50 protein-coding genes and 1 pseudogene are annotated in these 57,671 nt (G+C 56.6%); 31 read left to right on the forward strand and 20 right to left on the reverse strand.

Annotation, left to right across the window (positions count from 1 at the left end):
* The 12 genes and pseudogenes from HALTITAN_RS22610 to tilS all read left to right on the forward strand — a co-directional run.
* Window positions 1-192, forward strand: a pseudogene (locus tag HALTITAN_RS22610) (1-deoxy-D-xylulose-5-phosphate reductoisomerase); the annotation flags it as partial.
* Between the two features lie 55 nt (window positions 193-247).
* Complete coding sequence (gene rseP / locus HALTITAN_RS22615) at window positions 248-1,606, forward strand: RIP metalloprotease RseP (RefSeq protein WP_039860633.1); 1,359 nt, start codon at window positions 248-250, stop codon at window positions 1,604-1,606.
* 100 nt (window positions 1,607-1,706) lie between these two features.
* On the forward strand, window positions 1,707-4,058 hold the full coding sequence (bamA, locus tag HALTITAN_RS22620; protein ID WP_411572272.1) for an outer membrane protein assembly factor BamA: 2,352 nt from the start codon (window positions 1,707-1,709) through the stop codon (window positions 4,056-4,058).
* Window positions 4,059-4,132: 74 nt separating this feature from the next.
* A complete protein-coding gene (locus tag HALTITAN_RS22625; protein WP_027957768.1) occupies window positions 4,133-4,633 on the forward strand; it encodes an OmpH/Skp family outer membrane protein in 501 nt (166 codons plus the stop codon).
* Window positions 4,634-4,686: 53 nt separating this feature from the next.
* Window positions 4,687-5,721 carry a UDP-3-O-(3-hydroxymyristoyl)glucosamine N-acyltransferase gene (gene lpxD, locus HALTITAN_RS22630; protein WP_009288490.1) on the forward strand — a complete coding sequence of 345 codons (1,035 nt, stop codon included), beginning with the start codon at window positions 4,687-4,689 and terminating at the stop codon, window positions 5,719-5,721.
* 147 nt (window positions 5,722-5,868) lie between these two features.
* Entirely contained in the window at window positions 5,869-6,312 is a 444-nt protein-coding gene (gene fabZ, locus HALTITAN_RS22635; protein WP_022520189.1) for a 3-hydroxyacyl-ACP dehydratase FabZ, read from the forward strand.
* Window positions 6,309-7,076, forward strand: coding sequence for an acyl-ACP--UDP-N-acetylglucosamine O-acyltransferase (gene lpxA / locus HALTITAN_RS22640; protein ID WP_039860639.1), 768 nt, complete (start codon window positions 6,309-6,311; stop codon window positions 7,074-7,076). Before fabZ ends, lpxA begins: the two co-directional genes overlap by 4 nt.
* Before the next feature lie 17 nt (window positions 7,077-7,093).
* Window positions 7,094-8,266, forward strand: coding sequence for a lipid-A-disaccharide synthase (gene lpxB, locus HALTITAN_RS22645; RefSeq protein ID WP_039860640.1), 1,173 nt, complete (start codon window positions 7,094-7,096; stop codon window positions 8,264-8,266).
* Window positions 8,256-8,888 carry a ribonuclease HII gene (gene rnhB, locus HALTITAN_RS22650; RefSeq protein WP_039860641.1) on the forward strand — a complete coding sequence of 211 codons (633 nt, stop codon included), beginning with the start codon at window positions 8,256-8,258 and terminating at the stop codon, window positions 8,886-8,888. Before lpxB ends, rnhB begins: the two co-directional genes overlap by 11 nt.
* A 37-nt stretch (window positions 8,889-8,925) precedes the next feature.
* Complete coding sequence (dnaE, locus tag HALTITAN_RS22655; RefSeq protein WP_039860643.1) at window positions 8,926-12,438, forward strand: DNA polymerase III subunit alpha; 3,513 nt, start codon at window positions 8,926-8,928, stop codon at window positions 12,436-12,438.
* Window positions 12,439-12,670: 232 nt separating this feature from the next.
* Window positions 12,671-13,627, forward strand: a complete 957-nt coding sequence (gene accA / locus HALTITAN_RS22660; RefSeq protein ID WP_022520184.1) for an acetyl-CoA carboxylase carboxyl transferase subunit alpha — start codon at window positions 12,671-12,673, stop codon at window positions 13,625-13,627.
* On the forward strand, window positions 13,608-14,906 hold the full coding sequence (tilS, locus tag HALTITAN_RS22665) for a tRNA lysidine(34) synthetase TilS (protein ID WP_039860644.1): 1,299 nt from the start codon (window positions 13,608-13,610) through the stop codon (window positions 14,904-14,906). Before accA ends, tilS begins: the two co-directional genes overlap by 20 nt.
* On the opposite strand, the gene ppx is transcribed toward tilS, so the two are convergent.
* Complete coding sequence (gene ppx / locus HALTITAN_RS22670) at window positions 14,881-16,434, reverse strand: exopolyphosphatase (RefSeq protein ID WP_009288494.1); 1,554 nt, start codon at window positions 16,432-16,434, stop codon at window positions 14,881-14,883. The genes tilS and ppx overlap by 26 nt on opposite strands.
* A gap of 525 nt (window positions 16,435-16,959) precedes the next feature.
* Here ppx and rho point away from each other — a divergent pair.
* Genes rho through HALTITAN_RS26255 form a run of 4 tightly spaced genes read left to right on the forward strand, consistent with a single transcriptional unit; the run spans window position 16,960 to window position 20,739 of the window.
* On the forward strand, window positions 16,960-18,219 hold the full coding sequence (gene rho, locus HALTITAN_RS22675) for a transcription termination factor Rho (protein ID WP_007111700.1): 1,260 nt from the start codon (window positions 16,960-16,962) through the stop codon (window positions 18,217-18,219).
* 59 nt (window positions 18,220-18,278) lie between these two features.
* Complete coding sequence (gene ubiD / locus HALTITAN_RS22680) at window positions 18,279-19,769, forward strand: 4-hydroxy-3-polyprenylbenzoate decarboxylase (protein ID WP_009288495.1); 1,491 nt, start codon at window positions 18,279-18,281, stop codon at window positions 19,767-19,769.
* A 41-nt stretch (window positions 19,770-19,810) separates the two neighbouring features.
* Complete coding sequence (locus HALTITAN_RS22685; protein WP_009288496.1) at window positions 19,811-20,551, forward strand: FAD-binding oxidoreductase; 741 nt, start codon at window positions 19,811-19,813, stop codon at window positions 20,549-20,551.
* A gap of 59 nt (window positions 20,552-20,610) precedes the next feature.
* A complete protein-coding gene (locus HALTITAN_RS26255) occupies window positions 20,611-20,739 on the forward strand; it encodes a hypothetical protein (protein ID WP_022520180.1) in 129 nt (42 codons plus the stop codon).
* Window positions 20,740-20,970: 231 nt separating this feature from the next.
* On the opposite strand, the gene HALTITAN_RS25655 is transcribed toward HALTITAN_RS26255, so the two are convergent.
* The gene (locus HALTITAN_RS25655; protein WP_159175997.1) at window positions 20,971-21,120 is read right to left on the reverse strand and encodes a hypothetical protein; all 150 of its coding nucleotides are present in this window, start codon (window positions 21,118-21,120) and stop codon (window positions 20,971-20,973) included.
* A gap of 162 nt (window positions 21,121-21,282) precedes the next feature.
* Here HALTITAN_RS25655 and HALTITAN_RS22690 point away from each other — a divergent pair, with 162 nt between their 5' ends.
* The 3 genes from HALTITAN_RS22690 (at window position 21,283) to HALTITAN_RS22700 (ending at window position 23,750) form a co-directional block, all read left to right on the forward strand.
* Window positions 21,283-22,380, forward strand: a complete 1,098-nt coding sequence (locus tag HALTITAN_RS22690; protein ID WP_039860647.1) for a 3-deoxy-7-phosphoheptulonate synthase — start codon at window positions 21,283-21,285, stop codon at window positions 22,378-22,380.
* 80 nt (window positions 22,381-22,460) lie between these two features.
* Window positions 22,461-22,973, forward strand: coding sequence for a DUF3087 family protein (locus HALTITAN_RS22695; RefSeq protein ID WP_039860648.1), 513 nt, complete (start codon window positions 22,461-22,463; stop codon window positions 22,971-22,973).
* 45 nt (window positions 22,974-23,018) lie between these two features.
* Window positions 23,019-23,750, forward strand: coding sequence for an MliC family protein (locus HALTITAN_RS22700; protein ID WP_009288499.1), 732 nt, complete (start codon window positions 23,019-23,021; stop codon window positions 23,748-23,750).
* A 22-nt stretch (window positions 23,751-23,772) separates the two neighbouring features.
* Here the strand turns inward: HALTITAN_RS22700 and HALTITAN_RS22705 are convergent, their stop codons facing one another.
* Window positions 23,773-24,843 (reverse strand): metal-dependent hydrolase, encoded by a 1,071-nt coding sequence (locus HALTITAN_RS22705; RefSeq protein ID WP_009288500.1) that lies wholly within the window; start codon window positions 24,841-24,843, stop codon window positions 23,773-23,775.
* A gap of 128 nt (window positions 24,844-24,971) precedes the next feature.
* Here HALTITAN_RS22705 and gloA point away from each other — a divergent pair, with 128 nt between their 5' ends.
* Both gloA and HALTITAN_RS22715 read left to right on the forward strand, forming a co-directional pair.
* On the forward strand, window positions 24,972-25,412 hold the full coding sequence (gene gloA / locus HALTITAN_RS22710; RefSeq protein ID WP_039860650.1) for a lactoylglutathione lyase: 441 nt from the start codon (window positions 24,972-24,974) through the stop codon (window positions 25,410-25,412).
* Window positions 25,413-25,435: 23 nt separating this feature from the next.
* The gene (locus HALTITAN_RS22715) at window positions 25,436-25,891 is read left to right on the forward strand and encodes an META domain-containing protein (RefSeq protein WP_035537745.1); all 456 of its coding nucleotides are present in this window, start codon (window positions 25,436-25,438) and stop codon (window positions 25,889-25,891) included.
* A gap of 9 nt (window positions 25,892-25,900) precedes the next feature.
* Here the strand turns inward: HALTITAN_RS22715 and HALTITAN_RS22720 are convergent, their stop codons facing one another.
* Together HALTITAN_RS22720 and HALTITAN_RS22725 are read right to left on the reverse strand one after the other, a co-directional pair.
* Complete coding sequence (locus tag HALTITAN_RS22720; protein WP_009288502.1) at window positions 25,901-27,040, reverse strand: FAD-dependent oxidoreductase; 1,140 nt, start codon at window positions 27,038-27,040, stop codon at window positions 25,901-25,903.
* 32 nt (window positions 27,041-27,072) lie between these two features.
* Window positions 27,073-28,467 carry a GGDEF domain-containing protein gene (locus HALTITAN_RS22725; RefSeq protein ID WP_009288503.1) on the reverse strand — a complete coding sequence of 465 codons (1,395 nt, stop codon included), beginning with the start codon at window positions 28,465-28,467 and terminating at the stop codon, window positions 27,073-27,075.
* Window positions 28,468-28,632: 165 nt separating this feature from the next.
* Here HALTITAN_RS22725 and HALTITAN_RS22730 point away from each other — a divergent pair, with 165 nt between their 5' ends.
* The gene (locus HALTITAN_RS22730; protein ID WP_276316028.1) at window positions 28,633-29,028 is read left to right on the forward strand and encodes a transcriptional regulator; all 396 of its coding nucleotides are present in this window, start codon (window positions 28,633-28,635) and stop codon (window positions 29,026-29,028) included.
* A gap of 39 nt (window positions 29,029-29,067) precedes the next feature.
* Here the strand turns inward: HALTITAN_RS22730 and HALTITAN_RS22735 are convergent, their stop codons facing one another.
* The 7 genes from HALTITAN_RS22735 to HALTITAN_RS22765 all read right to left on the reverse strand — a co-directional run bounded on the left by HALTITAN_RS22735 (window position 29,068) and on the right by HALTITAN_RS22765 (window position 37,258).
* The gene (locus HALTITAN_RS22735; protein WP_039860653.1) at window positions 29,068-31,230 is read right to left on the reverse strand and encodes an FAD-dependent oxidoreductase; all 2,163 of its coding nucleotides are present in this window, start codon (window positions 31,228-31,230) and stop codon (window positions 29,068-29,070) included.
* 84 nt (window positions 31,231-31,314) lie between these two features.
* The gene (locus HALTITAN_RS22740) at window positions 31,315-31,926 is read right to left on the reverse strand and encodes a TIGR04282 family arsenosugar biosynthesis glycosyltransferase (protein ID WP_009288506.1); all 612 of its coding nucleotides are present in this window, start codon (window positions 31,924-31,926) and stop codon (window positions 31,315-31,317) included.
* Entirely contained in the window at window positions 31,916-32,626 is a 711-nt protein-coding gene (locus HALTITAN_RS22745) for a TIGR04283 family arsenosugar biosynthesis glycosyltransferase (RefSeq protein ID WP_039860670.1), read from the reverse strand. Before HALTITAN_RS22745 ends, HALTITAN_RS22740 begins: the two co-directional genes overlap by 11 nt.
* Window positions 32,613-33,251 (reverse strand): ATP-binding cassette domain-containing protein, encoded by a 639-nt coding sequence (locus HALTITAN_RS22750; RefSeq protein ID WP_039860655.1) that lies wholly within the window; start codon window positions 33,249-33,251, stop codon window positions 32,613-32,615. The genes HALTITAN_RS22745 and HALTITAN_RS22750 overlap by 14 nt, the downstream gene beginning before the upstream one ends.
* Window positions 33,252-33,261: 10 nt before the next feature.
* Window positions 33,262-34,935, reverse strand: a complete 1,674-nt coding sequence (locus HALTITAN_RS22755) for an ABC transporter permease (protein ID WP_039860657.1) — start codon at window positions 34,933-34,935, stop codon at window positions 33,262-33,264.
* 2 nt (window positions 34,936-34,937) lie between these two features.
* Window positions 34,938-36,155 carry an ABC transporter substrate-binding protein gene (locus HALTITAN_RS22760; protein WP_009288507.1) on the reverse strand — a complete coding sequence of 406 codons (1,218 nt, stop codon included), beginning with the start codon at window positions 36,153-36,155 and terminating at the stop codon, window positions 34,938-34,940.
* A gap of 59 nt (window positions 36,156-36,214) precedes the next feature.
* Window positions 36,215-37,258: an aminoglycoside phosphotransferase family protein gene (locus HALTITAN_RS22765; protein ID WP_009288508.1), complete on the reverse strand. Its 1,044-nt coding sequence runs from the start codon at window positions 37,256-37,258 to the stop codon at window positions 36,215-36,217.
* 333 nt (window positions 37,259-37,591) lie between these two features.
* Between HALTITAN_RS22765 and HALTITAN_RS22770 the strand changes: the two genes are divergently transcribed.
* Together HALTITAN_RS22770 and HALTITAN_RS22775 are read left to right on the forward strand one after the other, a co-directional pair.
* Window positions 37,592-38,191: a pyridoxamine 5'-phosphate oxidase family protein gene (locus tag HALTITAN_RS22770; protein ID WP_009288509.1), complete on the forward strand. Its 600-nt coding sequence runs from the start codon at window positions 37,592-37,594 to the stop codon at window positions 38,189-38,191.
* A gap of 41 nt (window positions 38,192-38,232) precedes the next feature.
* Entirely contained in the window at window positions 38,233-38,748 is a 516-nt protein-coding gene (locus HALTITAN_RS22775) for a GNAT family N-acetyltransferase (protein ID WP_009288510.1), read from the forward strand.
* A gap of 248 nt (window positions 38,749-38,996) precedes the next feature.
* Here HALTITAN_RS22775 and HALTITAN_RS22780 read toward each other — a convergent pair whose 3' ends face one another.
* From HALTITAN_RS22780 to HALTITAN_RS22795, 4 genes are all read right to left on the reverse strand, one after another.
* Window positions 38,997-40,115 (reverse strand): ABC transporter substrate-binding protein, encoded by a 1,119-nt coding sequence (locus HALTITAN_RS22780; RefSeq protein WP_039860659.1) that lies wholly within the window; start codon window positions 40,113-40,115, stop codon window positions 38,997-38,999.
* Window positions 40,105-41,856, reverse strand: a complete 1,752-nt coding sequence (locus HALTITAN_RS22785; protein ID WP_039860660.1) for a chloride channel protein — start codon at window positions 41,854-41,856, stop codon at window positions 40,105-40,107. The genes HALTITAN_RS22780 and HALTITAN_RS22785 overlap by 11 nt, the downstream gene beginning before the upstream one ends.
* Window positions 41,857-41,938: 82 nt before the next feature.
* Window positions 41,939-44,785, reverse strand: coding sequence for a valine--tRNA ligase (locus tag HALTITAN_RS22790; protein ID WP_039860673.1), 2,847 nt, complete (start codon window positions 44,783-44,785; stop codon window positions 41,939-41,941).
* Window positions 44,786-44,880: 95 nt separating this feature from the next.
* The gene (locus HALTITAN_RS22795) at window positions 44,881-46,068 is read right to left on the reverse strand and encodes an MFS transporter (RefSeq protein ID WP_039860662.1); all 1,188 of its coding nucleotides are present in this window, start codon (window positions 46,066-46,068) and stop codon (window positions 44,881-44,883) included.
* Between the two features lie 161 nt (window positions 46,069-46,229).
* Between HALTITAN_RS22795 and HALTITAN_RS22800 the strand changes: the two genes are divergently transcribed.
* Window positions 46,230-46,688 (forward strand): Spy/CpxP family protein refolding chaperone, encoded by a 459-nt coding sequence (locus tag HALTITAN_RS22800; RefSeq protein WP_051052203.1) that lies wholly within the window; start codon window positions 46,230-46,232, stop codon window positions 46,686-46,688.
* A gap of 252 nt (window positions 46,689-46,940) precedes the next feature.
* On the opposite strand, the gene HALTITAN_RS22805 is transcribed toward HALTITAN_RS22800, so the two are convergent.
* The 4 genes from HALTITAN_RS22805 to HALTITAN_RS22820 form a co-directional block, all read right to left on the reverse strand.
* Entirely contained in the window at window positions 46,941-47,315 is a 375-nt protein-coding gene (locus tag HALTITAN_RS22805) for a hypothetical protein (RefSeq protein WP_027957795.1), read from the reverse strand.
* A gap of 589 nt (window positions 47,316-47,904) precedes the next feature.
* Window positions 47,905-48,336, reverse strand: coding sequence for a DNA polymerase III subunit chi (locus HALTITAN_RS22810; RefSeq protein WP_039860663.1), 432 nt, complete (start codon window positions 48,334-48,336; stop codon window positions 47,905-47,907).
* A gap of 100 nt (window positions 48,337-48,436) precedes the next feature.
* Window positions 48,437-49,534 (reverse strand): branched-chain amino acid aminotransferase, encoded by a 1,098-nt coding sequence (locus HALTITAN_RS22815; protein WP_009288513.1) that lies wholly within the window; start codon window positions 49,532-49,534, stop codon window positions 48,437-48,439.
* 166 nt (window positions 49,535-49,700) lie between these two features.
* On the reverse strand, window positions 49,701-51,221 hold the full coding sequence (locus tag HALTITAN_RS22820) for a leucyl aminopeptidase (protein WP_039860664.1): 1,521 nt from the start codon (window positions 51,219-51,221) through the stop codon (window positions 49,701-49,703).
* A gap of 146 nt (window positions 51,222-51,367) precedes the next feature.
* On the opposite strand from HALTITAN_RS22820, the gene lptF reads away from it, so the two are divergent.
* The 6 genes from lptF (at window position 51,368) to HALTITAN_RS22850 (ending at window position 57,599) form a co-directional block, all read left to right on the forward strand.
* Window positions 51,368-52,447 (forward strand): LPS export ABC transporter permease LptF, encoded by a 1,080-nt coding sequence (lptF, locus tag HALTITAN_RS22825; protein ID WP_083868883.1) that lies wholly within the window; start codon window positions 51,368-51,370, stop codon window positions 52,445-52,447.
* Window positions 52,447-53,511, forward strand: a complete 1,065-nt coding sequence (gene lptG / locus HALTITAN_RS22830) for an LPS export ABC transporter permease LptG (RefSeq protein WP_027957800.1) — start codon at window positions 52,447-52,449, stop codon at window positions 53,509-53,511. Before lptF ends, lptG begins: the two co-directional genes overlap by 1 nt.
* A gap of 67 nt (window positions 53,512-53,578) precedes the next feature.
* A complete protein-coding gene (locus HALTITAN_RS22835) occupies window positions 53,579-54,052 on the forward strand; it encodes an RDD family protein (RefSeq protein ID WP_009288514.1) in 474 nt (157 codons plus the stop codon).
* A 158-nt stretch (window positions 54,053-54,210) separates the two neighbouring features.
* A complete protein-coding gene (locus HALTITAN_RS22840) occupies window positions 54,211-54,417 on the forward strand; it encodes a (2Fe-2S)-binding protein (RefSeq protein WP_008959830.1) in 207 nt (68 codons plus the stop codon).
* A 191-nt stretch (window positions 54,418-54,608) separates the two neighbouring features.
* On the forward strand, window positions 54,609-55,091 hold the full coding sequence (gene bfr / locus HALTITAN_RS22845; RefSeq protein ID WP_009288515.1) for a bacterioferritin: 483 nt from the start codon (window positions 54,609-54,611) through the stop codon (window positions 55,089-55,091).
* Between the two features lie 336 nt (window positions 55,092-55,427).
* Window positions 55,428-57,599 carry an esterase-like activity of phytase family protein gene (locus tag HALTITAN_RS22850; RefSeq protein WP_039860667.1) on the forward strand — a complete coding sequence of 724 codons (2,172 nt, stop codon included), beginning with the start codon at window positions 55,428-55,430 and terminating at the stop codon, window positions 57,597-57,599.
* The last annotated feature ends 72 nt before the right edge of the window (window positions 57,600-57,671 follow it).

The raw sequence follows: 57,671 nt of genomic DNA on the forward strand, positions 1-57,671 counted from the left end.
GTTGTGCTCAACGCTGCCAATGAGGTTGCAGTTGAAGCATTCCTACAGCGTCGAATCGGCTTTACAGCCATTGGGCAACTGGTCGCCGACGTCTTGTCGCGCCCCTATCAAGGCCGTGTTGATAGCCTTGATAGCGTATTAGCAACGGATCAGTGGGCGCGACAGCAGGCGCTGGAACTGGTAACAAAATGATACGCTTAAGCATTCGCTGGGCTGGTCGTTAGAGCGGGGCATTAAGGAGTTCAGTGTGGGCCTTATACAGAATATTTTAGCGGTCATTGTGGTGTTGGGCCTGTTAGTGACCTTCCACGAGTTTGGCCATTTTTGGGTGGCGAGGCGCTGTGGGGTCAAAGTGCTACGGTTTTCTGTAGGCTTTGGTAAGCCGCTATGGTCGCGGGTTGACCGCCACGGCACCGAGTTCGCGATAGCCGCCATTCCGCTGGGTGGCTATGTCAAAATGCTCGATGAGCGTGAGGCGCCGGTTCCGGAAGAGCAGCTTGATCAGGCATTTAACCGCAAAACCGTGTGGCAGCGCATTGCGATTGTGGCGGCAGGGCCAATCGCCAACTTCTTGTTAGCGATTGTGGCTTACTGGGCACTGTTCGTGGCGGGTACCACGGTGGTGTCGCCAATGGTAGGTAGCGTTGCGCCTGACTCGCCCGCCGCCGAAGCCGGACTTGCCAATGGCGATGAAATTGTCGCCATTCAGGGCGATGAGATGCGCTCTTGGGAAGATGTTAACCTCAAACTGGTATCGATTATTGGTTTCAGCGGTGAGCTGGATATAGACGCCCGCCCCGAAGGCGCGAGCGACCCTCAACGTTTTGGCTTATCGGTGACTGATTATTTGGTTCGCCAAGATCCGCCACAGCCGCTGCAATCGCTGGGTATTACTCCTTGGCAGCCGGAATTTCCGGCCGTTTTAGGCCAAGTAGTGAGCGGAGAGGCCGCCGAGCAAGCAGGCCTTGAGGCGGGCGATAGGATGGCGGCGATTAATGGCGAACCAGTGGATGATTGGATGCACTTCGTTAATATGGTGCGAGGTAATCCAGGTGAAACGCTGCAGCTCACCTATGAACGTAATGGCGAGCAGTCGAGTGTTGATTTAACCCCCGGGCGTAACCGCTTGGACACTGGGGTTGAAATTGGTTATATCGGTGCAGGCGCCGAGCAGGTCGAGTGGCCAGCAGCGTTTCAGCGTGAAATCCGTTACGGCCCTATCGAAGCGGTAGGCCAGGCTGTTTCGCGCACTGGAGAGATGACGCTCTTAACCTTAGATGCCATACGCAAAATGTTTGTCGGGCTTATCTCGCCTTCCAATTTGTCCGGGCCAATCACCATTGCACAGATCTCTGGTGATTCGGCCCGTGCAGGGATGGAAGCGTTTATTGGCTTTCTAGCGTATCTTTCTATCAGCCTTGGGGTACTAAACTTACTACCTATCCCGGTGCTCGATGGTGGCCACTTGCTCTATTATTTTATGGAGGTCGTGCGTGGACGGCCAGTATCCGAAAGAACCCAAGCCGTAGGACTGCGCATTGGGCTTGCCATGGTCGGCACCCTGATGTTGATGGCCCTCTATTTTGATCTGATGCGCCTGTGGTAATGACGCGTGTAGCGCGCAGGATGCCTTGTCATCTGCCTGCACAAATGTATATGGTGCCTTTCTGGAATGATAGGCAGACCAACGCGAGCGAATTGACTGCATGAAAATCAAGACCCTTGGAATGGCGGCACTCTTGCTGGCAGGCGCCAGCGGCGCCCAAGCACAATCCTTTGATGTTTCAGACATTCGAGTGGAAGGACTGCAGCGGGTATCCGCCGCCTCGGTCTTCAATGCATTTCCGGTGAGTGCCAATGAGCGCGTCAGCGAAGAGCAATTAGCTGCTGCTGCCCGTGACTTATTTGCCACAGGGCTATTTGACGATGTCTCCCTGGCACGCGAAGGCGATGTACTGGTTATTCAGGTCGTCGAGCGTCCGACTATTGCGCGGCTACAGATCAGCGGCAACGATCAAATCTCCGAAGAGGACTTGCGCAATGGTTTGCGTGAATCAGGGCTCTCGGAAGGCCAGGTACTGGAGCTCTCTACGCTGGAAGAGATACAGCGCGAGCTGGAAGGCGTCTACCAGTCTCAAGGTCGCTACAGCGCCAGCATCGATACCGAAGTGGAAGAGGTCGATGAGGGCCGGGTTCAGGTCAATATCAATATCAACGAAGGCGAAGTGGCCAAGATTCGCCAAATCAATATCGTTGGTAACGAAGCCTTTGATGATGAGACGCTGCGTGGCGTGTTTGAGTTAAATGATCGGCCAGGACGCTTTTTCGGCTGGTTCTCTAGCGACGAGTACTCCCGTGAAGCGCTTTCCGGTGATATTGAGCGGCTGCGTTCATTCTACTTGGATCGCGGCTACGTCAACTTCGATGTCACGTCCACTCAGGTATCGATTGGCCCTGAAAAGTCCGAAATCTTTATTACTCTGAACGTCGATGAAGGCGCCCAGTACCGGGTGGGCAATATTCGTTTCGCGGGTGATCTACAGATCAGCGAAAACGAAGCTCGCCAGTTACTCACCGTTAAAGAAGGAGAGATTTTCTCCCGCGGCGATGTGAATGCCTCCACCGAAGCCCTGCGCCAGCGTTTGGGTGCCGAAGGCTTCGCCTTTGCTGATATTCAAGGCGTGCCTGAAATGGCAGGGGACGGTGAAACGGTCGATCTGGTGATTGCTGTCAATCCCGGTGAACGCGCCTACGTGCGTCGTATCGAGTTCTACGGTAATACGACTACTCAGGATGAAGTACTGCGGCGTGAAATGATTCAGTTGGAGGGCGCACCCGCTTCCACCGAAGCCATTACACAATCGCGTCAGCGCCTTGAACGCCTGGGCTTTTTTAGCCAAGTAGAAGTGGATACCCAGCCTGTACCTGGTGAGCCGGATTTACTCGACGTTACTTATAATGTCGAAGAGCAGCCCTCGGGGTCGGTCTCTGCCAGCGTTGGTTTCTCCCAGAGTGCCGGGGTTATTTACGGTGTCGGCTTGTCACAAAATAACTTCTTGGGTACGGGTAACCGGGTCAATGTAGGGGCTCAGCGCAGCGACACCTTTACCAGTGTGAACTTTGGCTTCACTGATCCCTACTGGACGTTGGATGGCATTTCTCGCGGCTACAATGTTTTTTACCGCGAAACAGATTACGCCGATTCGGATATTTCGACGTTCTCGACGGATGCCTATGGTGCCGGTATCAACTTTGGTTACCCCGTAAGCGAACTGTCGCGTCTTAACTTCGGTGCCAGCGTTGAAGACCTAACGGTGAAAACCTACTTCGACACGGCCTCAGAAATTCGTCGCTATGTGGAAGATCAGGGCGAAGATGCGCAAAGCCTGAAGCTGACCGCTAGTTGGACACGCAACAATCTCAACCGCGGTATTATGCCGACCGATGGCAACTATCAGCGACTGTCGCTGGAAACCGGCGTGCCGGGCAGTGATTCGGAGTACTACAAGCTGCGCGCCCGTGCTCAACAGCTCTTCCCGATTAACGATGACGAGTCCTGGGCGTTCAAATTTACCGGCAATGTCGGCTATGCCGATACGCTGGGCGGCAACGATCCCTTCCCCTTCTATGAAAACTTCTACGCGGGTGGTCTTGGCTCGGTGCGTGGCTTCACGTCGAATACGCTTGGGCAGCGCACCACGCCAGCAACCGAAGGCGGCCGTGACCGCACGCTGGGCGGTAACGTTTCAGTAGAAGGTAGCGCCGAGATCATTTTCCCGCTGCCCTTTGTTGAAGATCAGCGCGCGCTGCAAACATCGCTATTCTTGGATGGCGGTAATACCTTCCTGACCTCTTGCTACGATGTGCTTGCAGAAGACGCAGGGCGTCAGCAGTGTAACTCCGGCGTTGATCTAGGCGATTTGCGCTACAGCGCCGGTATTGGCCTCTCTTGGCTGACACCGGTAGGCCCGCTGACCTTTAGCATTGCTGAGCCATTGAACGATAAGAGCGGTGACGACACTCAGTTCTTCCAGTTCTCATTAGGACAAACGTTCTAAAGGGCAAACGTTCTAATTTTGCTAGACCGCGTGCCATGGTGGCGCGCGCTAGCGTGACCTAAGGAGATAACATGATGCGTAAACTGACAGCGGTGGTATGCCTGTTGGGCGCGATGATTTTGCCCGCTCACGCTGCAGAAGTAGCAGTGTTGGATTGGCGAGCAGCATTGATGAATACCCAGTCCGCACAGGCGTCAATGAGTACTCTGGAAGGGCAAATTGGCAATCAGCAGCGTGAAGCGCAAAACCTGGGTAATGAGTTGCAGCAGCTTCAGCAGCGTTTGCAGAACGAAGGCGAAACGATGGCTCAGTCCCAGCGGGAGTCGCTGATTAGCGAGCTTCAGCAGAAAGGCAGCCGTTTTGAACAGCTTCGCCAGGAAGTAATGCAGGCACAGCAGCGTTCCGAGCAGCAGTTTTTAGAAGGCGCCGAGCCTAAGCTGGAACAAGCGGTAGCAGAAGTGCTGGAACGCCATGGTATTGATGTGCTGGTTGAACCCCAGGGCGTACTGCACTCAGGTGTGGATCTGCCCAATGTGACCGATGAAGTCACCCAGATTTTTGATACCTTGAACTAAATTTAAACGCTAATTGGTGTGGTCAGGCCACACCAACGCTTCCCTGGGCTCCCATGACGCACGCTTCTCATCACTTTACCCTCGCAGACATTGCGCGCCAATTGGGCATTGCCGTCAGCGGTAATGCCCAGCAGCCGATACGCGGCTTGGCGACGCTAAAAGAAGCGCAGCCGGATCAAGTGGCTTTTCTGGCCAATCGTGCCTACCTGAAAGATTTGGCGACGACCAAGGCGGCCGCGGTATTGCTGCACCCTGAGCATGGCAAGCACTGCCCGGTAGCGCGTCTGGAAATCGATAACCCTTACTTGGGCTATGCCAAGCTATCGCAGTTGTTTGACCCACTGCCTGCCCGCGATATCGTCGGTATTCACCCCACCGCCGTCGTGGCGGAAGATGCTCAGCTAGGCGCCGATGTCTGCATTCAAGCTCATGCAGTGATTGAATCAGGCGTGGTGCTGGGCGACCGTGTGGTCATTGGGGCGGGCAGCGTGGTGGGAGCCGATACAATTATCGGCGAAGCAACGCGTCTGCACGCCAATGTCACCCTCTGCCATGGCGTGGTTATCGGTAAACGGGGCATCTTGCAAAGCGGCTGTGTGATTGGCGGCGACGGCTTCGGGTTTGCCCACGATGGCGCTGGCTGGCATAAAATCGCCCAATTGGGGGGCGTAGTGCTTGGCGACGACGTTGAAGTAGGCAGTTGCTCCAGCATCGATCGTGGCGCTTTGGGAGATACGGTGATTGGTGATGACGTCAAAATTGATAGTCAGGTACAAATCGCCCATAACGTCATTATCGGTGACCACAGCGCCTTAGCAGGCTGTGTGGGCATTGCTGGTTCGACCAAGGTCGGTAAGCACTGCATGCTGGGTGGTGGGGTCGGTTTATCCGGTCACCTAACCATTTGCGACGGCGTTCAGGTGACAGGTATGAGCCTTGTCACGAACTCAATCCATGAACCGGGGGTCTACTCATCCGGTACTGGCGCCATGGCTAATGCCCAGTGGCGTAAAAACGCGGTGCGTTTTAAACAGCTTGATGACATCGCTAAGCGCCTGGCTCGATTGGAAAAAAAGCAACGTGAATAGTAACGGCTGCATGACTTTTACCCGCTGCTGGTTTGAGACTAGATAACAGCGGGGTATAATCCACAGCCTTTTAACCAGTGCACGTGCTGGTATTTGCCTGACACTCTTCAGGAGCTGCAGGTTTTTGTTATTTTAGAGGTCGCTACGATGGTTATGGATATCAATGAAATTCGCGAGTACTTGCCCCACCGTTACCCCTTTTTGCTGGTGGATCGAGTAACGCAATTAACCACCGGCGAATCCATCGTTGCGTACAAAAATGTCAGCATTAATGAGCCATTTTTTAACGGCCACTTTCCGCATCACCCGATTATGCCCGGCGTACTGGTGATTGAAGCCCTGGCCCAGGTATGCGGCATTCTCGGTTTTAAAACGGTCAATAAACTGCCTGCCGATGGTTATGTGTACTATCTCGTGGGCAGCGATAAAGTGCGCTTTAAACGCCCGGTAATGCCGGGCGACAAGCTCACCTTAGAGGCCGACGTGATTAGAGGTAAACGGGGTATCTGGAAATTTGCATGCCGTGCCACGGTTGACGGTGAGCTGGCCTGCGAAGCAGAAATTATTTGTGCCGAGAGGAAGGTGGCTTGATACATCCGACTGCACTGGTCGACCCGGCGGCGCGCCTTGCCGACGACGTTGAGGTTGGCCCCTTTAGCATCATTGGCCCCGACGTCACGATCGGCGCGGGCTCCGTGATAGGCCCTCATGTGGTGGTTAAAGGCCCCACCTCGCTAGGCGAACGTACGCGTATCTTTCAGTTTGCCTCGGTAGGTGAAGACTGTCAGGACAAAAAATACGCAGGCGAACCCACGCGGTTAGTGATGGGCGACGATAATGTGATCCGTGAAGGCGCCACGATTCATCGAGGCACCGTTCAGGATCGCAGCGAAACCACCATTGGTTCGCGCAACCTGTTTATGGCCTACGTGCATGTCGGCCATGACTGCGTGATTGGTAACGACTGCATTTTAGCCAATCAGGTTACCTTGGCGGGCCATGTCACCGTCGGTGATCATGCCATTCTGGGTGGGTTGGCGGCAGTACATCAGTTCTGTCACTTTGGCGATCACGCCATGGCCGGTGGTGGCTCGATTATCACCAAGGACACACCCGCCTATATCATGATTAATGGCAACCCTGCCGAAGCGCGTGGCCTCAACCTGGTGGGCTTAAAGCGCCGCGGCTTTAGCCGCGAAGCAATTAGCGCCTTAACCACCGCCTATAAAATGGTCTATCGCCAGGGACTGACTACAGAGCAGGCGCTTGTCGAAATGCGTAGCCGCTTTGATTTGCCCGAAATCGAGCATTTCGCCGCCTCCATTGAGCGTTCTACCCGCGGCATCACCCGTTAACCCATGCTAATCATTTTATGACCCTGCAACGTGTCTATCTCGTGGCTGGGGAACTCTCCGGCGATATCCTTGGCGCTGGGCTGATGCGTGAACTTAAAGCGCGCCACCCCGGCGTCGAGTTTCGTGGCATCGGCGGGCCGCGCATGCAGGCAGAGGGCATGGAGAGCCGCTTCCCTTTAGAGACCCTCGCGGTGATGGGGTTGGTTGAGGTGCTTAAGCACCTCCCCGAACTGATCCGCGTGCGGCGTACGCTGAAAGCCGAAGCGCTGGCCTGGCAGCCGGATATTATGCTCGGCATCGATGCGCCTGACTTCAATTTAGGCCTGGAACGCCAGCTCCGCGAAGCGGGTATTACTACTGCCCATTACGTAAGCCCTTCCGTATGGGCGTGGCGCCAGGGGCGGGTAAAAGGCATCGCTAAATCGGTGGACGGCATGCTGACACTGCTGCCTTTTGAAGCCGCCTTCTATCGCAAACACCGTGTTCCCGTTGCCTTTGTGGGTCACCCTCTGGCCGACGAAATGCCGCTGGAAAATGACCGTATTGCCACCCGTCAGGCGCTGAAGCTGGCGCCGGATAGCCAGGTGTTAGCGCTGCTGCCCGGCTCTCGGGCCAATGAAATTCGCTTTTTGGGTGACACCTTTCTTAACGCTGCCGAACAGCTCTGCCAGCGCCACCCCACGCTGCAAGTGGTGATTCCTGCAGCCACCGCTGATCGCCGCCGGGAAATCAGCGCACTGCTGGCTAGTTACCCGCTGTTGGTGGAGCGTACTGCGCTTTTGGATGGTCAGGCCCGCGAAGCCATGGTGGCGAGCGATGTGGTGCTGCTGGCCTCGGGTACCGCCGCGCTGGAAGCCATGCTGTGTCACCGCACCATGCTAGTGGCCTACAAAATGGCCCCAGCCACCCACTGGCTGGCTAAACGAATGGTGAAAACCCAGTGGGTATCGCTACCCAATTTGATTGCCCAGGAGACGCTGGTGCCCGAGCTGATTCAAGACGCCGCCTCTCCAGAGGCGATTGCCGAGCAACTCAGCGCTATGTTGGCCGACGAGGCAAGTCGACATGCCTTGGAAACACGCTTTGCCGAGATGCACGCTACGCTCCAGCGTAACGCCAGCCGTCGCGCCGCCGAGGCGATTAACCTGTTGGCCGCGGGTCAGCCGCTGGAGAGTGTTGATGGCCATTGAGCACTGGTTGATCGAGCACAAGGATTTTCCAACGCTAGAAATTGCCTACAGCGGCGAGCGGCTGGCGGGGGTCGATGAAGTAGGCCGAGGGCCGCTGATCGGCAGCGTGGTGGCCGCGGCGGTGATTCTCGACCCCGCTCAGCCGATTGACGGTCTTACCGACTCTAAAAAGTTGACGGCGCGCAGGCGTGAAGCGCTGGATAGACAAATTCGCGAACGGGCGCTGGCCTTCGCCGTGGCAGAAGCCAGCGCAGCGGAAGTGGATGCGCTGAATATTTACCACGCCACCCACTTGGCCATGCGCCGAGCCATTGATGCGCTGGCACCGGCGGCGGAATATCTACTCGTGGATGGCAACAAATTACCTGGCCATCTGTTGCCCGGCCAGGCCGTGGTAAAGGGTGATTCACGCCACTGTGCCATTGCCGCGGCGTCGATTTTGGCCAAGGTCGCTCGCGATGCGCAGATGGTCGCCTTGGATGAGTGCTATCCTGAGTATGGTTTTGCGCGCCATAAAGGCTACCCGACCAAAGAGCACCTGACGGCGCTTGCAGCTCACGGGCCACTGGCCGAACATCGTCGTAGCTTCGCGCCTGTGCAGCGTCAGTTGGCGCTGCTTTAACGTATTTTTCTTCACCTAGCGTTTTGCTGAGAGTCTCATGACGGTTCCGTTCGTTCATTTACGTTTGCACAGTGAATATTCCCTGGTCGATGGCTTAGTGAAGCTAAAGTCGCTGGTTAGCACCACGGCTGAACGGGCGATGCCAGCGCTGGCCTTGACCGATGAAACCAACCTGTTCGGCCTGGTGAAGTTCTACAAAGCCGCCCAGGGGGCGGGGTTGAAGCCGATTATTGGCAGCGACTTATGGCTCCATAATCCCCATGACGAGTCCCACCCTTACCGGCTAACGCTGCTGGCGATGAACGATATTGGCTATCGCAACCTGACCGAGTTGATCTCGAAAGGTTGGACGCATGGTCAACGGCAGGGGCGCGCCATTCTCGATAAACAGTGGGTGCTGGAGCAGAGCGAAGGCTTGATTGCGCTTTCCGGCGCGCGGGAGGGTGAGATTGGCCGCCACCTGCTATCTGATCACGAGCAGGATGCACGGGTGCTGCTCGAAGAGTGGCAGGCGGCCTTTCCCGAGCGCTTTTATCTAGAGTTGATTCGCACCGGGCGCCCGCTGGAAGAGGCCTGCGTTCACGCCAGCGTCAAGCTGGCCATTGAAACAGGCACGCCAGTGGTGGCGACCAATGACGTGCGCTTTCTTGAGCGCGAAGATTATTGGGCCCACGAGACCCGCGTCTCCATCGGTGAAGGTAAAGCGCTGGACGACCCACGCCGCGAACGCCGCTACACTGAAGAGCAGTACTTAAAAAGCCCCGACGAGATGGCGGCGCTGTTTGCCGATATCCCCGAAGCGCTGGAAAACAGCGTGATGATCGCCGAGCGCTGCAGCGTGGATGTGCGCCTGGGCGAGATTTTCCTGCCCGAGTTCGGCATTCCCGAAGGGATGACCCAGGATGAGTTCTTCCGCAAAGTATCCCATGACGGTTTAACCGAGCGGTTGGATTTTTTGTTTCCCGCTGAACGCTACCCCCGCGACAGCGAAGAGTACCAGGCGATCGACCAGCGCTACCGCGACCGGCTGGAGTTCGAGCTCAACGTTATTATCCAGATGGGGTTCCCTGGCTACTTCCTGATCGTGATGGACTTCATCCAGTGGGCCAAGGACAACCGCGTACCGGTAGGCCCGGGGCGTGGTTCCGGTGCTGGTTCGCTAGTGGCCTACGCGCAAAAGATCACTGACTTAGACCCGATTGGCTACGACCTGCTGTTCGAGCGCTTTCTTAACCCCGAACGTGTCTCCATGCCCGACTTTGACGTCGACTTCTGCATGGAAAAACGCGACAAGGTGATCGAGTACGTAGCCGAGCGCTACGGGCGCAATGCGGTCTCCCAGATTGTTACTTTTGGCACCATGGCGGCGAAGGCCGTGGTGCGCGACGTCGCCCGTGCCCAAGGCCGTCCGTACTCGCTGGGGGATAAGCTCTCCAAGCTGATTCCCTTTGAAGTAGGCATGACCCTGGCCAAGGCGATTGAGCAGGAGCCTGCGCTGAAAGAGTTTATCGGCAACGATGAAGAGGCCGAAGAGATCTGGGAGATGGCGCTCAAGCTTGAGGGCACCACCCGGGGCACCGGCAAGCACGCCGGTGGCGTGGTCATCGCCCCCACCAAGCTGACCGATTTCTCTCCGCTGCTCTGCGATGAAGATGGCTCTGGCTTGGTGGTACAGTTCGATAAAAACGATATTGAAGAGGCGGGGCTGGTCAAGTTCGACTTCCTGGGCCTGCGGACGCTGACGATTATCGACTGGGCACTAGAAATGGTCGACAAGGTGCGCAGCGTTAACGGCCAGGGGCCGCTCAACATCGACAGCATCCCGCTGGACGACGCGCCAACCTTCGAGATGCTCAAGCGCGCTGAAACCACGGCGGTCTTCCAGCTCGAATCCCGCGGCATGAAGGAGCTGATCAAGCGCCTGCTGCCTGACTCCCTGGACGATATGATCGCCCTGGTGGCACTGTTCCGCCCCGGCCCACTGCAGTCGGGCATGGTCGACGACTTTATCAACCGTAAGCACGGCCGGGCCGAAGTCTCTTATCCACACCCGGATTACCAGCACGAGCTGTTGAAACCTGTCTTGGCGCCCACCTACGGCATCATCCTCTACCAAGAGCAGGTCATGCAGATCGCTCAGGTAATGGCAGGCTACAGCCTCGGCCAGGCCGATATGCTGCGCCGTGCCATGGGTAAGAAAAAGCCCGAAGAGATGGCCAAGCAGCGTGACGGCTTTATGGAGGGGTGTGCCGCCAACGGTATCGATAAAGACCTGGCCGGTAACATCTTTGACCTGGTAGAGAAATTCGCCGGTTACGGCTTTAACAAGTCTCACTCGGCTGCCTACGCGCTGGTGTCTTACCAAACTGCGTGGCTGAAAGCCCACTATCCGGGGCCCTTTATGGCCGCCGTTATGTCCACGGAAATGGACAACCTGGATAAAGTGGTGCCGCTGATTGAGGAGTGTCGGAACCTCAAGCTCACCGTAACGCCGCCGAACGTCAACGTCGGTGGTTACAAGTTCACCGTCGATACCGATGCGCGTGTGGTCTATGGGCTAGGCGCAATTCGCGGCGTGGGCGAAGGGCCCATTGGCGCCATTGTCGAAGCCCGCGAGGCAGATGGCCCCTTTAAAGATATCTTCGATTTCTGCCGCCGCATTGATCCCAAGCGGATGAATAAGCGCACCCTGGAGGCGCTGATTCGCTCCGGCGCGCTGGATACCCTAGGCCCCAATCGTGCGGTGCTGTTCGCAGCGATGGAGGACGCGCTAAAAGCCGCTGCCCAAAACCACGCCAATCAGAATCTGGGCATGCTGGATATGTTTGGTGATGCGTTCGCCGCGGCCGATGAAAGTGACGGTGACAGCAACGTTTACGCCGAATACATCAACGCCCGTGAGTGGACCGATCGCGAACGGCTCTCAGGGGAGAAAGATACCCTGGGGCTTTACCTGACAGGGCACCCGATCGACGAGTACGAGCGGGAGCTAAAACGTTTTGTCTCCACGCGGATCAGCGATTTAAAACCTTCTCGCGACCCCCAGCGCGTTGCTGGGCTAGTGGTCGGCGTGCGCACCATGAAGTCAAAGCGTGGTGATACCATGGCGTTTATCACCCTGGATGACCGCACCGGGCGTATTGAAGCTTCGCTGTTTGGGGAGCTATTCGAGCAACTACGCGGTCAGATTGAGGCTGATCAGGTACTCATCGTTGAGGGCGAAGTCTCCAGCGACGAATACTCTGGTGGCCTGCGCCTACGCGGTAAAGACGTTACACCAATGGTGACGGCGCGCATTCGCTACGGCCAAGCCGTGGAACTGGCATTGGACGCGGGGCAGATCAATGGCCGCTTAATTGAAACCCTGCGCGACAGCCTGACGCCGTATCGCGATCAAGAGGGGTTGCCGGTGCGCCTGCAGTACCGCCACCCAGCGGCAGTGGCTTGGCTGGAACTTGCCGATGAGTGGAAAGTCGCACCGAGCGACGACTTACTGCTGGCGCTGCAGGATGTCCAGGGTCAGACAGGCGTACAGCTACGCTATCGATAGCTGACGATACGTCACTAAACTATCGGAAGAGGGCAGGTTGAAGCGAGGGTCTTTCGGCCAGGGATGGCGAAAGTAGCGCCCAAGGATGGGTTCACAGCGCCCTCGCGGAGACCTGCCCTCGTGAGATTGCACTCTGTGCATAAGTGAGCCCACCTTGCGTGGCAGGGTCAGGGTGCGATAATACTTATTTTGATCAGGCTTGTTTTTGACAGGCAGCTTACAGGCAGAGCCGATGAATCCTAATTATCTCGATTTTGAACAGCCGATTGCCGAACTTCAGGCAAAAATTGAGGAGCTGCGTCTAGTCAGCTCCGATAGCCAAGTCAACCTTTCCGACGAGATCGCTCGGCTGGAAGAGAAGAGCCGCAAGCTGACGGAATCGATCTTCAAGGATTTGACTCCCTGGCAGGTTTCCCAGCTATCACGGCACCCTCAGCGTCCCTACACGTTGGACTACCTCGAACACATCTTCACCGACTTTGACGAGCTGCACGGTGATCGCAACTTCGCCGATGATGCCGCGCTGGTAGGTGGCATTGCGCGGTTGAATGATGCACCAGTGATGGTGATTGGCCATCAAAAAGGCCGCGATGTAAAAGAGAAAGTGCGCCGCAACTTCGGTATGCCGCGCCCAGAAGGCTACCGCAAAGCGTGCCGTCTGATGGAGATGGCCGAGCGCTTTAAAATGCCGATCCTGACCTTTATCGATACCCCCGGTGCCTATCCCGGTATCGACGCCGAAGAGCGCGGTCAGTCAGAGGCTATCGCCTATAATCTGGCCGTTATGTCGCGACTGAAAACACCGATTATCTCCACCGTGGTGGGCGAGGGCGGCTCCGGCGGCGCGCTGGCAATTGGCGTCTGCGACGAACTGCAAATGCTGCAGTATTCGACCTACTCGGTGATCTCACCGGAAGGCTGCGCATCGATCTTATGGAAAAGCGCTGAAAAAGCCTCTGACGCCGCTCAGGCTATGGGCATTACCGCCGAGCGACTGAAAGAGCTGGGTTTCGTCGATTCGCTGATCAAAGAGCCGCTCGGTGGTTCCCACCGTCACCCGCTAACCACTGCTGAGCGGGTCAAAGAGGCGCTTACCGCGAGCTTGGGGCGTCTGCAGTCAATGGACACTGACGCGCTGCTGGAGCGTCGCTACAAGCGTTTAATGAGCTATGGCGCCCCAGCCGCTTAATACGCTGCAACGCTTGCTCAACGACGCCCTGGCGGAAACCCCGCCGGGGCGCTCTATTTGGGTGGCACTCTCAGGTGGTTTGGACTCCTGCCTGCTGCTCGCGTTAGCCGCACGGGCCTGCGAACAAGCAGACCGCCATTTGCGGGCTATCCATATTAACCACGGCCTACAGGCAGCAGCGCAGACATTCGAGGCGCGCTGCCGGGATATGTGTGTGCGTTTGAACGTGCCGCTATCAGTGGTCAATGTGACGGTAGATGCACAAGGTGAAGGCATCGAAGGCGCCGCTCGCAACGCCCGCTATGAGGCTTTTTTGGCCACCATCCCCACTGGCGATACGCTTTGGCTGGCCCAGCACCAGGATGATCAGGCGGAAACCTTTCTGCTCGCCGCTCTGCGTGGCAGCGGGCTACGCGGCCTGGCTGGTATGCCCTATCGCCGGGAGGTCCAAAGTACCACCTTGGTGCGCCCCTGGCTCTCCGTGCGCCGAGCTGAACTTGAAGCTGCGGCTGGGCTGCTTCAGTTGCGCTGGTGCGAAGATCCCACCAATCAAGATATTCGCTTTGATCGCAACCGCCTGCGCCACCGAATATTGCCTGCATTGCGCGAGCGCTGGCCCACAGCCGTCGCTGCTTTAGCCAATAGCGCAACCAACGCCGGTGACGCAGATGCGGTGCTTAGCGAGTATTTAGCAGCCGAGCTAAACGAGCTCGTCACCGGAGAAGGGCAGATAGATGCGAGCGCACTTAGTCAGCGCTCCCGTCCCCGCCAGCGGCTGCTGGTGCGTACTCTTTGCCAACAGCAAGGCTTGCCAACACCGCCCCAGAAGCGTTTAGAGAGCCTGCTGGATCAATTGAATGCCAAGGCGGGTGCCGCGGTATGCGTTGAGTGGCCGGGTGCTCAGGCGCGCCTATGGCGCCAGCGGCTCTATCTGATGGTGCCTTTTGAAGCGTTATCGTCGTGGGAGGTTAGCTGGGATGGTCAAACGCCACTGGAAACGCCTATCGGGCCGCTAGGGTGGCAGGTGGCCTCATTACAAGAGCCGTCTCAACCGCTGAGAGCGACCTGGCGACAAGGTGGGGAGGTTATTCAACTGCCTAAACGAGGGCGGCGCGACCTAAAGCGGTTGCTACAAGAGGCGGATATGCCGCCCTGGGAGCGCCAGCGGCTGGTGGTTATCATGCAGGGGGAGGCGTGTATCGGGGTGGTTTGTCCCCCTGCTCAGCTGTTATGGCAGGCAGAGGGCGTTTGCTTTACCCGTCTGACTTCGCCTGCTTAACGATCAGCTTAAAACCGGCGGCTTCCATAAACGCCTGCTCCTGTTCCAGGTCGGTACTCAGCAGGGTGGGTTCATCGCTGGCAGGCAGCGTGATCGTCAAGCTATCGCTGTCAGCGCTTATTTCCGGTAGCGAGGGCGCGGTTTCCGGGCGGGAATGGTTGAGCAAAACGGCTAAACGCAGCAGTCGGGCGAGCTTCTGGGTCGTCTCCTGTTGCGCTTCCGGCAGGGCCTGCCACTCCTTGAGCGGAAATTTACGCCGGTGCGCGCGCACTAAAAACGCCAGTTGGCGCTGTTCAGGGCGTGAAAAACCCGCGAGATCCGAATGCTCCAGCAGGTAGGCGCCGTGGCGATGAAACTGGCTGTGAGAGATCGCCAGGCCGATTTCATGCACGTGGCTAGCCCACTGCAAATAGCGCCCTTGGTCAAGGTTCAGCGTCCATGCATGGCGTACCTGCTGAAACAGTCGCTCGGCAGTGTCGGCGACGTTAAGCCCTTGACGGGTATCAACATCGTAAGTGCGCTGTAGCGACTCCAGGCTTTTCGAGCGCGAGTCTTCGGCGGTATTGCGCCCGGCCATATCGTAGAGCACGCCTTCGCGCAGCGCCCCATCGGCAAAACGCATTTGGGTTAAATCAAAGGCCTCAAAAATCGCCCCGAGAATAGCAATCCCCGCCGGGAAAACTTTGGCACGGTCAGCCTTGAGGCCCTCCAGCGCGACTTTATCCAGTTGCTTGCACTTCAGCAGCCGTTCGCGCAGCTTCTTTAAACCGGCGCGAGTGATAACACCCTCGTGGGGCGTATCGCCATAGGCATGCAACACGCTGGCGGCGGCCTTGATCGTGCCGCTGGAGCCGACTGGGTCGTCCCAGCCCAGGCGTTGATAGGGGCGCTGAATGTTGGCGAGCTCTGAAAGAGCGGCGAGCTCGGCGCGGCGCATATGTTTTTCGTTCAACTCGCCGTCGGAGAAGAAGCGTCGGGAAAATGTCACGCAGCCCATGCGCAGGCTCTCCAGCGCTTTGGGCTCAAAAGCTTCACCAATAATGAATTCGGTCGAGCCGCCGCCAATATCGACGATTAATCGGCGGCCATTTTCGGCCAGCGCGTGGGCGGCGCCTAAATAAATCAGCCGAGCCTCTTCGCGGCCGGCGATAATTTCGATGGCGTGGCCTAACTGTGCTTCGGCGCGCTCGATAAATGTTTGGCTATTATCGGCATCGCGTAGCGCGTTAGTGCCGACAATGCGCAAATTGGCGTTGGTGATATCGCTTAAAAACGGCGCGAAGCGGCCCAGGCAATCTAGTGCGCGCTGCATTGCCTCTTCGCTGAGCAGGCCATCATCGTCTAGTCCCGCAGCGAGCTGCACCTTTTCGCCCAATCGGGCCACCACCTGGAGGCGTTCATGCTGGTAATTGGCCACCAGTAGATGAAAGCTGTTGGAACCCAGGTCTATAGCGGCGAAGCGCTGCGGCGCACCGCTGTCTACCTCAGCGGGAGCGGTGGCAATGGGGAGCGAAATGTCCTTGGGCATGAGCTTTCCTTCGTGTTGGCTGTGCCAAGGTTGCGGCGACCTTTATCTATTGTCAATTGCTAGACACCTAAAGGCTTGCGTTTGTCGCGGCGCTTGACTACCATCGAGCTACTGGCCTGATCTGACCTGGTTAGTTAGCGTGTCCACAAGTACTTCGCAGCTGAGATGAGTCGCTGTTTAGATAAATCATCTTGCATGCGTCGTGCAAGTACGGCACCTTGGTCGCCCCAGACGTTATTCACTGTTTATCCCGTTAGCGTCAGCCAGAATTCCAAGTCGTCAGATAGCCCACTGGTTCAACCACTTTCCTGGGGTAGCCAGATTAAACAAGTGTTAGCACCCTCGAGTTGAGTCTTAATAACAACAAGCAGCAGCGTTGTTAGTTAAGTCCAACGCCGTTCCTTTCATCTTCGAGCGCGTGCCTTTACCGGGGTCTGAACGCATCACACGGCGTCACTTTCACGCCTCCTGTCTTATTCCCGGCGCCTGGCGCCCAGCTTCCATGAGCAACTTTCTAACACACCGATGAATCTCACTGAACTCAAGCAAAAAACCGTTCCCGAGCTCCTCGATATCGCCCGTGAAATGGGTATTGATAACTTGGCCCGTTCGCGCAAGCAGGACATCATTTTCGCCATCCTCAAGAAACACGCCAAAAGTGGCGAGGATATCTATGGCGACGGTGTGCTGGAAATTCTTCAGGATGGCTTCGGCTTCCTGCGTAGCGCTGACAGCTCCTATCTCGCCGGTCCCGACGATATCTACATATCGCCTTCGCAGATCCGCCGTTTCAATCTGCGCAAGGGTGACTCCATTTCCGGCAAAATCCGTCCGCCGAAGGAGGGTGAACGCTACTTCGCCCTGCTGAAGGTCAGTCAAATCAACTTTGACCGTCCGGAAAATGCCAAGCACAAGATCCTGTTTGAGAACTTAACGCCGCTGTTCCCAGACGATCGCATGCGTATGGAGATCGGTAACGGCTCCACGGAAGACCTTACCGCGCGGATCATCGATCTAACCGCGCCGATCGGTAAAGGCCAACGTGGTTTGCTGGTATCGCCGCCCAAGGCGGGTAAAACGCTGATGTTGCAAAACATCGCGACCTCCATCACGCGCAACAACCCAGAGTGTCATCTGATCGTACTGCTGATCGATGAGCGCCCTGAGGAAGTCACCGAAATGTCGCGCACCGTGCGTGGCGAAGTCGTGGCGTCAACCTTTGATGAGCCGCCAGCGCGTCACGTGCAAGTCGCTGAAATGGTTATCGAGAAAGCCAAGCGTTTGGTTGAGCACAAGAAAGACGTGGTCATTCTGCTCGACTCGATTACTCGCTTGGCGCGTGCTTACAACACCGTGGTGCCCAGCTCTGGCAAAGTGCTCACCGGTGGTGTCGATGCCCACGCCCTTGAGAAGCCAAAACGCTTCTTTGGCGCGGCGCGTAATATCGAAGAGGGCGGCAGCCTGACGATTATCGCCACGGCGCTGGTCGATACTGGCTCCAAAATGGACGAAGTCATCTTCGAAGAGTTCAAGGGTACCGGTAACATGGAAGCCCACCTGGATCGCAAGCTGGCTGAGCGTCGTGTATTCCCGGCGATCAATATCCGTCGCAGTGGCACCCGTCGTGAAGACCTGCTGGCTTCTGAGGATGAAATGCAGCGCATGTGGATTTTGCGCAAGCTGCTCAATCCGATGGAAGACACCGCCGCCACTGAATTCCTGATTGACCGTCTGAAAGATACCAAGACCAATCTTGAGTTCTTTGAAGCGATGAAGCGCCGCTAGCTTGTGGTGTAAAAAAGAGCGCCGCTAACGCGGCGCATTCGCCAGCCAGGGAGCGTGCCTTGAAGTACAAAGACTTGCGTGAGTTCATCGCGGCGCTTGAAGCCCAGGGTGAACTCAAGCGTATTCATGTCGAAGTCGATCCTTACCTGGAAATCACCGAAATTTGCGACCGCACGCTGCGTGCCGGTGGCCCGGCGTTGCTGTTTGAAAACGTCAAAGGCCACGACATGCCGCTGTTGGGCAACCTGTTTGGCACCCCTAAACGGGTTGCGCTAGGCATGGGCCAAGAATCGGTAGAAGCGCTCAGAGAAGTGGGTAAGCTGTTGGCGTTTCTCAAAGAGCCTGATCCGCCGAAAGGCTTGAAAGACGCCTGGGACAAGCTGCCGATCTTCAAGCAAGTACTCAGCATGGGGCCGAAAAACGTCAAGCATGCGCCGGTACAGGAAGTGGTGTATGAAGACGACGAGGTCGATCTCGGCCTGCTGCCGATTCAGCACTGCTGGCCTGGCGATGCGGGGCCACTGGTCACCTGGCCACTGGTGATTACCAAAGGGCCGCACAAGAAGCGCCAGAACCTAGGGATTTACCGTCAGCAGAAGATTGGCAAGAACCGCCTGATCATGCGCTGGCTCTCCCATCGTGGCGGCGCGCTGGATTTTCTGGAGTTCCAGAAAGCCCACCCAGGCGAGCCTTTCCCGGTTGCGGTGGCGCTTGGCGCCGACCCGGCGACGATTTTGGGCGCCGTCACCCCCGTGCCGGATTCGCTTTCAGAATACGCCTTTGCGGGCCTACTGCGCGGTTCGCGTACCGAGCTGGTGAAGTGCGGTCATGCGGATCTTGATGTGCCCGCGTCCAGCGAGATTATCCTCGAAGGCTTTATCTATCCCGATGATATGGCGGCGGAAGGCCCCTTTGGTGACCACACCGGTTACTACAATGAGGTCGACCACTTCCCGGTGTTTACCATCACGCGGATGACCATGCGCCGTGATGCGATCTATCACTCGACCTATACGGGACGTCCGCCGGATGAGCCGGCGATTCTCGGTGTGGCGCTGAATGAAGTCTTTGTGCCCATTCTGTGTAAGCAGTTTCCCGAAATCGTCGACTTCTACCTGCCACCGGAAGGCTGCTCTTACCGTATGGCAGTGGTCACCATGAAGAAGCAGTACCCCGGCCACGCCAAGCGCGTGATGATGGGGGTATGGAGCTTTCTGCGTCAGTTTATGTACACCAAGTTTGTGATTGTGCTGGATGACGACGTGGACGCACGCAATTGGGAAGATGTTATCTGGGCGATCACCACCCGGATGGATCCCGCGCGGGATACTGTAATGGTCGAAAATACCCCCATTGATTATCTCGATTTCGCTTCGCCGGTCTCAGGTCTTGGCTCGAAAATGGGGCTTGATGCCACCAATAAGTGGCCAGGAGAAACTGACCGTGAATGGGGCACCCCGATTGTGATGGACGATGCCGTTAAAGCGCGCGTGGATGAACGCTGGGAAGCGCTGGGGATTGGTCTTGAATTGCCGCCCTCTCGCCGCTGAATGCGATGTATCGCTGACCAAATTTGTAAAAAGAGGCTTTCATGAGTGCAAGGACGTTGACTTGCCAAGTCACCGAGGTTGAGAACTTAAGCCCCGATGTGTTTGGCGTGACGCTAACTGGGCGCGCCGAAGCCATGCAGCATGCGCCGGGGCAATATTTAGAGCTTAAGCTGGATGACACCACCTGGGTGCCGTTTTCGATCGCCAGTGCCGATCGCAGCGATGGTGTTATCGAGCTGCATATTCAACACTGGCCGGAGCGGGATAACTCAGCGCGGCTGCGGGAACTGCTGCAGGTAGCCAATCAGCTCACGCTGCGTTTGCCCGGCGGTGAGTGCGTGCTTGATCGTGAGAGCGAAAGACCGCTGCTGCTGATTGCAGCAGGAACCGGTTTCTCCCAGATGAAAGCCATTGTCGAATCGGTACTGCATGAACAGCCCGAACGAGAAATTTCGCTGTGGTGGGCTGCCCGCGAACACCGCGACCTCTATTTAGAGCAACTGGCCAGCCAGTGGGCGCAAACCCACGCCAATGTCTGCTTTCATGCGGTAACCGAATCGCCCTTGGAAGAGCCGTTAGCAGCGGGCGAGCGGATTGCCCATCACCTGGGTCGTATTGATCAGGTGTTGAAAACCGCAGATATCACGCCAGAAACCCACGATGTTTATATCTCGGGTTCGCCCAATATGGTGTATGCCTGCCTGGATGTGCTCGACACAAAAGGCATAAAGCTTGAGCGGGTGTTTTCGGATGTGTTTGCCTACGCCCCTCGTTCTACTTAATATGATCACAGCGTTGTAACGTTCCCCCTGATATAGCGTTGGTAAAAAAGGAGGCTAACATGGCCCATCACGACGAAAACTTTAAAGACGATTCTGGTTTCCTGTCCATCTTTCTAGGCTTAGTGGTGCTGGTAAGTATGAGCGCGCTGCCCGCTACTATTGGTTGGGTACAAGCTTTTGGTGGTTGAGTGTTGCCATTTGCAGCGCTTGCAGGCAGGATAAAACTACAACGCCATGGCGGCAGCCCTGTCAAACGATTTACTTGGGCTAGTGATTGCCAGCGAAACTAACAGAATCTAACGGAATATGGGCATGCAGCGACTAACTAACCCACATACAGTGAACCCGCAGCCAGAATTGGCTGGCGGCTTTGCGTTTTATGGGTATTGGTTTAGCCTCGGTGTGCCCCTGGCCGACGCCTAACGTCGCGCCACCAGGCACACCACTCGGTTGCCTGCCGCAAGCACAGAAGCCCCGGTCGGTAACCCCGCCGGGGCTTCTGGCGTTTTGGGGCCTAGTGAGTTTCGGCAATAGTTATTCACCATTATTTCATCAAGGAGCAGCATCATGATTTATCGCGCACTGACTAACGCTTTCGCTACCAGCTTTGTGGGTTATGGCTATAGCTGGCGATTTAGCGACGCGCGGTCGGTGCTAGCTGCCACCTCCGACCGTGTTCACTTGGGTGGTCACACAACCATACGATGTCACACGATTGCGGAGAATTAATCATGAATGCGCCTGTCAGCCCTGTTATTAATAAAACCGTTGTATCCACTGCCCATGCTACTTCCCGGCTAACGCCTTCAGCGCCTGAGTCCAGTGCAAAGCGGCTGCCTACCCCCGCCGAACTCAGGCAACGTATCTCGTTAAGCGACCCGCTAAGTGAGCAAATTGCCCGCCAGCGACACGCCGTACAGCAAATTTTGAGTGGTCACGATGACCGCCTGCTCGTTGTCGTTGGCCCTTGCTCCGTTCACGACCCAGATGCAGCGCTAGAATACGCCGACCGCCTGGCTGCATTAAGCGAAGAGATCAGCGAACGTATTTTGCCGGTCATGCGCGTCTACGTTGAAAAGCCGCGCACTACCGTGGGCTGGAAAGGGCTGGCCTACGACCCAGGCTTGGATGGCAGTGGTGATATGCCACGTGGTTTGGCGCTCTCTCGTGAACTGATGCATGCCGTAACCACTCGCGGCTTGCCAGTGGCTACCGAGCTTTTACAACCGATGCTGGCGCCCTACGTAGACGACTTACTAAGCTGGGTGGCGATTGGCGCACGCACCACCGAATCGCAACTGCACCGTGAGCTGGCCAGTGATTTGTCAGCGGCGGTGGGGTTCAAAAATGCCACCAGTGGCGATGTACAAGTGGCTATCGATGCCATGAGTGCGGCGGCCCACCCGCACCAGCGTTTCGCGGTAGACCCGCAAGGCTACCCGATCGTCCAGCAAACTGCAGGCAACCCGCACACCCACGTAGTGTTGCGTGGCGGGCACGGTGAGCCTAACTATCAGGCACAACACGTACGTGCGGCAACCACCGCGCTGCGTAATGCCGGGCAAAACCCACGGCTAATGGTGGATTGCAGCCATGCCAATGCGCGTAAAGACCATCGCCGCCAGAGTGAAGTGATGCTGGATGTATTGGCGCAGCGTCAGGCAGGCGAAGCCAACCTGGTCGCGCTGATGCTGGAAAGTCACCTGTTCGAAGGCAAGCAGCCGCTCAAGCCCGGCGCCATGCGCTACGGCGTATCGGTCACCGACGCCTGCGTGGGCTGGGAAACGACCGAACACTTACTCAAAACGGCCGCGGAGCGTTTGGCGTAATTGCTTTTGTAAACGCTATTACTTGTTTGCCCTGGCCAGCCCCGTATCATAGGACGTTTGCAGCGATAATGAGGCTGGCCATGGTATTTACCCTAGAACATCACGACCCCGAGACCTACCGCCGCAAAGCCCGCATGATCAGCTTTGCCATGGCGGGGCAACTAATTATTTTTGGCCTCCTGTTCTCAATGCTCCTTACCTCCACCTTTGGCAGCAGCCTATGGCTCAATGCCCTAGGCGTGCTACTTGGGCTATTGGCCACCAGCGCGCTATTTGCCGTGTTGCGTGAGCGCCCATGGATGACGGAGGTGCGCTATGTCTGGCAACTCAAACATCATTTGTCGCAAGTCAGTGGCTATCTTTCGCAACTGCGCAAAGCGGTGGAAGAGAGCAACCGCACGGCGCTGGATCTGCTCACTTTCTATCACCAGGGCATGGCGCAGTTGGCGGAGCTCAATGGGCGCACCACCGATGACGACGCCGAACGGCTAGCGGAAAAAATGCAGGTTAAAATCAAGCGCGAAGAGCTGGGGTTGTCCCCGCAGGTGGAAAGTATCGATACGCACGATCTGCAGGCGTTCAAACGCGGGTAAGAAGTTCAGCAAGCAATAGAATTAGTTATATAGGGAGCATGACATATGAATACGTTAAAAGCATGGGGTGGGGCCATCGCCGCAGTCGGTATGATGGTGGTACTCGGGGGGTGTGCAGCCACGCCCTCCACAGAAACTAAAGCCGCTAACCAAGCAACGCTGGATAACCGGGCACCCTTTCTGCCCTCGGCGCTTTTTCCCGGCTCTGCCCAGCGTTTTGATGCGTGGCACTGCGAACCCGCTCAGCAGCACTTAGTGGCTGCCACCAACGCCAACGATTTGCGCCTATGGTCGCTGCACGGCGCATGGCGGTTGCCCCAAGCCGTCGTGGCCAGCGGCGCCCGCTACCAAGATGGTGAGATCAGCTTCTGGAACCGGGGTGACGAGGCGCTAGTGGAAACGCCACGAGGGCAGCTGCAGTGCTCGTTGGCCGAGCAGCGTGACGCCTTAACCCGAGCTGAAAAGCCCGGCGTGATGTTCTTTGGTCAGGGTAACGAACCGGGCTGGACGGTTGCGTTAGCAAATGACACGCCGACACTGACGATGGAAACGAACTACGGGGAAGAGCGTCTCCAGCTACCTTATATGGTTAGCGTGATGGACAATGAAGCTGGTCGAGTCGTGATTGAAAACGCTGACGTGGAGCCCTTTTTCCGCGTGCGTATCGATGCTGGGGCCTGTTTCGATAATATGAGCGGCAAGCCTTTTCCCGCTCGCGTTACGCTGACTTATGGCGGGGAGCAATATAGCGGCTGTGGCCAAGGTATTGCTCCCTAGACGTCCTTGATGAAGCGCTAACTCAGCAGCGATAAACCACACGCTCGGCCCGCCACTCATGCGCCTCGAAATCGCTGGCGCACAGGGCCGAGGTGTTACCTGCGGCACGAGCGGCGAGGCGCGATAGCGTTTGCATCTGAATACCGCGGGTACTCTCCAACTGTTCGCTTACCGCAAGCGGTACCCAGTGTTCTTCCTCTAACGTTGCCAGGGTAAAGCTAAACGGATGGAAGCCTGGGAAGCCGAGCCGAATATCGGTGGCGATCAGCGTCTCTTTTCCTTCTAGCAGCCGCGTTTCATAGCGTAAAAAAGAACCCGCAAACCACATTAAACGCTCTCCCTGTTGGCTGGCCAGGGCGAACGTCTCTAGCCCAGCGTTACGAATTAATGGTTCGAAACGCGGTTGACGGTCGCCGTCAAACACACTAATCAGGCTTTCATGGTAGCGATCCCCGTCGATCACCGTGGCGCGCCATAGCACAATGTTAAACGGCGTTGGCTGTATCAGTAGCGGAGCCTCTTCAAGACCCTGTTCTGCCAGGGCAGGGGCAAGACGTTGCTCTACCACTAATTTCGCACCCGCTGCCATCATTAGGTAAACACTCGTGATGGCCAGTCCCCATGTGCAGGCTTTGCGTACCCGCTGAGAGACCAAGGCAACGCCCAAGGTAAATAGCAGCGGCAGTGTATAGAGCGGATCGATAATAAAAATAATCGGCCACGCGGTGGGAGCAAGATCAAGAGGCCAAAGCAACTGGGTGCCGTAAGTGGTTAGCGCATCAAGCAAAGGATGGGTAATCAGAATAAGAGCAAAAAAGCACCACCAGCGGGGTAGGCTAATATCTTTTGCAGGAGCAAATCGTGTGCATAGCAGCGCCAACAGGGTGGCTAACCCTGTTAGTACAAAAAGCGAATGGCTAAAACCGCGATGCTCGGTGACATTGGCGACGGCGTCGCCATAATCCAGCGCTACATCAAAATCGGGCAGGGTGCCGAGTACGGCACCGATAAGGATGGCCTTACGGCCAAGGCGGCGGCCCAGTAAGGCTCCGCCAATGGCTGCGCCAAGCGCGGCTTGAGTGACTGAATCCACAGGTTTCTCCGACGGGTAAACCCAGCTAAGATAAACGTTATAATTTAATTATACAGCGTTGCAGCGATTTATTTCTGTTGTCACGTTTTTGTAAAGTATGACCAAGGCCGTTTTTAACAGGAGTCGATATGCAATATCTACATACCATGGTGCGTGTCAGTGACCTGGATGCTTCGCTGCATTTTTACTGCGATCTGCTGGGTCTTAAAGAAGTTCGCCGAAAAGAGAACGAGAAAGGACGCTTCACGCTGGTGTTTCTGGCCGCACCAGAAGATGAGCCACGCTCAGAGCGGCTGACGGCTCCGGAGCTTGAGCTGACGTATAACTGGGATCCCGAAGAGTACGCCGGTGGGCGTAATTTCGGCCACCTAGCCTATCGGGTGGATGACATTTATGCGCTCTGCCAACACCTTCAGGACAACGGCGTGACGATTAACCGCCCACCTCGTGATGGCCATATGGCGTTTGTTAAATCACCGGACGGAATCTCTGTGGAGCTGCTGCAAAAAGGCGATGCCCTGGCACCACAAGAGCCATGGGCTTCTATGGAAAACACCGGTAGCTGGTAACAATGACAAAAGGAACGATCACCATGAAAGGTTGGCGCTTATTACCACTGTTGGCTTCCGCTGCGCTACTGTTAAGTGCTTGTAGCAGTTCGCCGGGGCCAAGTTCTACACCACAACGGGGCGCCAACGATGCCTCGCTTGAGGGCGCCATTGTTGAACAGCGTTGGAACCTACTGTTGGTGGGCACCGATGAGCGGCTCTCCATGCCGGAAACGCCTTTTTTCCAGATTTCAAAAGAGGGCAAAGTTAGCGGCCACGACGGCTGTAACCGCTTTACTGGCGAAGTAACACTCGGTGAAAACCAGCGCATTGAGTTTAGCCCGTTAGCCACCACCCGCATGGCGTGCCCGCAAATGGGCGATGCCAAGCGGGTCACGGATATGCTGGAGACCGCCTATCGGTATTTGATTGACCATGATCGGTTGGTCTTCTTTGGCCCGGATAGCCGGGTGCTAGGCGGCTGGCGCGAAGGTAACTGATTCAGCCAGTTAGCCTTCAAAAGGCGGATTGAAGCGGGCGATAAAGCGCGCATCAATCCGCTTTTTCCATTGCCATACCCACTTGCCGGATACCCCAAAGCCTCCGCGGCTGGCAATCGCGTGGCCGTCGCCAGTGCCAATGAGTGCCAACACCCGTTTGGGTGGCTGCCAGGGGAGCAATGGTTCGCCGTGGCAGGCGCGGCGAAGGTTATCCGCTAAGTGTGGCCCCATGCGCACCGCATAAACCCCTGCGTTGGGCAGCGCTGGGGTAAACGCTGCACAGTCGCCAGCGGCAAACATATTCGGCTGGTCGCTAACCTTCAGTGAATGGTCAACGCGGATAAAACCGTGTTGATCCAACGGCAGCCCAGTCCCTGCCAGCCATGGGTGGCCGACAGCCCCCGTTGCCCACAGGACGATGTCCGCATCGATGCGTTTACCGTTCTGGGTGGTTACTCCGCCTTCAATCAGCGTTTCGCCGCGTTGTTCAACGTGAACGGTAATCCCTGCCTGTGACAGCGCGCGTCGCATTAGCCAGCGTGGCACGTGCCCGGCATCGGGCAATAGAGCGTTAGAGGCGCTGAGCAAATGCCCCTGCCAATCAATATCCGGGCGCTGTTTGCGCAACTGAGCCAGTACGCTCATCAATGTTTCACAGCCCGCAGCGCCACCGCCAACGCCCACCACCCGTTGGGCGCCGCCGCTGGGTAAATGGCTAATATCATTTTGCAGTGCCTGCCAGCGCTGGTGCAGACTACTCAATGGGCGCATGGCGAGTAGCTTGGGGAGGTTCTCCCCAAGCTGGTGAGGAGACGTTAGAGTCGAACCAATGTTGACGGAGGCCACGTCAAAGTTAACGCGCTCGCCATTTGCCAGCGCTACGTAATGCTTCTGGGTGTTGATCGTGTTTGCTGGGGAAAGAATTAGCCGAGCATTGGCTCTTTGGCACAATGCTTCCACGTCGATCTGTGTCTTGCGCAGCGTACACTCCCCCGCTAGCCATGCGGGTACGCTGCCGGAGTAAGCTGCTAAAGGACTATCACTCACCACGGTAATCGCGATGCTTGGTTCAGGCTGTTTGGCAAAGGCTTCGAGTACAAAGGCGTGGGCATGGCCCGCACCCATGAGTAATAATTGCTGCATGGACATCGCCTATAGAAGAAGCAAGGTGCTGTTGGGGATTAACAGACAAAGACTTGGTTTTTACCCGCCAATTTAGCCAGATACATGCCTTGATCCGCCCGCTCAAATAGCTGGCGAGGCCGGTCGCCGGGCTGGGCGAGGGTCAGGCCGATACTGATTGTTAATTGGCCAGCGATGTCGAAGATGTGTTGCTCCACGTTGCGGCAGAGCCGGTTAGCCAGCTTTAGACTGGCGTCTTGGTCAAGCCCCTTGGATATAATGACGAACTCTTCACCTCCCCAACGCCCAAAGTGATCCTCATGTCTCAACGTTTCCTGCACTAACTGAGCCATATTACGCAAGATATCATCGCCGGTTGCATGCCCATAGGTATCGTTAATATTTTTAAAATCATCAATATCAAACATCAACATGGCAAAACTGACTGACGAATTGATCAAATCCTCAATCACCAGCTCTGTATAGTAGCGGTTCCAGCATTTTGTTAAGGGGTCGGTGTGGGCCAAGCCCTCAAGGCGTTGATTGGTTTTGGTTAACTGGCGGTTGAGATGAACGACCTCCTGGGCCGTTATGGCCACGGCTAAATCGTCGGCCAGCTCAATCATCATGGAGGCTTCCTGCGGCATCCAATAACTCAAGACGTCTTGAAGCATCGTATCAGCAACCAGAGCGGGGAGTAGCGGCTGTTGGCGAAATAGTAGTAACCAACCCAAGGAAGCATTGGCGACGCTTAGCGGGGCCGCTAAACCTCCTTGGCAGCTGCCATTCAGCTCGGCGATTTCGTCATGGGGATTGTGTTGATTCAACTGCTGTAAATGATGAAATAACTGGTGCTTCGAGGGACACTCGCCAAAGCAGTGAAGATCGCCCTGATAAGCCAGCGCAATGCCTTCGGCCTGAAAAATATCGCACCAGCTAGCGCCATGATGCTGCAAAATATCATCAATGGAAGTCAGTTTTTTAATATCTCTGGACAGCAATCTGCGGCGAGACTTTAAACCTGATTGGCGAGTGACCATACGCTCTGCTTTTAACAAGCGTAAGCGTTGGGATGCAAGATCGACGAGTAGCTGGATCCACTTGCCAGGCCCAGCGTGAACCGCAGGTGGATGCCCAATATACCCCCACACTTCATGCTCGCCCTTTAGTTCATACAGTTGCAGCTCTGAGGCGGCTAGATCGTCGTAACAATGAATAGCGAGCAGCGCGTGGTGAGAGGCGAGGGTACTTTCCAACGGATAGTAGTACGCCAAACGAAGGTTTCCTGTGCTTAAGCGGCGATAAAGTGCCACTGGTTGACCCTGGGTAAGCGCATGCAGCGTTTTGGTCAGCAGTTCAAAAAGCTCGAGAGGGGTTGCCGAGCGGCATAGTAGCGCCAGCTTATGACACAGGTCGTCGAGATTTTGCACCGATGGAGATAGTGTGCCACTCATTCTGAATGACTCCTCAAGCGCCGCATTTCAGCGCTTAGCATAGCAACTCGCCTAATACTGCTAAGCGAAAACTCGAAATTGAATTAATGATTCAATCAAAAGGTGAACCGTTATTCAACTGTTATTGAACAATCGCTTCACATTGGCGGCATGAATGAAAAAATCATGTTCGCCGAGCGTCTAAAAGCGGCACTGGAAGCAGCGGGTTACGAAGCGCGGCCGTCAGTGCTTGAGCGGGAATTTAATCTGCGCTATTGGGGAAAGCCGATCACGTTTCAGGCCGTTAGGCGCTGGCTGCGTGGTGATTCGATCCCCAGTCAGGATAAGCTCCAGGTTTTGGCTCGCTGGCTGTTAGTCGACCCGCACCACTTGCGCTACGGCGCCAGCACCGCTTATACGGTCAGTGAACCTTCCGCAAGTTGGGACGTTTCATCCACCAGTGAAGAGCGCCAATTGCTGGCACTCTACCGGGAGCTTCCCGCTGCCCAGCGTAAAGTAGTGCGCGAAATTATTGAAACATTCGCTAAAGTGCACCCGCCTGCTAACGGGCGTAACGATTAGGTCGACTTATTTTTTCTAATTATCTTTCAATTCGATGTGCTAGGTGTCAATTTTCTTAGCTGAACTGTCACCGCGTCGCCAATTGAAGTAGTGCTTCAATAGTGCCAGCACTCGTTCGGGCTTGTGGGCGTTTTTCCACACCCCGGCAGTGGCCTTTGCCGCCTCGCCCAGCGTGGGGTAGGGGTGGATGGTACCCAGTAGTTTGTTGAGGCCCAGACCGTGCTTCATGGCGAGGGTAAATTCACCCAGCCATTCACCGGCGTTTTCCGCCACGATGGTTGCACCGAGAATCTTGTCTCTGCCGGGCACGGTAAGCACTTTGATAAAGCCTTGAGTGGCACCTTCGGCGATGGCGCGGTCGCTTTCGCCCATGGCGTAGCGGGTAACTTCAAAGGCAATGCTCTGTGCGTTAGCCTCTTTTTCGTTTAATCCCACCCTTGCCACTTCCGGCTGTACATAGGTGACGGCGGGCATATAGCGGTAATCCACCGCAAAGCTTTTCAGCTCGCCGAACAGCGCATTGACGGCCGCATGCCACGCCTGATGAGCAGCAGCGTGGGTAAGCTGATAAGGCCCTGCCAAATCACCGCAGGCCCAGATATTGGGTAGGCGGGTTTGCAGACGCTCGTTAAGTTCAAGGGGGCCCGCTTGGGTGGTCGTGATGCCTAGCGCTTCGAGCCCTAAGCCTTCCACATTGGCCTGGCGACCGGCACTCACCAGCAGGTAGTCCAACGGTAGTATTTTGCGGTCGCCGTCATGCTCCACCACTAGCTGATAGCCTGTCTCTCCGTTGAGAACTTCCAACGCCCTGGCATCGGTCATCACCGACACGCCTTCGCCCGCCAGGGTGCTTTCGATTAGCTCACCGACCTCTGGATCTTCACGGCCCAGCAGTTGGGAAACGCCTTCCACCAGGGTGACCTGGCTACCCAGGCGAGCGAAGCTCTGACTTAGCTCACAACCAATGGCACCGCCGCCCAGCACCACTAAACGCTTGGGCAATTCAGTAAGCGACCAGAGGTTCTCGGAAGTTAAAACGGGGGCGCTCTTAATACCCGGTAGCGACGGCACCCGGGGACGTGCGCCGGTGGCCAGCACGATATGCCGGGCGGTGAGGATTTTATCGCCGACCTGTATTTCCCAGGGCGAGATCAGCCTGGCGTGCTCTTGGTACACCTCAACGCCCAAGCCGTTATAGCGCTCTATACTGTCGTGGGGTTCGATATCGCTAATCGACTGATGCACATGGCCCATCACCTTGGCAAAGTCGACCTGCGGCTCGCTGGCAGTCACTCCGAACCGGTGTGCGGTGCGAACCTCATGGGCGGCGCGGGCGGCACGAATTAACGCTTTAGACGGAACGCAGCCGGTATTCAGGCAATCGCCGCCCATCTTGTGTTTTTCCACCAACGCCACTTTGGCGTTCACGGCGCTGGCGATATAGCTGGTAACCAGCCCGGCTGAGCCGCCGCCGATCACCACAATGTCGTAGTCAAAGCCCGCTGGCCGGGTAAAACCTTTATAAGCTTTGCGCTTCTGCACCAGTTGTACAATGCGTCGAGCTATCCAGGGGAAGATGGCCAGCAGTAAAAACGAGGCGATAAGCGTCGGTGAAAGAATACCCCCCAGGCTCTCTAGCTCGCCCAACTGCCCACCCGCATTCACATAGATGGCGGTGCCGGGTAGCATCGCGAGCTGGCTTACCCCGTAAAAAGTGACGGTTTTTATGCGCGTTAGACCCATGACCAGGTTGATCATAAAGAACGGAAATACCGGCACTAAACGCAGGGTAAATAGATAAAGAGCGCCATCGCGCTCCACGCCGCGATTCACCGAGGCAAACTGGCGCGGAAAGCGCTTTTCGATAGGGCCACGGAAAAGAAACCGTGAAAGTAGAAAGGCCAGCGTGGCCCCCATGGTGCTAGCGAAGGAGACAATCAGTAGCCCCCAGCCGAGCCCAAATAGCGCACCGCCAAGTAAGGTCATCAGCGTGGCGCCCGGCAGTGAGAGCGCCGTTATCACCACATAAACAGCAAAAAAGATCCCCGCTACCTGCCAAGGATTTTGAGTAAATGCCGTTTGGAAGTCGCTTTGGTATGCTTTGATGGTTTCCAGGGTGAACCATTGATGGGCACCGCTAATGAAAAACACACCAATGGCTGTGATCAGTAGCGCTGCAATAATCAAACGTTGTCGGGTCACAATAAAAACTCCAGCGCTAATAAGGGAAGTATCGGTTGTCACTGAGTGAGGAGAGCGCCCGTTTCCTTACACTGAAACGGCTAATTAGAGATTCTCTAGCTCCTTCCAGCGCTGCCAGTCTTCAGGGCGATCCACGTCCCAAATAGTCGCGGGGTAGGCGACCTGGAGGCCTAATGCTTCAATGCGCTGCTGCGTGGTGGTCAGCACGCGTTGGGTACCCCAGGGGATATCTTCAAACAACGCAGGGTAGTCTTGGCGGGTGCCTACAAAACCGTAGCCGCCATCTTCGGCGGGTAAAATCACCACCTCAAAGCTGGTCAGCTGCTGCGCGCAGGTGGTGATCAGCGCGCTAGTGATACTCGGGCAGTCACTGCCCATTAGCATGGCAGGCCCTGGAGTACTGTTCAGGGCATGGCGAACCCTTGCACCTAAGTCACCCTCTGGCTGGGCGCTTAGCGTCACACCAAATGCCTCGCGAAGCTCAATAAACAGCGGGTGGGCGTGATCAAGCGCTGTCCATAGTGTGACATTGGCGGCAGGCAGCGCTTTGCAGGCATTTGCGACGCAGTGGCGTACTAGCTCCGCGTGGGCGTTGGCAGCACCTTCCAAACCGAGTAGGGGCGACAGGCGCGTTTTAGCTTGCCCCGCCAGCGGCGCTTTGGCTAGCAGGTGCAGGTGGGGCGTTTCAGCGGGCATCGCGATACTCCTTGGCGAGTTGGGTTGCGCTAACGCCGCGCCAGTAGCGGTAGCGCAGCCGCCACATCAGGCGGATCGTTTTCCAAGCGCCGACCTCATCCCAGCGCCTGCCCGAGCTTACCACTTTCGCCTGCAAACAGGCGGGCCGAGACACCCGTTTGAGCCGTTTAGACAGCTCAATGTCTTCCATCAGTGGCTGTTCGGGAAAACCACCGGCTGCTTTGAAAGTGCTCGCACGCATAAACATGCCCTGGTCGCCGGTGGCGATGCCGGTGAGCCGTGAGCGTTGATTCATCATCCAGCTCACCACGGGCAGCCAGCCGCTGCGGCCTGCAAGCTCAATATCAAAGCGCCCCCAGGCGTGGCCGTTAAGCGCTTGGGTTATCTGCTCAACGGCGTTCTTGGGCAAGTGAGTATCCGCGTGCAGGAACAGCAGTGCGGGCGCAGTGGCATGCTGAGCGCCCAGGTTCATTTGCAATGCTCGTCCGGCTGGGCTGCTGAGCACTCGATCTGCTAGTGGTTTGGCAATGTGAGCGCTGGCATCACTGCTCCCGCCATCCACGACAATGATCTCAACGGGTATCGCAATGCGCTGGTCGCGCAGCGCTTGTAGCGGTGTCAGTGACGCCTCAATTCCCGTGGCCTCGTTAAGCACCGGTATCACGATGCTCAGCCGAGGTGGTTGGTCAGCCGAGCTCAATAACCGGCCCTCCTGCTGCATTGGCGTCCTCGTGGTCATGGGTGACCAGGAGCGTAGGCAGGCCTGCTTCGCGTAGTTGGCTAAACACCAGTGTGCGCATCTCCTGGCGCAGCGCCGTATCCAGCTTGGAAAACGGCTCGTCCAGCAGCACCGTTCGCGGCTTGGAGAGTAGCAGGCGCATCAACGCCACGCGTGATTGCTGGCCGCCGGAAAGGGTGGCGGGGTCGCGGGACTCAAAGCCTGCTAGCCCAACCTGTTCAAGTGCCTGAGTAACCTGCTGGCGCTTGTCTTTTTGATGGCGAGGCAGTCCGAAGCGCAAGTTGCCGCCCACGCTTAAGTGCGGAAATAGCAGCGGATCCTGAAACAGAAGCCCGATGTTGCGCTGTTCGGCGGGAAGGCTGAGCAAATTGCGCTCGCCCAGCCATACGCCGCCGCTAGCGGTGAATTCGCGATCAAGAAAGCCTGCAATATACGCCAATAAGGTGGATTTTCCCGACCCCGAAGGTCCCATGACCGTGAGTACTTCACCGGAGCTAATAGTGGCATCCACTACCAGTAACTCACGGCCTGCCAGGGCGATGCTAACTTGCTCAAGGCGTAGCGGCGCGCAAAAAGAAGCTGTCACATTGTCCCTCTTAAGTAGCTAAATCACGGCGGTGGGTACCCAATAAACGGGGCAGCCCTAAGGCAAGCATAAAGCCAATCAACGGTAACCCAGCCTGCACTAATGCCCAGACGCCGATTAAACGTCGATTACTGCCAGAGGCAAGCGCGACTGCCTCGGTCGTCACGGTGGTCACGCGGCCCGCACCGAGTAACTGGGTGGGTAAGTATTGGCCAATACTCACTGCCAAGCCTACGGCAAACGCTGTTAACAGCGGCGCGAGCAACAGCGGCAGGCGAACCCGCCAAAAAGCGGAGCTGCGTGACACCCCCAGTGAACGCGCTACCTTTAACCAGCGTGGATCCAATTGGCGATAGGTTTCGGCCAAGGAGAGGTATACATAAGGCAGTACAAACAGCAGGTGACCAGAGATAACCAGACCAAGTTGAGGGCGAATGCCCAGGCTTTCAGCGGCCACGATTAGCCCAAATAGAAACGCAATTTGCGGCACTAATAGGGGCAAATAGAGTAACCATAACGCGCGCTTGGGTTGAATGTGCTGACGGTGTTCATTTTCCAGCGTTGCTAGCACTAGTGCCGTGGCCAAGACGGTAGAAACAAGTCCAATCAATGCCGTATTAATGAGCGGTGTAGCCAGCATAGGGCCGCTGCGTTGCCAGTGATCCAGCGTTAGCATCTGTGGCAACACTTCTGGAAAGCGCCAAAAACCGGCCAGTGAAAATAGCCCCAACCCAACTAAGGCTGCCAGCGCTGTGATACTCGAAAACAGTAATGCCGAGCGGCCAACGAGGCGCAGGATGATTTCGCCACGCTGGCGGCTGCCATTGATCAGCCAGTACCGCGTCAGGCTGCGGATCAGCTGTTCTAACAACCACCAACACAGCAGTGCAGCGACAGTGACGCCCAGTTGCAGTACCGCCGCCGCCGAGGCCATAAAACGCTGGCTGATATCCGGGTCGTTGAACCAACCCAAGATAGATACGCTCAGCGTGGGGGGCAGCTTCGGGCCAAGAATCAGTGCCATATCGACGACCGAAGTGGCATAGGCGATCACTGCATAAACCGGCAGGCGAATCAGTGGGTAGAGCGAGGGAAGCACCGTTTTTAACCAGCCGATGGTAGGCGAGTAACCTAGCGACCTTGCCAGCATCAAGCGCTTCTCCGGCGCTAACTGCGGCAGTGCCGCCAGGCTCATCAGCAGCAAAAACGGTACTTCTTTTAGCACCAACCCCGCCATTAGGGAGAATCCCCAGGGATCGTTGATGATCAGCATGTCCAGGGGGCGCTCCCATCCTGTTAGCGACGGCGATATCAGCCGCGCCACCAAACCCGAAGGGGCAATCAAAAAGGCAAACCCAAAGGCGATAGCGGCGTGAGGGATGGCGAGCAGCGGTGATACCAACCGTCGCATGCCGCGATCTAACCAAGTGCCCCGACTGGCGGCCAAAAACAGCACCACAATTACCAGCGCTACGGCTGTGCTGACTAACCCGCTGGCAAAGCTAACCATCACTGAACGTCCTAGCCCCGGCTGGGCGAACAGCATTTGCCAGGGGGCTAAACTAGCGCCATGGCCGCCTAGCGTTGGTAAGTAGCCAAACGCAGGCAGCAGCACCATCATCAGACCCGCCCCAACGGGGAGTACTAGCAGGGCAATGATGAGTGCTGGGGCCAGTCGCAGCATCGTTAGTTAACGCCGTAACGCTCAAGCCAGGCATTTTGCAGGGCGGTCATCCAACTGGGGTGTGGTTCGGGTAGGGTGTTGGACAGCGCGTCCGCCGGTAGCTCGGAAGGATGGCGATCACCCTGCTCGAACAGCGCCTGATTCTCGGCGTCTAGCTGATCGATATCCAGTACGCTGCGGTCTCCCCACATCGCTAGCGACTGCTTTTGCGCCTGAGCTTCCGGTGAAAGCAGGAAATTGGCGAGCACCATGGCCCCGGCTTTATGCGGCGAGTTATAGGGGATCGCCACAAAGTGAACGTTACCCAAAGTGCCGCCTTCCAGCACGTAGCTGCGCACGCTTTCGGGCAGCTCATACTCCATGACTGCCACGGCGGCATCGGTGGGGTAGAACGAAAAAGCCAAACTTAGCTCGCCGTCGCTCATCAACGTGCGCAGGTTGGGGCCGGAGTCGGGAAAGGTACGACCACTGCGCCACAGGTGCGGGTGCAGCGCATCTAAATAGGCCCACAGAGGTTTGGTGACAGCCTCAAAATCGCTTTCTGAAACTGGCTGGTAAAGCGCCTCCTCCTGATCGGTGAGCTCGATCAGCGCCTGCTTTAAAAAGGTGCTGCCGGTGAAGTCGGGAATACGCGGATAGCTGAACTGGCCGGGATTGGCTTTGGCCCAGGCGAGTAGTGCCTGCATATTCTGGGGTGGTGTCTCGGTTTGAGCGCTATCGTAAAAAAAGGTGATCTGCGCTTTACCCCAGGGCGATTCATAGCCTTCTGTAGGTAACGTGAAGTCGGTCACCACCTCAGGGTTATCGGCGGCATTGGTGAGCGCAAAATGGGGCAGCGACTCAGCGAAGGGGCCAAACAGCAGGTCGCTTTCGCGCATCGCAGCGAAGTTCTCGCCGTTGATCCAAATCAGGTCGATACTGCCCTCGGTGTGGTTGCCCGCCTGCTTTTCTGCCAGTACCCGAGCTAACGCGCTGCCGGTATCGTCCAGCTTTACGTGTTCCACATCGACGCCGTACTGTGCCTGCATTTGCTCCGCCACCCAGTCGATGTAGCGATTGGTGCGCGTATCACCGCCCCAGGCATTCCAGTAAACGGTTTGGCCTTCGGCCTGTGCCACGACACTTTGCCAATCACTAGGGTCGGGGTTGGCTGATGCCGGAACCGTGAAGGCAAGCATCGTGGTGACAATAGCGAGGCGAAGAGGGTGGCGAGTAGGCATCGAATATCCCTTTTGTTAGAAGCGTAAGCACAGCTAAGAAATATTAGTAAAATTAGATGTTATAGGGAAACCTGCAAACACTGTAGCTCGCTGTGCACGTGATCAATAATGTTTAACGATAAGTAGTGCTCAACGCGGTCGCGCACGTGGTCGATCACGGCGGGATCCGTGAGTTCAGCGGACCAGTCTTCCCCGCGCTGCTGGGCATCTACGGCGTTTAAGTGCTGGGCGCGCCACTTGGCACACCAGGTTAACGACCAGAGCCAGGTAGCGCGGCGACAGGCAATGAGGGTGTCGATGTCCGGCGTTTCACCCATGGTGGCTTGCCAGCGGCGATAAAAGCTAATCACGTCACTTAGCGATAGCACCGCTTGGCTGCTTACGTCCCAGGTGGTCGAGGTGTAGAGGCTGGTGTGGGCGAGGTCGATACCCGGCAGGCCGTAGCGGCACTTCTCTAAATCCACCAACACCGCGCGGCCATCGTCGTGGATTAAGAAGTTGCCAGGGTGGGTGTCAAAGCTAATCAGTGTCGGCGCGGCATCGCTTAAGTGAGGTGGCAGTAAGTCCAGCTCCTGCTTAATGCGCTGGGTGACCTTGCTCGAAAGTTGCGCGTCGCTCAACCAGTTAGCCTGCTGACGCACTTCATCTATCATCGCTTGCCATGGGTCTTCGGGGGCAAGCAGTGGTGCCTGCTCTGCGACACTGGGCAGCGGTTGGCTATGCAAGCTGGCTAGAGCATCCGCGATGGCAGGCAGGTCTTCCGGCAACTTGGCCAAGCGGCCACGGATAGCCTCAACCAGTAACCCACCCCGGGGCAGTGCCTCGCTCGGCGGCAGAGTGCCGTAAAGTGCTGGCGTGTGTCCGCCAGGACTAGAGCGCTGGTAGCAGGCAGTCTGATAGGCAAGGTTCTCTTCAGGCGGCAGATTCATCTGACTCTGCTTCGGCAGTCGCGCCACCCAGTCATCGCCCACGCTGCGATGGATCCACACATGATCATGGGCCAGCCCGGTATCCGCCATCGGCGTAAGCTCATGGTATGCAATCCCGGCCCGCTTTAATTCGCTTGCCAGAGCCTGTAAACGCGCTTCGGTTGGTGTCGGCATAGAGCAGTCCGTGTCGTTGCTGAATCAGCGATGCCACTTAGTGGCCGTTCTTGTACCAACCTTACACGTTTCGTAAGAAAATGTGGTTAAAGTGAGTGGTAAGGGGACCAATATGTCATGCGCTAGCGCTGCATAGATATTATGAGTCATAACTAATAAGTTAATTATCTTCGGAGTATTTTCTGCTAGCGTTGTGGTTAAGTAGATTTTGTGGGATTAGAGCGGGCGTTGTCGGGATTGCTTACCGTTAACAGCCATCGCCATTTACGCGCGAGCAATAGCTGGTGCCTGGTTCATTATTATTGAGACGGCAGTTTTTGTATCGGGGGAATTATGATTCGCACCACCGAGGAGCTATACCAGCTATATCCTGAGCCAAAGGAGAGAGCGCTGAAGAAGCAGCTATCGCGACTTGACCGGCACTGTCAGCGATTTATCGAGCTTTCTCCCTTTGTGGTCATCGCCACTGGAAACGCGTCGGGCTTTGATGCGTCGCCACGTGGAGGAGAGCCAGGTTTTATCAAGGTGGTTGATGACCTTACTTTGGTAATTCCAGATTCTCCAGGTAATAACCGATTGGATTCACTTAAAAATATTGTCGAGAGCGGTCAGGCTGGATTGCTGTTTTTAATCCCAGGGGTCGATGAGACGCTACGCATAAATGGCGCGGCGCATGTCTCGGTGGATGAAGAAAAGCTGCAGCTTTTTGCATCAGAGAAGCGAGCACCAAAAGTGGTTATTGAGGTGACGGTTGAGGAGGCTTACCTTCACTGCGCTAAAGCCTTTATGCGCTCCAAACTATGGGCAGATGAGAGCCGTCGCGAGCGTTCCGTATTGCCGACGATGGGGCAGATGATTCACGAGCAAATAGGTCGTAGCGGCTCCCCCGAGTCACAGGAAGAGATGCTTGCGCGTTACGCACAAGATATTTAGCACCTCAGGGGCCCTCATCATCATGCAGGAAGATCTCGATCATGAGTGACGTAAAGAGCAGAGTATTAACCCCGCAAGATTGGCAGCTTTATAAGTTGGCGCGGTTGAACTCTCTTGAGGATGCGCCTGACTCTTTTGGCTCAACTTACGAGCAGGAAGTAACGCTCTCAGACACTGAATGGCAGACACGCTTGGATCTGAAATGGCGAGGCCTGGACGCTCTGCCCTTAATTGCTGAGTTGGAGGGCCAAGCGGTTGGCCTAGCCTGGGGGGTAATACATGAGCCCGATACGAAAATGGCGCATATCTACCAAATGTGGGTTTCACCTGCGCTGCGAGGGAAGGGGATCGCCAAGTCTCTTCTATATGAAATTAGTACCTGGGCTGTAAATAAAGGGTGTGAGTGTATAAAGCTCGCAGTAACAACAAGCAACGAAGCTGCAGTTGGTTTTTATACCTCGTCTGGATATCTTCCAACGGGGCCGCTTGAAGCGCTGAGGGTTGGTTCCGCGCTTATGGTGCAGCCAATGGTTAAACGGTTGGGTAATACGCAATAACACTCAGTCTGAGTGAACCGACATAGTAGCCGACAGCTTCAAATTCAAAAATATCGAATTTAATTTAAAAGAGCATTTCTGTTAGCCCAATGCTCTCAGTACAGCCTTTGGTTCCTTGGCAACGATATGCAGTAATGCCAGCGCTGGACCATGGGAAGTGCGATCACCTCGTTCCCAATGTCGTAGTACGGTTATCAGCATTGCCACGTTAACTGTAACCGCCCATTTTTTGAAACCGCACTGCGCATTCATTCTTGTGTCGTCAGGGCTTCACGAAACAGGGTCTCGCGAAAGAGGGCCTCAATGCGTTCCTGGGTACGGGCATACCAAGTCTCGTCCTTGGTCACCGCACCCTGGGCGTTGATGGGGTGGGTGGGAATATGCAGGCGCATGTCCAGGCCACTGTCGCGGTGGGTGGTAACCTGCATAGCAGCAGAGCGTCGCGTTGGGCCATAGGGGATATGCCGGGCCAACTCCACTTGGCGCTCGCTGGTGGTGGCGAAGCGGATAAATGTTTGGGCCGCCTCGGGGTTCGGGGCACCGCGGGGGATCGCCCAGGTCTCATGTTCCTGGAGCTGGCCGTCCCAGAGGATCTCGATGGGCAGGTCGCGCTCCACCATGGCGGCGAAGAAGCGGCCATTGTAGCCGGAAGCCATGACCACCTGGCCCTCCTCCAGCAGGCGCACCGGGGTTTCACCGGCCTCCCACCAGTGGATATTGTCGATGCTTTGCAGCCGGGCGAAGGCCAAGTCCAGGCCGCGGCGGGTACTGAGCAGACGGTAGAGTTCTTCCCGGGGAACCCGGTAGGCGAGTAGCGCCCACTCCAGATTAGCCGCGGGGGTGCGCTGTAAGGCCCGGGGGCCAGGGAAACGCTGTTGATCGAAGAGATCGGCGATGCGAGTGGGGCGCTCCCCGGGGAAAGCATCACGGCGATAGGCCACGACGGTGGCAAAGATCGAATGGCTGATAAAACAGCGACCCAGGGCGCCAGGAAGGAAATCTTGGGATGCCGGAGTGCCGTCCGGCGCTGAGGCGGTTAGCTCGGGGGGGAGCGGTTTCAGCAGCCCTTCTTCGCAGGCTGCCATGGCCTCGCTGCGGGTCATATCGAGTACGTCCCAGGGGACATCGTTCTCCGCCACGGCCTGGCGGAGTTCCATCAGGCCGCCGTTATAGCTGTCCACTGCCACCGGTACATCATGGGCTTCGGTGAAGGGTGTGAAGAGGGCACGGCGCTGGGCGTGCTCATAGGCACCGCCCCAGCTCAATACCGTCAGAGAGTCGGCAGCGTCGGGCTCTTCCGCCCTGATGGGGGTTGCCAGGACGAGCAGCCCTGCCAGAAGTCCTGGGATCAATCGTCTAGCCAGCACCGTGTTCCTCCCGTCGTAGGGCGTCGCTGTGATGCAAGAAGGCTCGAGCAATGCTCGACTCATAGACCACCCCCAAGAAGCGCCGTTCGTCATCCACGACGGCGATGGCCTCGCCGGTGACCTTTTGTAGCTGCTGCATTGCCTCCCAAAGTGAGGCGTGCGGATCTAGCACTGGGCGGGGCGTTTCGGGACAGTCGGCCAGGGTTGTGGCCTCGCTGCCTTCGCGGAAGGTCTCCAGGCTCGCCAGGGTCACGCAGCCTTGGTAGCGCCCTCGGCCGTCCACCAGATAAGCTTCGCCATGGCCCGCTTGACTAAGGCGCGAGATGGCCGCTTTCAGTGGGGTCGCGGGGGCCAGGGTGACGGCATCATGACTAATCAACTCGGTCAACCGCGCCTCCTGGAGCACGGCGCGGCTGCGGCCAGCGGAGAGATCCAAACCACGGCGGGCTAATTGAATATCGAATAGCGAGCGGCCGAACAGTTGGGCGGCCAGAGGATTGGCTAGCGTGACGCTGGCCAGGGCGGCGGTGGTCAACGCATAACTGCCGGTAAGTTCGAAGACGATCAGCAGGGTGGTAAGAGGCGCGCCGAGAACCGGTGCGGTGACCGCGACCATGCCGCACACCGCATAGAAGATAAACGTCTCCTGGCCACCGCCCAGCTCCGCTACCAGGGTGCCGGCTAGGGCACCGAAGAGGGTGCCGATCACCAGCGCTGGGCTGAAGACACCACCAGCGAAGCCCAGCCCCAGGCACAAAGCGGTCGCGGCCAGCTTTAGTAGCAGTACCATCAGCAGCTCGCCGCCGCTATAGGCCCCGGGCAAGGTGGCGAAGCGCAGGGTTTCTTGGCCCATGCCGAGAATATCGGGTACCCAAAGAGCCGTTAGGCCGAGCAAAGCCCCGGCGAGTGCGGGATGAAGGCTGGTGGGCAGCGGTAGCCGCTTGGCCAGCTGGCCCATGGCAAGAATGGCATGCATATAGCCTCCAGCCACCAAGGCGCCTAGGCCACCCAAGGCTAGGAAAAGGGCGAATTCCCAAGGTTGAGGCACGCCAGGCTCAGTGATATGGAACAGCGTCCCCTGAGCAAGCAACTGAGTGGCCAGCACATAGCCGACGATGGCGGCGGCAGCCACTGGCGCGAAGGCGCGCAGGGCATAGTGGCGTAGCACGACTTCGTGGGCGAAGACAATGCCCGCCAGTGGCGCATTGAAGGCCGCAGCGATGGCTGCCGCTACCCCGCAAGCGATAGTGATATTGTCCTCTGAGCGCCCCAGGCGCAGCAAGCGTGTGATTAGGGAGCCGAGAGTCGCGCCGAGATGTACCAGGGGGCCGTACTGACCCACCGAGGCGCCTGCGCCTAACGACACCAAACCGCTTAACGCTGAGAGAGCACCAGCCTTGGCGGGTAGGCGACCTCGGCGGGTCTGGACGGCAGCGATGGCGTCGGCAGGGGTATGGGAGCGGCCCCCAGGCAGGCCGCGGTGCAGTTGACCAACGAGCAGCCCCCCAAGGGTTGGCACCAGCAGGGTGGCCAGGATCACCAGAGTGGTGTCTGCAGCCATCATCTGGCCTCGGGGGGAGATCAACAGCAGGTCGTTGAGCCATACCACCGCATTGACGAAGCCAACGGCTACAAGAGCCGCCACTCCGCCGACGACACTGCCCAAGAGTACCAAGCCAAGGAAACGCAAGACTGCCAGGGGGTGTCGGGGCGAAACGCTGTCTGTGCTGGGGGAGTCCATTTACCCGTTATAGGCGCTATCCGATCAGCGGGCAAGCGCGCCGGCGCCATGCCGCCAGAGTTGCCTGGCGCCGGGGGAGGACTTACAGCGCTGAGATTTTAGCGCGCTGTTCTTCCAGCAACTGCTTGGTGGCTTGGAATTCGGCCAGCTTGCCGCGCTCTTTATCCACCACTGCTACCGGGGCTTTGGCGATAAAGCCGTCGTTGCCAAGCTTCTTCTCGATGCCGCCGATCAGCTTGTCCTGCTTCTCAATCTCTTTGCTTAAGCGGGCGATTTCGGCGTCTTTGTCGATGAGATCCGCCATCGGTACCAGCACTTCCATGTCGCCCACCAACTGCGTGGCTGAGAGCGGGGCGTCGTCTGGGTTTTCAAGCCAGGTAACGCTTTCCAGCTTGGCGAGTTTGGAAAGGAAGCGACGGTTGCTCTCCAGGCGCTCGGCGTCTTCGGGCTTGCCTTTGGTGAGCAGCACGTCAAGCGGTTTGCCGGGGGCGATGTTCATTTCTGCGCGGATGTTACGCACGGCGATGATGACGCCTTTCAACCACTCGATATCCAGGCTGGCCTGGTCGTCGATTTTGCTTTCGTCGGCTTCTGGCCAGGCTTGCAGCATGATCGACGCATCGTCACCCATATACACGCCTGCCAGCGGCGATACGCGCTGCCAGATCTCTTCGGTAATATAAGGCATCATCGGGTGAGCAAGGCGCAGAATCGCTTCGAGTACGCGCACCAGCGTGCGGCGGGTACCGCGCTTCGCCTCTGCCGTGGCATTTTCATCCCACAAAACAGGCTTGGAAAGCTCCAGGTACCAGTCGCAGTACTCGTTCCAGACGAACTCATACAGCGCCTGGGAGGCGTGGTCGAAACGGTACTCGTCCATCGCCTTGGTGACCTGGGCTTCGGTTTTCTGCAACTGCGAGATAATCCAGCGGTCGGCCAGTGAAAGCTCAACCTCTTCACCACCAGTGCCGCAATCTTCGCCTTCGGCATTCATCAGCACATAGCGCGAGGCGTTCCACAGCTTGTTGCAGAAGTTGCGGTAGCCGTCCAGGCGGCTCATATCAAACTTGATATCACGCCCGGTGGTGGCTTGGGAGAGGAACGTAAAGCGCAGCGCATCGGTGCCGTGGGCTTCAATACCGTCTTTGAACTCGTCCTTGGTCGCTTTGGCAATCGCCTTGGCCTGTTTCGGCTGCATCATATTGCCGGTGCGCTTTTCGAGCAGCTCATCCAGCGTGATGCCGTCGATCAGGTCGATGGGGTCGAGTACGTTGCCTTTGGACTTGGACATCTTCTGCCCTTGGCCGTCGCGCACCAAGCCGTGTACGTAAACCGTCTTGAACGGTACCTGCTTGGTGAACTTCAGGGTCATCATAATCATCCGGGCAACCCAGAAGAAGATGATGTCAAAGCCGGTGACCAGCACGCTGCTGGGGTGGAAGGTTTCAAGCTCTGGCGTCTCTTCCGGCCAGCCGAGAGTGCCGAACGTCCACAGGCCCGAGCTGAACCAGGTATCGAGTACGTCTTCATCTTGCGTCAAGGTGACATCGGGGCCGAGCTCATGCTTCTTGCGAGCCTCGGCTTCGCTGCGGGCAACGTAGACATTGCCTTCCTCGTCGTACCAGGCCGGGATGCGGTGGCCCCACCACAACTGGCGGGAGATACACCAATCCTGCAGGTCGCGCATCCAGGCGAAGTACATGTTCTCGTAGTTCTTGGGTACGAACTGGATATCGCCATTTTCCACCGCTTCGATGGCGGGCTTGGCGAGGGACTCCACGGCCACAAACCACTGGTCGGTGAGCAGCGGCTCGATGACATCGCCCGAACGGTCACCATAAGGCAGGGTGTTGTTAACGGCTTCGACTTGCTCTAGCAGGCCCAGGGCATCCATGTCGGCAACGATCTGCTTGCGCGCTTCAAAGCGGTCGAGACCTGCATACTTGGCAGGCAGAGTGGCGTCTACATCGGGCTGGGGCTGTCCTTTCAGGTCGAAGATCTCAGCCTGTTCAAGGATCGCCGCGTCTTTGGAGAAGACGTTTATCAGCAGATGGTTCTGGCGCTTGCCGACCTCGTAGTCATTGAAGTCGTGGGCGGGGGTGATCTTGACGCAGCCCGAACCTTTCTCCATATCGGCGTGCTCGTCAGCAACCACCGGAATACGGCGACCGACCAACGGTAGCTCGATAAATTTGCCGATCAGGGAGGCGTAGCGCACATCTTCCGGGTTAACCGCCACGCCGGTATCGCCCAGCAGGGTTTCCGGGCGAGTGGTGGCGACCACGAGGTAATCCTTACCGTCGGTGGTTTTAACGCCGTCTGCCAACGGGTAGCGGAAGTGCCAGAAGCTGCCTTGCTGCTCTTTGTTTTCCACTTCCAGGTCAGAAATGGCGGTGTGCAGCGTGGGATCCCAGTTGACCAAGCGCTTGCCACGATAGATCAACTTCTCTTCGTGCAGGCGCACAAACACTTCTTGTACCGCTTTGTAGAAGCCGTCGTCCATGGTGAAGCGTTCGCGAGACCAGTCGACGCTAGCGCCCATGCGGCGCAGCTGGCGGGTAATATGGCCGCCGGATTCGTGTTTCCACTCCCACACTTTGTCGATAAACGCATCGCGACCAAGGTCGTGGCGGGTCTTGCCCTCTTCAGCCGCAATTTTGCGCTCCACCAGCATCTGCGTCGCGATACCGGCGTGGTCGGTGCCTACCTGCCACAGGGTGTTATTGCCCTGCATCCGTTTCCAGCGCGTCAGGGTATCCATAATGGTGTCCTGGAACGCGTGGCCCATGTGCAGGCTGCCGGTCACATTGGGCGGTGGAATCATGATCGAAAAAGGCGTGCCCTGGCCGGAGGGCGCAAAACGGTTGTCGGCTTCCCAGCGCTCGTACCAGCGGGTTTCGATCTGTTCGGGTTGGTAGGTCTTTTCCATGGAGAGTTGGCTCACGGCTGGCGAGAAATGTGCAAAGTTTGAAAATATATAGTGCAAGAGTATACCGCGATAGCGCATTGATCGTCAGGGGCTACTCACGCTCGATTATCGACACTGACCGTATGGGCAGAAAATCCGCGCATGGCGATTAACCCAAGAGTAGGGCCCGGCAGTAGCCACCAAATGACCGCCAGCGACTGGCTCGACCACAGTGCGGTGACCAGTGCGATGGAGGGAATGGTCAGCCCAAAGCCGATAGCGTTCATCATCGCCAGCGCTGCACCTAGCCGCTCGGGTGGCGCCGTGGCGCTGGCCAGCGCAGAGAACTGCGCGGAGTCGGCAATCACGCTAACGCCCCATACGCCGAGAAGTACCAGCAGCAGCCAGGGCGAGGCGCTGCCCAACAGGGGATAAACCAAACAGAGCGCGCCTGAGGTTGCCAATGCCACGCAGGCCACTCGGTCGCTGCCAATCTGGCGGCTCCATTTGCCTGCTAGCACGCAGCCCGGTAAACCCAACGCGATCACCGCAAAACTTAGCCACGGTTGAGCGCTGTTTGCAGCACCCAAGCGCTCCAGCTCTCGGGCGACCAGAAACGGCACCAGCGCCCATAGCGCATACAGTTCCCAGCAGTGGCCGAAATAACCCAGTGCGGCGGCACGAAAGCGGGGCTGTTTGAAAGCAGCCAGGCCTGCCCAGGGGCGGCCGTTTTTGGCGGTTGCCGGGAGGTGGGGGCCAACGCCCAGTTTGAAAATCATTAGCGCGGCGACCAGCGCCAGCAGTGAGGCCAGCAGCAATGGCCACTGCCAGGGTAAACTCAGCGTTAAACCGCGTAGCAGATGCGGGGAGGCAATACCCAGGGTCAGCATGCCCACCAGCCAGCCTAGCGCCGCCCCGGCATGGTTGGGTGTCCAACTCACCACCAGTTTCATACCCAGCGGGTAGATACCCGCGAGACAAAGCCCGGTCGCAAAGCGTGCCACAGCGGCGAGCGTCACGATCTCAGCCACGCCGATAAAGGCGGCGTTGATCAGTGCGCCGAGAACAGCGGAAATCGCGAACAGGTGGCTGGCGCGAATGCGGTCGGCAAGGCCGGTGGTGGCAATCAATAGCGTTCCGCTAATAAACCCGGCCTGAACGGCGATGGTGAGCAGACCCAAATCGCTTTCGCTAAGGCCTACCGCATCCTGAAGCGCCAAGCCAACGCCATTGATGCTAAACCACAGTGAGGTGCCAAACAGTTGGGCGATGACAATCGTAACAAGCGGGTAGCGCGTGAACACGTTTACGTCTCCATGAGGGCAAAGGGCGCGGCCAGAGCCCGCTAATGGTAATCAACAATTTACCGTTACGACGAATTTTTTAAAAACAGCAGTGTCGGACCACGAGGTCCGTCAGGATTCGTCGGGCAGGAAGTACAAATTTGTTCGCAATTGGAGTTTTTATGCACGTAGCCAAGCTTTTCCTTCCAGCAGTTGCAGCACTGGCATTCAGTGTTCCCGCCATGGCCCAGCAAATGGCTGGTGGCACCCCCAGTGTCGATGACCAAGTTGATCAACTTGACGAAATGGTCGATCTGGATGAAGGGCAGAAAGAGGAGATGAGCAACCTCTTGACCCAGATGCAAGATAAAATCAGTGGCAAGGAGCAGGAAGCCCAGCAGTTGCAACAGCAACTCGGCGAGCAGGTTCAGCCCGATTACGATGAAGCTGCCATTCGTGCGGACGCGGAGCGCCTTGGTGACCTAACGGCCGAGATGACCGCTGATAGCATCATCTTACAGTCTCAGATCGAAGGCGTATTCACTCAAGAACAGCGCGAACAACTTGACGAAGCCATGGCTCAACGGCAGGAGCAAATGCAACAACAGATGCAGGAGCAGATGCAGCAACAGGGTGGCTAAGGCGAAGACGCCTTGGAGTGATGGAGAGCAGTGATGGAAAACAGGTCATGCAAACTGCCTGGCCGCACTGACAACGATTGCCTAACTCTGTTGACGGCCCCGCCAAGTGCGGGGTCACGTGTTTATGGCCGTGCCATTCGGCGTAGACGATACCGACGAGGAAGTGGCGGTTAACCGAAATTAGGTATCCATGGGCGCGAATAGTTGGGCTAAGTCATCTTCATCGATAGATGTGCCAAGATAGATCTGTGTTTATGTAATATTAGCGGGAGGAGGGCTAGTTTCTTTTTTGCTGATACTTCGGAAAAGAAAAATAAAAATTGCGTCAAGAATGTTGAGATAAAGTAAGTTGAGGATGCCCATTATTAATAATTGAGTAGTTTTTCTTTTTACAATTGCATAATGTTTCCAGCAAGCTGAAGCGAGAAATAAAAATAATAATAAAACATATACTGCAACAGGAACATCATCCGCTGGTTCTTTTATTAGATCGCTTGCTCCAACCCATAATATTGCTATAGTAAACAACCAGATTATGATGAGGTAAGTCTTTCTACCCAATCCCAGGCTAGAAAAATTAAAGGGCTTTTTTGCCGCCAAGAATTTGTTTCTACTTTCTTCCTTCATATCATCTGTTCCTGTGTAGTGGTTTTTCTGGTAGTTGATTCAATTTATATTGAATGACTATTTAAAATTAACCGTGTGATTGGTTTTAAATAGTCCTTAGCCGCCTTTAATTTCTAAGCTCAAAAATAAAGTCTAAAATACAATGTCATCTGCAGTGATGGTGCCAATTTAATTCCTTTTCGCCATCGAATGATAGGCTGTGAGTTTAAGTAATATTAATCATTTTTTGACCTGTGAAAGTATTAGTGATGAGGCTTAGAGATTATCTCATATAGCAACTTCTCGTTCAGCGGGGTCGCGCCGGTAAAGCGAGTAACCTATCACCCGCTACCGTTCGCTTGTCCGGGTGAAAACCAACTCGCTTGAATTGCGCATCTCCTTGAAAAAATCGCAAATAATGAGTGGTTAGAATAGCCGGGTATTAGTGAAGCGCAACCCCTAGAGGCCACGAAGCGTTGATCTCTTACGCATGTAAGAAATAGCTTACAAATTTTTAAGCGTTGGCTTACATGAAGGGGCTTGTATGCGCAACAGAAATGGTATGAGTATGAATTTTTTTGAGTCAGCGTCATATGTTACTCAGGGTTGTCTACCCCAACTTATGCGGCACAACCTCATGACCCATCTCTTTATAACGCTGCCAGCAGGCGCGTTTGGCGATCAGCACTTGTTGGTGCTGATTGATGATCTCGGCAATCCGCGCGTAGCGCTCTATGCCTTGGGGAATATCAGGGTGCAGGTTAAGCAGTGCGGTTTCTTCTGTTGGCACCGGCAATTGCTGCCAGCCTAGCGTGATCGGCACGCTGGTGGCCATTTCGCTATCTTCCAAGGCGTGGGGCAGGTAAGCGTCCGGGCGGAAATTCCACAGTGCGCTGTCTGCCTGCTCGGCGAGGGCTCTGTCTTCGCAGTGCAGATGCAGGCGGTAGCCTTTGCGCCAGATGGTCTCGGCCAGTTTGCAAGCGAACTGCAAGCGCGCCTCCAAGGTGGTATCGGGCAGAATGTAGAAATCAATGCGCGCCATAGCGGTTCCAGGTAAAACGATTTCAGATACGTCGATGGCAAACAGCACCGCCGCAAGAATGCGGCGGTGCTGAAAGGATAAGCGCTGGTTTTAAAACCGCTTAAACCAACTGGGTTAACCAGCCGTACTTATCTTCGCTGCGGCCGTACTGCAGGTCGAGCAGTTTGGTGCGGATGCGCATGGCAATCTCATTATTGCCACCGGCAGCTAGCTTGATACGCTCGTTCTCGGTGACCAGCTCGCCCACCGGGGTGATGACCGCGGCGGTACCGCAGGCAAATACCTCGGTGATCTCGCCAGACGCCGCGCCTTCACGCCACTCGTCAATGCTGATAGTGCGCTCTTCCGGCGTTAGGCCTTCATCTTTGGCCAGCGTGAGCACCGAGTTGCGCGTGACGCCTTCCAAAATGGTGTCGGTCAGGCGCGGCGTCACCAAACGGCCATCTTTGAAGACAAAGAACAGGTTCATGCCGCCCAACTCTTCCACCCACTTGTTTTCAGCAGCATCAAGAAATGCGACCTGGCCACACTGGTGGGCTTCGGCCTCTTTCTGCGCGGCTAATGAGGCGGCGTAGTTACCGCCGCACTTGGCAAAGCCAGTACCGCCTGCGGCAGCGCGCTTGTAGTTCGAGGAGAGCCAGATCGACACCGGCGCAACGCCGCCTTTAAAGTACGCCGCCGCGGGGGAGGCGATGACGTAGTAGTCGACCTCGTGGGCGGGGCGTACGCCCAAGAAGGCTTCCGAGGCGATCATAAACGGACGCAGGTAGAGGCTGCACTCGTCAGATGCGCTGGCAGGCGTGGGCACCCAGGCGTGATCTTGCGCTAATAGCGCTTTCAGCGAACCGATAAAGTCTTCATCGGACAGCTCCGGCAGCGCCAAACGACGGGCACTGCGGCGGAAGCGCTCGGCGTTTTTCTCTGGGCGGAATGTCCAGATAGAGCCGTCGGCGTGGCGATAAGCTTTGATGCCCTCAAAAATCTCCTGACCGTAATGCAGTACAGAAGCAGCCGGGTCGAGGGTTAGCGGGCCGTAAGGGCGCACTTGGTGTCCGTGCCAGTCGGCGTCAACCGTCCAGCGCACATGGGCCATGTGATCGGTAAAGTGTTTGCCAAAGCCGGGGTTTTTGAGAATGCTGTCACGGATCTCATCGGCTATCGGCTGGTTGGATGGCAAAATCTCAAAGTTAGTGGGCACGGCATGTTCTCTCTACTTGATCCAAGCCCTGAAGGGCAAATATAGGCGTCGTAATATAAGCGTTAAAGTGGTCGTAGCGTGTGCCTTGAGATAAGGCACACGCTAATGGGTTTAGGTGTAACGGTTGCGTCAAATAAAGGCAACCGTTGATTGCCTGATTGTGTTGTTAGACGTCGCTATTTTCTACTTGGGCGTCTGCTTCACGGTCAAGCAGGTACTGAGTTAACAGCCCGACGGGACGCCCGGTAGCGCCTTTCTGCTTGCCGGAGTGCCAGGCGGTACCGGCGATATCCAGGTGCGCCCAGGGGAAGTGATCGGCAAAGCGCGATAAAAAGCACGCAGCGGTAATCGTGCCCGCCGGGCGGCCACCAATATTAGCCAGGTCGGCAAAGTTGGACTCAAGCTGCTCTTGATACTCATCCCACAGCGGCAGGTGCCAAGCGCGATCCCAAGCGGCTTCGCCCGCATCGAGCAGATCCAGCGCCAAGTCATCGTCGTTGGAGAGCAGGCCGGTGGCGTGGTGACCCAGGCCAATAATCACGGCGCCGGTGAGAGTGGCGATATCCACTACGCTGGCGGGAGTAAAGCGCTCGGCGTAGGTGAGTGCGTCGCACAGCACCAGACGGCCTTCCGCGTCGGTGTTAAGCACTTCGACGGTCAGACCTTTGAGGGTTTTGATGATGTCGCCGGGCTTGGTGGCATTGCCGTCTGGCATGTTTTCCGCGGCGGCAACGATAAATACCAGGTTGAGCTTGGGTTTAATCGCCAATACCGCTTTGACGGTGCCGAACACGCTGGCGGCGCCGCACATATCGAACTTCATTTCGTCCATGCTTTCGCCGGGCTTGAGCGAAATACCGCCGGTATCAAAAGTAATGCCTTTGCCTACCAATACATGGGGCGCTTCTTCACTTTCTTCGGCGCCTTGGTACTTCATCACGATCAGGCGTGTGGGTTCTTTGCTGCCGCGGCCTACGGATAGCAGCGAGCCTGCGCCCAGGGCTTCCAGCGCTTCTTCATCGAGAATATCGACCTCGAGCGCGCCTTGTGAGTCGCGACCCAACTGCTCTGCCTGCTCGGCTAAATAGCTGGGCGTACAGACGTTACCGGGCAGGTTGCCCAGCGTGCGGGTGTAGTTGATGCCTTGGCCAATAGCGTTGCCCACTAACGCACCCTGCTTAACCTGCGGGACAGCGTCAGCATCGGTGATAATTAACGTTAGCTTGGCGAGGCTGGGGGCTGGCGCGGGCGAGGATTTGAACTGATCAAAGCGATAGATAGCCCGCTCCGCAGCTTCCATTACCTTGCGCGCTTTCCAGGCCGCATCGCGGTCAGTCAACGGAACATCGCCAAATACTACGCTGGCTTCGTCGATAGGCAGTTTCACTAGCGCCGTCATGGCCGCATCCAGCGCCTTGATGAAGGCCGCTTCCTGGCATTTTTCACGCTCTCCCAAGCCCACCAGCAAGATGCGTTCGGCCCCCAGGCCTGGCGCAAAGGGTACCAGTTGCACGTTGCCCAGTGCTGCGTCAAAGTCGCCGCGTTCGAGCAATTGGCCAATCAGGCGCTCGCTGGCGTCGTCCAGTTTGGCAACGGTGGGCAGGAAGTCGCCCCCTTTATAAACCGGCACCAAAAGGCAGGGTGTTTCAGCTTTGGCTGGGTTCGCGGTCTGAACGGAAAATTCCATGACGTCTCCAACAAGACAAGCATCGAGGGATTCGGGATAATGCCCCGTTGCTTTTGATTTTGAAAAGGGACTGAAAATAGTTTGATTAGTGTACCCAAGCCATACGCTTATTGCATGGCATCCTGCACGACTAGCCGGAGAGCGCGTTGATTTTATTTCGATATCTAACTCGCGAAGTGTTACTCACCATGTCGGCGGTTGCTGGCATTCTGCTGCTGGTGATCATGGGCAGCCGCTTTATCCGCTATTTTTCGGACGCGGCGGAGGGTGATATTCCCGTCACCATGCTAGGCAGTCTGATGATGTTTCACCTGCCTGGCTTTATGGAACTGATTCTACCGCTGTCGTTTTTTCTAGGCATCCTGCTCGCCTACGGGCAGCTCTATATGAACAGCGAAATCACTGTAATGGTCGCCTGTGGGATGAGCCCCACGCGGCTATTGAAGGTGACGTTGCTGCCTGCCAGCGTGGTGGCGGTACTGGTCGGTGTCTGCAGCCTGTGGCTAACGCCTTTTGGGGCGCTGCAAACCGAGACCGCGCTGGAAGAACAGCGCAGTCGCCTGGATGTTTCCGTGTTGGCGCCGGGGCGCTTTCAAGAGTTCGGCGGTGGCCGTACCGCTTACATCGGCAGCTTCTCAAGCGACGGAACGGAAATGCAGGATGTGCTGGTGCACGAGCAGAACCAACAAGGCGACGAAGGTGCTCACGACTACGTTACCCGGGCGGCATCGGGCTATCAGGAAACCCGCCTCGAAACGGGTAGCCGTTTTCTGGTGTTGGATGACGGTGAGCGCTACGGGGTGACGCCGGGCGATAAGAGCGCCGAGCGGCTAACGTTTGAGCGTTATACATTGCGACTAGGGCTGAATCGCGACCGGCAGGAACTGGATTCACTGGAGTACGCCACTACGCCTGCGCTATGGAGTAATCCAAGCCCCCGTGCCCAAGCCCAGTGGCAGTGGCGGGCAGGGCTCCCGCTTATGGTGTTTGTGCTGGCCTTGATGGCGCAGCCGCTTTCCCGGGTTAATCCCCGCCAGGGGCGCTTTGGCAAACTGCTGCCCGCGGTATTTTTATACGTCGCCTATCTTAGTCTGCTGCTCGCGGTTGTCGATGCGATTGGCAGTGGCACTTGGTCCACCACGCTGGGCGTGTGGCCAGTCCATGGGCTGTTTTTAGGGCTGGGCCTATTATTGCTATGGCGCTCGCAACGCAAGGGGATGCGCTAATGGTGCTTGACCGTCTTGATCGTTATATCGCCCGCAACGTGCTGGCGGCCATTATCGTCGTTCAGTTCGTGCTGCTGGGGTTGGATATTACCATCGCTTATATCGATGATTTAGGCGATGTGCAGGCGGGCTATACCGCCTTCGATGCGCTGCTTTACCTGCTAATGCGCACGCCTTGGCGATTCTATCAGTACGCCCCGGTAGCCGTATTAATTGGCGCGCTGATTGGCTTAGGCAGCATGGCTTCCAGCAATGAGCTTACCGTTATGCGCGCCGCTGGGCGTTCTCTGGCGCGCATTGTATGGGGGGTGATGAAACCCGTGCTGGTGGTCGTGGTCGTGGTGCTGTTAGTTGCCGAATACGTTAGCCCACGCACCGAGCAGTATGCCGAGGCGTGGCGACTGGAAAAACTCCAGGGTGAAGGCGCCGTGTTGACCAGTCGCAGCGGCTGGCAGATAGAGGGTGACAGCGTCTACCGTTTTGGGGCAATTCGCGCGGATAACGTCGTGCTCGATTTAACCCGCTATCGCTTTGATGACCGCCAGCTGGTCGAAGCCACTTACGCTCAGCGCGCACACTGGGAAAACGATGCCTGGCGTTTGGAAAACGTCGCTACCACGCGTATTTTTGACGATCACACTGAGTCTGAGCAGACGGCAAGCATGGGCTGGGACACCTCGTTCACCCCCACCCAGCTAGAGAGGCTGCTGCGCGATATTGAGAGTCAGGCGCCCAGCGAACTTTGGGCCTATGCCCAGTTCCTTGAAGAGCAGAACCTGCAGAATGATCAGGCACTGCTGTATTTTTGGCAGAAGATGTTGATGCCGCTCACCATGGGGTCGCTGGTGCTGATTGCCGCCTCCTTTGTATTTGGCCCACTGCGCACCGTGGCCGCTGGTACTCGGGTGTTTTATGGCGTTGTCACTGGGCTGAGCTTTAAGTACGTTCAGGATCTACTGGCGCCCGCCTCGACGATATTTGGCTTTTCACCCGTCTGGGCCGTACTGGTGCCGACTCTGGCCTGCGCCGGGGTCGGGATCTATTTTCTACGTCGCAATGGTTAATGGCCGCAATAGTTAGCCATCACAGCCTCGTATCGTCCAGAAACAGCCAGCAACCACGAAGAGAACTATGCAAACACGACGCTTTACTCAGTTGGACAGCGTATGGCCAGCCGGCCTTGGCCGACGACTGGGCGCCATGCTGTATGACGGCTTTTTGGTCACCGCGATTTGGATTGCGGTGACCGTCGTGCATATGCTGTTTTTCCGCTATGTGCTTGGTCAGCAGCCCGAAGAGATTGGCACCACGGCCAGCGATATCTGGAGCCTGCGCCTCATGCTGGTGTTTTTTGTCACGCTGTTTTTTGTTTTCTCCTGGTCGCGCGGTGGGATGACCTTGGGTATGCAGGCGTGGCGTTTACGGGTGCAATCGGCAGACGGGTATTCACTGAACTTGAAGCAGTGCCTCATCCGCTGCGCGGTGGCGTGGCTCTCGCTGCTGGCGTTTGGTTTGGGCTACTTATGGGTGCTGTTCGATAAACAGCGGCGTAGCTGGCCGGATATTGCTTCCAACACGCAAACGGTGGTTTTGCCGAAAAAATAATTTCAGCTGGCATGGGGCAAAAAGTGCTTTTACGCCAGTACGTTATTTGGCTGCTCTTGCGTATTAAGACGAATGGATAGCAAAAAGCAGTCATTTCTACTTGATAAGATGTATGCGAATCATTTACATTCATCTCATGATTTTTATGAGGTGTCGCCATGTACGTTTGCGTGTGCAAGGGAGTAACCGATCATCAAATTCGCCAGCACGTTAGCGACGGAGCGCGCAGCTGGCGAGAAGTACGCGAAGCAACCGGCTGCGCAACGCAGTGCGGTAAGTGCGCGTGCTACGCTAAATCAATTACCCGCGATGCCGTTCAGGAAGCACGTCAAGAAGCCGATATGGGCCTTGCCTACGCCGTGTGACGCGAATCACTATTGTTAGGGTTATCTTTAGCAAATAACTGATTTGCTTGAACTTTTAATCATCTTATCTATACTCTCAGAAACGCTGGGGGTATAGCTATTTGCGCCTATACTCTTCTCCAAACGTAACTGCTTGATCGTATTGTCTAAACTAGATTAAACATCAGCATTACAGTAGAAAAGGTGACGTCATGAAAGGTGATACGAAAGTTATTGAGCATCTCAATAAGGCGCTCGGCAACGAACTGGTTGCGATCAATCAGTACTTTTTGCACGCCAAGATGTACAAAGACTGGGGCCTAAAAGCACTCGCCAAGTGGGAATACGATGAGTCCATCGAAGAGATGCAGCACGCTGACAAGATCATCGAGCGCATTCTATTCCTGGAAGGCATTCCCAACCTGCAAGACCTGGGCAAGCTGCACATTGGCGAAAACGTCAAAGAGATGCTCGAAAGCGATCTAAAAATTGAGCACGATGGCCGCAACGACTACATCGAAGCCATCACCTATTGCGAAAGCGTTAAAGATTACGTTACCCGCGACATGCTCCGCGATCTGCTCGCCGACGAAGAAGACCATATCGACCACATCGAAACGGAACTTGGTTTGATCGACAAGGTAGGTATTCAGAATTACATGCAACGCCAAATGCAGATGGCAGGCGACGAGTAAAACGCTATCGCGCGTATGTATAGAAGTAAGCTAGCAACCAAAACTAGCTAAAAAGCAGCCAGTCAGGGCTAACTGACTGGCTGCTTTCGTTCTAAAGTCCCCTTTGACCTATCGATTTTCCCGCTTCCCTTTTCCCCTATGTGTTCCTTCACTACTTACCCATCTTCGCGGCAACCTGGGTTTAGCGCTGAGGTGTGCCGATAGCCAACGGTGCTAACTTAGCCAGTGAGTGTCATAAGCCTGACATCGTTATGGTGTTGGATAGTTAATCGGACATAGCAAGTTTAATAACTTAATCAGTCGTTTCTTAAGCTTAAGCAAGGGATTAACTCCATCATGATACTCAAACGCAGACCAACCCTGTTGGCGCTGGCTGCTGTGCTGGCCGCCACGCAAGCGGCAGGCGCGGCAGATAAGCATTTCAACCGCATCGCCAGCTTCGCGGTTCCCGATAACATGGCCGAGGGCGAGGATCGTACACGCGAGACCGCGCCTGAAATCATTGCTGCCTCCGGTGATGGCATGACGCTGGTGTATACCGATAGCCCGCTGGGCGTGATCGGGCGCATCGATATCAGCGACCCGGCTAATCCGCAACCGCTGGGTAATATCGTTATGGACGGTGAGCCTACGGCCGTATCGGTGCTCGGCAATATGGCCTATGTCGGAGTGAATACATCGGCTTCCTACAGCGAACCTTCCGGGGAACTGCGTACGGTCGATTTAGCCAGTGGCGAGATACTCGCCTCCTGCCCGCTGGACGGACAGCCCGATAGTGTGGCTTCCGCTGCGGCCCCCGATGGGCGCTTTGTCGCTGTCGCCATTGAGAATGAACGCGACGAAGAGGCGGGTGATGGACGTGTACCGCAGATGCCCGGCGGTTCCGTGGCACTGGTGGAGATCAATGCGGAAGGGCTGGTTAACTGCGACAGCCTGCTCTACGCCGACGTAACCGGGCTCGCCGAGATCGCCCCCGAGGATCCCGAGCCGGAGTTTGTCGATATCAATACCCTGGGTGAGACCGTCGTCACCGTGCAGGAGAACAACCACCTGGTGGTGCTCGACTACGCCGGAAAGGTGGTGGCGGATTTCAGTGCCGGGACTGTCGACCTGGACGGCATTGACGCCAGCGATGACGGTGCGCTGATTTTCAACGAGCAGCAAGCCGAGCGCCTGCGTGAGCCGGACGCTTTGCAGTGGATCGACAACGACCACTTCGCTATTGCCAACGAAGGCGATATGGATGGCGGCGCGCGCGGCTGGACGATCTTCAACAAGCGTGGCGAGGTGGTATACGAGTCAGGTACTTCATTCGAGCGCGCGGTGATTGAAGCGGGTCACTACCCCGATAAGCGTTCGGATGCCAAAGGCAGCGAGCCGGAGGGGATGGAGTTTGCGGTGTTCGAAGGTACGCCCTATGTCTTCCTGCTTTCCGAGCGCGGCTCGCTGGTGGGCGTTTATGACGTTAGCAACCTGGCCGAACCGCAGCTCACCCAGCTACTGCCCTCGGGCCTGTCTCCCGAAGGCGCCGTGGCGATTCCCAGCCGTGGCCTGTTAGCCACCGCCAATGAAGGGGATCTGGGCGAAGACGGCGGCCCCCGCGCCCATGTCATGATTTATCAATACCAGGATGCGCCAGCGGTCTATCCCACCCTGACCTCGGCGGGCGCTGATGAACTGATCGGCTGGGGCGCACTTTCCGGTTTGGTCGCCGCTGATGACATGCTCTACGCGGTCAACGACAGCTTCTACAGCGCCCAGCCGCGCATCTTTACCATCGACCCCTCAGCCTCCCCGGCGCGGATTACGGCAGCACTGGACGTGACCCGCAACGGTGAGCCTGCGCTAGGGCTGGATATGGAAGGCATTACCACCGATGGTGAAGGTGGCTTCTGGGTCGCTTCCGAAGGTAACGACAAAGGCCTTGCCAACACCCTTTATCATGTGGGGTCCGACGGCGAGATTATCCAAGGAATTGCACTGCCCGAGGCGCTCGCTCAACAGGCATTGAAGTGGGGATTAGAAGGCGTCACGCGCATTGATGATCAACTGTGGCTGGCGGTGCAGCGCCCTTGGCAGGATGACCCCGAGGGCATGGTCAAGCTGCTGCGTTTTGATATCGACAGTGGTGAGTGGGGCGCTGTTCATTACCCGTTGGATAACGTGGAACAGGGTTGGATTGGCCTCTCCGAAATCACCGCCCATGGCGATTGGCTTTATTTGATCGAGCGCGACAACCAGATCGGCGCCGAGGCGAAGGTTAAGCAAGTGACCCGCGTTGCCCTGGACGGCCTGGAACCCGCCCCGCTGGGCGGTGAGCTGCCGGTGGTCGAGAAACAGCTAGTGCGCGACCTGATTCCCGACCTGGCCAGCTACAACGGCTTTGTGGTGGACAAGATTGAAGGAATGGCGATCAACGATAATGGCAACGCCTGGCTGGTCAGCGACAACGACGGTGTGGACGATAGTTCCGGCGAGACCTACTTCTGGTCAATACCCCTAGAGTAGGCCCTGCCTGTATTCGTCTATACCGCAGTAGCATGGAAGCGATAAACATGAGGAGTAGGGGAGAAAAGGTAG

The organism is Vreelandella titanicae BH1, from assembly GCF_000336575.1.
In the GTDB taxonomy this organism is placed as follows: domain Bacteria; phylum Pseudomonadota; class Gammaproteobacteria; order Pseudomonadales; family Halomonadaceae; genus Vreelandella; species Vreelandella titanicae.

Bases quoted from the DNA above. Each gene is read 5' to 3' on its own strand.
- accA (WP_022520184.1), top strand. From the start codon at position 12,671: ATGAATCCTAATTATCTCGATTTTGAACAGCCGATTGCCGAACTTCAG.
- bamA (WP_411572272.1), top strand. From the start codon at position 1,707: ATGAAAATCAAGACCCTTGGAATGGCGGCACTCTTGCTGGCAGGCGCC.
- lpxD (WP_009288490.1), top strand. From the start codon at position 4,687: ATGACGCACGCTTCTCATCACTTTACCCTCGCAGACATTGCGCGCCAA.
- lptG (WP_027957800.1), top strand. From the start codon at position 52,447: ATGGTGCTTGACCGTCTTGATCGTTATATCGCCCGCAACGTGCTGGCG.
- HALTITAN_RS22755 (WP_039860657.1), bottom strand. From the start codon at position 34,935: ATGCTGCGACTGGCCCCAGCACTCATCATTGCCCTGCTAGTACTCCCC.
- HALTITAN_RS22760 (WP_009288507.1), bottom strand. From the start codon at position 36,155: ATGCCTACTCGCCACCCTCTTCGCCTCGCTATTGTCACCACGATGCTT.
- HALTITAN_RS22715 (WP_035537745.1), top strand. From the start codon at position 25,436: ATGAAAGGTTGGCGCTTATTACCACTGTTGGCTTCCGCTGCGCTACTG.
- tilS (WP_039860644.1), top strand. From the start codon at position 13,608: ATGGCGCCCCAGCCGCTTAATACGCTGCAACGCTTGCTCAACGACGCC.
- ppx (WP_009288494.1), bottom strand. From the start codon at position 16,434: ATGCCCAAGGACATTTCGCTCCCCATTGCCACCGCTCCCGCTGAGGTA.
- HALTITAN_RS22785 (WP_039860660.1), bottom strand. From the start codon at position 41,856: ATGGACTCCCCCAGCACAGACAGCGTTTCGCCCCGACACCCCCTGGCA.
- HALTITAN_RS22835 (WP_009288514.1), top strand. From the start codon at position 53,579: ATGCAAACACGACGCTTTACTCAGTTGGACAGCGTATGGCCAGCCGGC.
- HALTITAN_RS22775 (WP_009288510.1), top strand. From the start codon at position 38,233: ATGAGTGACGTAAAGAGCAGAGTATTAACCCCGCAAGATTGGCAGCTT.
- HALTITAN_RS22690 (WP_039860647.1), top strand. From the start codon at position 21,283: ATGAATGCGCCTGTCAGCCCTGTTATTAATAAAACCGTTGTATCCACT.
- HALTITAN_RS22730 (WP_276316028.1), top strand. From the start codon at position 28,633: ATGTTCGCCGAGCGTCTAAAAGCGGCACTGGAAGCAGCGGGTTACGAA.
- lpxB (WP_039860640.1), top strand. From the start codon at position 7,094: ATGACCCTGCAACGTGTCTATCTCGTGGCTGGGGAACTCTCCGGCGAT.
- HALTITAN_RS22790 (WP_039860673.1), bottom strand. From the start codon at position 44,785: ATGGAAAAGACCTACCAACCCGAACAGATCGAAACCCGCTGGTACGAG.
- HALTITAN_RS22625 (WP_027957768.1), top strand. From the start codon at position 4,133: ATGCGTAAACTGACAGCGGTGGTATGCCTGTTGGGCGCGATGATTTTG.
- HALTITAN_RS22810 (WP_039860663.1), bottom strand. From the start codon at position 48,336: ATGGCGCGCATTGATTTCTACATTCTGCCCGATACCACCTTGGAGGCG.
- bfr (WP_009288515.1), top strand. From the start codon at position 54,609: ATGAAAGGTGATACGAAAGTTATTGAGCATCTCAATAAGGCGCTCGGC.
- HALTITAN_RS22770 (WP_009288509.1), top strand. From the start codon at position 37,592: ATGATTCGCACCACCGAGGAGCTATACCAGCTATATCCTGAGCCAAAG.
- rho (WP_007111700.1), top strand. From the start codon at position 16,960: ATGAATCTCACTGAACTCAAGCAAAAAACCGTTCCCGAGCTCCTCGAT.
- HALTITAN_RS22720 (WP_009288502.1), bottom strand. From the start codon at position 27,040: ATGTCCATGCAGCAATTATTACTCATGGGTGCGGGCCATGCCCACGCC.
- HALTITAN_RS26255 (WP_022520180.1), top strand. From the start codon at position 20,611: ATGGCCCATCACGACGAAAACTTTAAAGACGATTCTGGTTTCCTGTCC.
- HALTITAN_RS22850 (WP_039860667.1), top strand. From the start codon at position 55,428: ATGATACTCAAACGCAGACCAACCCTGTTGGCGCTGGCTGCTGTGCTG.
- HALTITAN_RS22700 (WP_009288499.1), top strand. From the start codon at position 23,019: ATGAATACGTTAAAAGCATGGGGTGGGGCCATCGCCGCAGTCGGTATG.
- dnaE (WP_039860643.1), top strand. From the start codon at position 8,926: ATGACGGTTCCGTTCGTTCATTTACGTTTGCACAGTGAATATTCCCTG.
- HALTITAN_RS22740 (WP_009288506.1), bottom strand. From the start codon at position 31,926: ATGCCCGCTGAAACGCCCCACCTGCACCTGCTAGCCAAAGCGCCGCTG.
- HALTITAN_RS22800 (WP_051052203.1), top strand. From the start codon at position 46,230: ATGCACGTAGCCAAGCTTTTCCTTCCAGCAGTTGCAGCACTGGCATTC.
- HALTITAN_RS25655 (WP_159175997.1), bottom strand. From the start codon at position 21,120: ATGATGCTGCTCCTTGATGAAATAATGGTGAATAACTATTGCCGAAAC.
- fabZ (WP_022520189.1), top strand. From the start codon at position 5,869: ATGGTTATGGATATCAATGAAATTCGCGAGTACTTGCCCCACCGTTAC.
- gloA (WP_039860650.1), top strand. From the start codon at position 24,972: ATGCAATATCTACATACCATGGTGCGTGTCAGTGACCTGGATGCTTCG.
- HALTITAN_RS22685 (WP_009288496.1), top strand. From the start codon at position 19,811: ATGAGTGCAAGGACGTTGACTTGCCAAGTCACCGAGGTTGAGAACTTA.
- HALTITAN_RS22820 (WP_039860664.1), bottom strand. From the start codon at position 51,221: ATGGAATTTTCCGTTCAGACCGCGAACCCAGCCAAAGCTGAAACACCC.
- HALTITAN_RS22840 (WP_008959830.1), top strand. From the start codon at position 54,211: ATGTACGTTTGCGTGTGCAAGGGAGTAACCGATCATCAAATTCGCCAG.
- HALTITAN_RS22725 (WP_009288503.1), bottom strand. From the start codon at position 28,467: ATGAGTGGCACACTATCTCCATCGGTGCAAAATCTCGACGACCTGTGT.
- rnhB (WP_039860641.1), top strand. From the start codon at position 8,256: ATGGCCATTGAGCACTGGTTGATCGAGCACAAGGATTTTCCAACGCTA.
- HALTITAN_RS22805 (WP_027957795.1), bottom strand. From the start codon at position 47,315: ATGAAGGAAGAAAGTAGAAACAAATTCTTGGCGGCAAAAAAGCCCTTT.
- HALTITAN_RS22695 (WP_039860648.1), top strand. From the start codon at position 22,461: ATGGTATTTACCCTAGAACATCACGACCCCGAGACCTACCGCCGCAAA.
- HALTITAN_RS22765 (WP_009288508.1), bottom strand. From the start codon at position 37,258: ATGCCGACACCAACCGAAGCGCGTTTACAGGCTCTGGCAAGCGAATTA.